Here is a 56,216-nt window from a genome sequence, read left to right as displayed (position 1 = left end):
CGCCGGTGCCGACCGCGCCGATATCATGGCGAAACTCGACGCGCGTGACGAGATCATCCTTGTCGTCACCCGCGAAGAGGCGGTGAAACGCTTCGAACTGCCCGCCGACCGGATCGGCGACATCGTCATGATCTCGGGCGAGAACATGACCATCGGCACCTCGGCCCACCGCCACGACCTCGCCGCGCTGAAGGAGCCCCTGCGTTCCCACGGCGGCTTGACCGAGCAGGAAGTGCCCTTCATCGTCAACCGCAAGGTGGACCTGCCGAACGCGCCGGAACTGAGGAACTTCGACGCCTTCCTCTATGCCTGCACTGCGGCGGCACTTTAAGGCGCGCGGATGGTGGCAGGGTCACAGACGACGGAACATCACCAGAGCGTCGGCATCTTCGCCGACGCTCTGGCGGAATGCGCCCGGCACGCGGCCGACCTCTTCGAACCCATAGCGCTGCCAGAGGGCGACGGCACGTGTGTTGCTGGCCACGACGAAGTTAAAGACCATCGCCTCGAACCCCAGCGCGCGCGCCTTGACAAGCGCATGGTCCAGCATCACCCGCGCCACGCCGCGTCCTTCAGAACCCGGCGCGGTGACAAAACCGCAATTGCAGTAATGCGCCCCGCCCCCCGGCCGGTTGCGCTGAATGTAGAACGTGCCAAGCGGCTGGCCCCCCTCTTCGGCCAGAAAGACATGTCCGCCCATCCAGTAGGCAAGCGCCGCCTCGCGCGGAATGTCCCTGTCGATCGCATAGGTATTGCCCGCCCGGAAGACGGGTTCCAGCATGGCCCAGATCGTGTCGGCATCCCCGCCGCCCGCATCCCGAATGATCATTCCGCACCTCGCCTTGCGCGAGGCATCAAAACCGCCGGTCCGAGAAAAGGAAAGCCCGAATGAACAAGATCAACCAGGACATACGCCACGAAGGCATGCGGATCGGTGGCGAGAAGGTCTTTACCGACAAGGTGATCGAGGTCCGCTATCCCTATACCGATGAGGTCGTGGGGACGGTCCCGGCGGGCACCGCCGAACATGCCCGCAAGGCCTTCGAGATCGCCGCGAATTACCGCTCGAAGCTCACGCGATACGAGCGCAGCCAGATCCTGAAGCGCACCGGCGAGATCATCGGCGAACGCCGGGACTATCTGGCGAAGTGGCTGACACTGGAGCTGGGCATCTGCTACCAGCACGCGGTTTACGAGACGAAGCGCGCGCAGGACGTCTATACCTTCGCTGCCGCCCAGGCGCTGCAGGATGACGGCCAGATCTTTTCCTGCGACCTCACGCATAATGGCAAGGACCGCAAGATCTATACCAAGCGCGAACCGGTCCGCGCGATTTCTGCGATCACGCCCTTCAACCACCCGCTGAACATGGTCAGCCACAAGATCGCACCGTCGATCGCCACCAACAATTGCATGGTCTGCAAGCCAACGGAACTGACGCCGCTGACTGCGATCACGCTCGCCGATATCCTCTATGAGGCCGGGCTGCCGCCCGAGATGTTCCAGATCGTCACCGGCCTGCCGCAGGACATCGGCGACGAGATGATCACCAACCCGAATATCGACATCATCACCTTCACCGGCGGCGTGCCGGTCGGCAAGATGATCGCCGCCAAGGGCGTCTACAAGCGTCAGGCGCTGGAACTGGGTGGGAACGATCCCCTGATCGTCCTCAATGACCTCGACGATGCCGATCTCGACAAGGCCGCGACAATTGCCGTGGCGGGGGCGACCGGCAATTCCGGCCAGCGCTGCACGGCGGTGAAGCGCATCCTCGTGCAGGAAAGTGTCGCCGACCGCTTCGTGCCGCTGGTGCTGGAGAAAGCCAAGAAGATCAAGTTCGGTGATCCGATGGACCCCGCGACCGAACTGGGCTGCGTGATCCATGCGCAGGCGGCGGAGCTTTTCGAAAAGCGCGTCTACATGGCCGCCGATCAGGGGGCGCAGGTGCTTTACGATCCCGGCCGCAAGGGCGCGCTCCTGCCCCCCATCGTCGTCGATCACGTGCCCCATGACAGCGAGCTGGTGATGGAGGAAACCTTCGGTCCCGTCATTCCCATCGTCCGCGTGCCCGACAATGACGCCGACGTCATGCGCATCTCGAACTCGACCGAGTTCGGCCTCTCCTCCGGCGTCTGCACCAACGACTTCCGCCGGATGCAGGCCTATATCGAAGGGCTGAACGTCGGCACGGTGAACATCTGGGAACAACCCGGCTACCGCATCGAAACCTCGCCCTTCGGTGGGATCAAGGATTCCGGGAATGGCGTGAAGGAAGGTGTGACCGAGGCAATGAAGTTCTTCACCAACGTGAAGACTTATTCGCTTCCCTGGCCACGCTGAGCATGCGGTGAGGACGGGAGCCTCCGGCGGGAGTATTTTCGGACAGAAAGTGAGGCGCGCGTGATCACCCATACCGAAGGCGAGTCCAATACATCGGAAGCGCGCCGCAATTGGGCGGCGCGCCATCCCGATGCGGCGACGCGCGATTTGCTGGCGCGGGATGCGGATGCATTCCTGCATCAGTCGCTGTCCTCGCCCTGCGTTTCCACCATCGCCAAGGCGGACGGCATCTGGATCGAGGACACCGCCGGGCGGCGCTACATGGATTTCCATGGCAATTCCGTCCATCACATCGGCTATGGCCATCCGCGCGTCGTGGCCGCGATCAAGGACCAGTTGGATGCGCTGAGTTTCTCGCCCCGCCGCTTCACCAACGAGATTTCGGTAGAACTGGCCGAGACGCTCGGGGCGCTTGCGCCGGGCGATCTGGGCAAGGTCCTCTTCACCACCGGCGGCTCGGACGCGAATGAGGTCGCGCTCCGCATCGCGCGGGCGGCAACCGGGCGGTTCAAGACGGTGAGCTTCTGGGACGCCTTCCACGGCGCGGGTTTCGGCGCCTCGTCGGTCGGCGGCGAGGCAACCTTCCGGTCCCATATCGCCGGGCCGCTGCTGCCGGGTGCTGAACATGTCGCCCCCTTCAACTGCTATCGCTGCGCCTATGGCCATGCGGGGCCCGAGACCTGTGCGCTGGCATGTGCGAAGATGGTGGAGTTCGTGCTGGAACGTGAAGGCGACGTCGCCGCCGTTATTGCCGAGCCGATGCGCGCGGTGCCGGTCGTGCCGCCGCCCGGCTTCTGGAAGGCGGTACGCGCGGCCTGCAACCGCCACGGCGCGCTTCTGATCATGGACGAGATCCCGACCGGCCTTGGCAAGACCGGAAAGATGTTCGCCTTTGAGCATGACGAGGTGGTGCCCGACATCGTGACGCTGGGCAAGGCGCTTGGCGGGGGCATCCTGCCCATCGCGGCGGTGCTGGCGCGGCGCGATCTGGATGTCTGCGGCGATTTCGCCATCGGTCACTACACCCACGAAAAGAACCCGGTGACAGCACGGGCGTCGCTGGAGACCATCGCGGTGATCCGCGACGAGGGGCTGGTGGAGCGGGCGGCGGAGCTTGGCGCCCATGCGCTGGAGCGGCTGCGCGAAACGGTGGGCGACCACAAGATCGTCGGCGATATCCGCGGCCGTGGCCTGATGTTCGGGGTCGAGATCGTCGAGAACCGCGAGACCCGCGCGCCGGGCCAGGCAGCGGCAGAGCGCATCTATTACCGCTGCCTTGAAGCGGGCCTCAGCTTCAAGATCAGCGCCGGATGCGTCCTGACGCTTTCCCCGCCCCTCACGATCGCGAAAGGTGACCTCGACCGGGCGCTTGCCATTGTCGCCGAGGCCATTCGCTCCGAAGCTGGCTGACAAGACCAACCGTGACCCCATTCGGCTCCCCTCCCCCTCGTGGGGAGGGGATGGGGGTGGGGGGCTTTGCCTGCGTCAAGCCGCCAACGTATCCGCCAGTTCGCGCCAGCGGTGGCAGGCCACCTCGTGTCCATCGCCGGGATGCTCCAGCACCGGCTCTTCGACCTTGCAGCGATCCACAACGAAGGGGCAGCGGGTGTGGAACTTGCAGCCCGGCGGCTGGTTGGTGGGCGACGGTATCTCGCCTTCGAGCTTTTGCGCAGATCCCCGGTCATCGGGATCAAGCGAGGGGATCGCCGAGAACAAGGCCTTGGTATAGGGGTGGCGCGGCGCTTTAAAAACCTCGCGCGTCGGTGCGCTTTCCACAAGCCGCCCGAGATACATCACCGCCAGATGATCGCAGGTATGGGCGACAACCGACAGGTCATGGCTGATGAAGAGGAAGGTGATCTTCAGATCGCGCTGCAATTCCTTCAACAGGTTCAGAACATCGGCCTGAATGGAGACGTCCAACGCCGCCACGCTTTCGTCGGCAACCACGAATTTAGGCCCTGAGACGAGCGCCCGCGCAATCGAAATCCGCTGGCGCTGACCGCCCGAGAATGCATGCGGGAAGCGCCGCAGATGTTCGAGGTTCAGCCGGCATTTGGCGGCAATCTCGCGCACCCGCGCATCCGTCTCCTCCCGCGTCTTGGTCAGGCCCATCACCTCCAAGGGTTCGGCGATGATGTCGCGCACGGTCATGCGGGGGGACAGCGCGGCATAGGGGTCCTGAAAGATCAGCTGCGCGCGCTTGCGATAGTCCTTCAGTTCCGGCCCCGCCAATGTCGTCAGGTCATAGTCGACCTCGCCATCGGCATAATGCGCCGTTCCACCGGTGATCGGCACCGCCTTCAGAAGCGCCCGGCCCAGCGTCGTCTTGCCCGAGCCGCTTTCGCCGACGAGGCCGAAGAACGAGCCCTTTTCGATATCGATATCGACATGGTCCACCGCCTTCAGGATCGACTTGCCGAAGAAGCCGGAGCCGATCTTGAAGCCGACCGACAGGTCGCGGGCCTTGATCAGGGTCTCGCTCATGCCGGGACCTCCGTATGCAGATGACAGGCGACCCGGTGCGAGCCATCGACCTGTGTGTCATGGGGCAGTTTCGACTTGCAGACATCGCCGATGATCTTCGGGCAGCGGGTATGGAAAACGCAGCCCGAGGGACGTTCAAGCGGGGACGGAATATCGCCCGCCACAGGTGTCAGCGGCGCGTCGAGATCGTCGAGTTTCGGCAGAGCCGCCAGCAGACCTTGTGTATAGGGATGCTTGGGGTTGCGGATCACCTCGCGTACCGGGCCTTCCTCGACGATCCGGCCGAGATATTTGACCGCCACCTTGTCGGCGGTCTGGGCGATGACGCCAAGGTCATGGGTGATGAAGATGATCCCCATATGGAACTCGGTCACCAGATCCTTCATCAGATCGATGACCTGCGCCTGAATGGTCACGTCGAGCGCGGTCGTCGGCTCATCCGCGATCAGCAGCTTCGGCTTGGTCGAGAGCGCCATCGCGATCATCGCGCGCTGCCGCATGCCGCCCGAAAGCTCGAACGCATATTGATCGAAACGCCGGGCGGGGTCGGAGATGCCGACGCGGTCCAGCATCTCCACCGAAATCGCTTTCGCCTTCGCCTTCGACAGATCGCCATGCAGCTGCAACTGTTCGACCATCTGGTCGCCGATGGTGATGGCAGGGGCGAAGCTCGCCATCGGCTCCTGGAAGATCATCGAGATCGCGCCGCCCCGGACCACCTTCAACTCGCGCGCAGTCTTCAGCGACAGGACATCGACGGGGCCGTTTTCGGTATGCAGCGTGATCTTGCTTTCAGGGCTGTAGACGGCGTTTTTCGCGTTCAGGTGCATCAGCGCCTTGGCCGTCACCGACTTGCCCGATCCGCTTTCACCGACAAGCCCCATGACCTGGCCTTTGTCGATGGTAAAGCTCACATCATCGACCGCCGTTACCAGCCCCTCATCGGTCCGGAACTTCAGCGTCAGGTTCTTTACTTCGATCAGGGCGCTCATTTCTTCGTATCCGAATAGGGGTCAGCCGCGTCGCGCAATCCGTCACCGACAAAGACGAAGGCCAGAACCAGCGCCACGAAGAAGATGACGGGGATGAAGTACCACTGGTAGTTCAGAAGCACGTCCGCCTTTGAGACGTTCTGCATCAGCGCGCCGAGCGAGTTGACGGGGTCCTTCAGCCCGAGGCCGATGAAACTCAGCGCGGTTTCCGAGCGGACCATGTAGGGGAAGGAAATCATCAGATCGACGATGATATAGCTGGTGAACGAAGGCAGCAGGTGGCGGCGGATGATGTGGCCCGCCGAGGCGCCCGATAGTTCCGCCGCCAGCACGTATTCCTGCGTCCGTTCGGTCAGAAGATGCGTCCTGATCCGGCGCGCAAGTGTCGGCCAGCCGATCAGGCCGAGGATGATCGAGATGAAGAAGAACCGCGTCTCGGACGACCAGTGATCGGGCATGAAGGCGGCAAGCGCCATGAACAAGGGGATCGACGGCACCGTCCGGATCGCATCGGTGATCATCTGCAACACGCTGTCAATCCAGCCACCGAAATAGCCGGCCACCCCTCCTATGATCAGCGCCAGCACGAAGGAGATGAAGACGCCAAGCGTGCCGACCGCCAGCGATGTCCAGATTGCGTGGAGCGTTCGCCCGAAGATATCCTTGCCGCTGCCATCGGTGCCAAAGAGGTGGATCTTTCCGCCCTCATCAAGACCAAAAAGGTGCGTATTGGCGGGGATTACCCCCAGAAGCTTGTAATCCCAGCCTTCGGTGAAGAACCGCATGTAAAGCCGGTGCTCACGGTTTTCGGTCACCACCCAGCGGAAGTTGGTCTTGATCGAGCGTTCACGCTCGGTCGCATAGACGAAGGGGCGGAACGAAAAGCCGTTCTCGTCCCAGAATTTCGGCATCTGCGGCGCGCCGTTCTCATAGTTCTCGTCGCGGCCCGCGATGGTCGGGTCATAGGGCGAGAGGAACGGTGCGAAGATGCCCATCATGATCATCAGGACAAGCGCCCAGGCGGCGATCATGGCCGTCCGGTTGCCCTTGAACCGCGCCCAGATCAGCTGCCCCTGCGAGGCGGTGAAATAAGCTTCCTTGGCCTTCTGGTCGACCCCGGCGGTGACTGTCTTGCGCTTAAACAACATGGCCCCCTCCCCTTACGATCCGATGATGCCGCGCCGGACGCGCGGGTCGATGAGGGCCAAGAGAATATCGGTGACGAAGTTCAGGGCCACGATGCTGGCGGTCAGCAGGAAGATGATCGCTCCCGCCAATTGCTGGTCATTCGACCGGGCGAGACTTTCAAAGAGAAGCGCCCCCGCCTCGGTCAGCGTCAGGATCAGCGCGACGATAGGCAATTCGTTGAAGATGCGGTTCAGGTCGAAACCAAGTGAGTTGATCACAGGCCCGAGCGAATGCTTGGCGGGGTACCGCCAGAGCAGTTTCGACCCCGACACACCCCGTGCCGCCGCTGCGGTAACGTAAAGCTTGCCGATCTCATCCAGCATCAGCGCCCGCACCGTCTGCAGGGCAAAGGCGGTGGCCGACCAGCCGAGGATGAAGACGGGCAGCCAGGCGCGGCTGATGAAATCGCCGAACTTGGCCCAGCTCCAGGCCGCGTCGCGGTATTCCTTTGAGAAGAGGCCGGTCAGACTGTCACCGAAGAGGACCGTCGATATCAGCATGATAATGAGCGCCAGAAGGAAGTTCGGCAGCGCCAGGCCGAGATAAGAGACAAAGCGCAACGTGTTGTTGGCAATTGCACTCGTCGAACTTGCGGTCACGATGCCTATGGGCACCGCAATGGCGTAGGACAGGATCAGGGCGGCCATACAGATGCCAAGCGAGATCCAGAACTTGTCCGCCAGAAGCTGATTGATATCGAGCCTCAGAATGCAGCTGTCGCCAAACTCGCCGTGGACGAAAACATTATAGACCCAATTTCCCCACCGGATCGGGAATGGCTTGTCGAGCCCGAGACGTTTCTCCTCCGCCTCGATATCGGCGATGGTGATCTGTGACCCTTGGGTGTTCTTGAAGGCAAGGTAGCGTTCCGCACAGGTGCCGGGCACCAATTCCATCAATGTGAAGACGATGAGCGAGACGGTCAGGAGCGTAACCAGCGCGAGGAAAGCTCGGGTCAGCGCGAATTGGGCGAATTGGGCCATGGGGTGGTCCTGTCAGTCGGGTGCGGGCCGTCGGGACCGGGGCGGTTGCTCCGCCCCGGTCCGCTGTCAGACTGTCGTCACGACATCACTCGTCGAAGTACCACTGGTGACCCCGATAGGGATAAGTCCGGTAGTATTCGTAGGACGCGGTCTTGAACTCCGGGAAGTTCTTCAGCGCGTTGCGGTGATAGATCGGGTCCGGCGTCAGCGCCGTGCCGATGAAGAGCAGGTTGGACACCATCGCCTCCACCATGCGGTTCGCCGTTGCCTTGAACTCATCCGTGCCCGCGGGCGTCGATTGCAGCGTGTTGATATCCGCCATCAACGTCTTGACGTAGTCGGGCGGTTCAACACCGCTCGTGCCATTGCTGTCGACCCATTCAGCCCAGAGCATACCCGTGCGGTGGGCAAAATAGTTCTCAAAGGGCGGCACCCACAGCTCGTTGTTGCCAAGGATGATACCGGTCGGCTGGCCCTTTTCCCACAGGCCCACATCGAGCTGGTTCGAGGACTGCGCCGAGCGATACTCGTCCGGCGTGATTTCCTTGACCGTCGTGTTGATACCGACATTGGCCCAGTGCTGGCCGATCAGTTCGACGACCTGTCCGGCGATGCCCTGGGTCGCGAACTGCAGGTTCAGCACCAACGGCTGACCATTCGGCAGATCGCGGAACCCGTCGCCATCGGCATCGACAACGCCCACCTCATCCAGAAGCGCCTTGGCGCCGTCGGGATCGAACTCGGTCGCGAAGGTCTTCCATTGCTCGTCGATGTAATCCGGCAGCGGCGAGAAACCGGTATACTGCTGGATCACGCCCTCACCGAAATAGGCGGTCTCGTTCAGCTCCTGCCGGTTGATCGCGATCGACATCGCCTTGCGGAAACGGAAATCACCAAAAACCTTACGCTTCTCTTCGTCCGCCGAGGTGACGTTGAACGACACCGCATGCATCGCGATCTTCGGCTTCAGCTGGATCGTATAGCCGCCCTTCTCCTGGTTCTCGAGCAGCAGCGGGGCATCCGCCAGTTGCAGCGACTGGGTCTTGTAGTCAGCCTCGCCGTTCACGAGCTTCAGGAGGCGAACTTCCTGGTCGTTGGCGTAAAGCTCGTCCATCTCGTTGATGTAGGGAAGCTGCTGACCCGTCGTATCGACCATGTGGTAATAGGGGTTGGCTACGAAATGCCGCCCCTCGGTCGTGTCACGGATGACGATGTGGCTTTCGAGCGTCGGCGCTGCATCTGCCGGCAGCCCCGCCAGCTTGTCGGGCGCGTTCAGCATCGGCGTCGGCGTGTCCATCCAGTCCGAATTGCCGTAATAGGCCTTGATGGCGTCATAGCCGTTTTCAAAGCCCATGCTCTGCGCCAGCGCGTCGGCATCCGGGTTGATGTCCGGATGAAACTGGCCAAGGAAATGCTTGGGCTGGAAGCCCTGCGCGTAGTGCGTGGCAAAATGCGCAAGAAGGCCCGGCTTCGGCGCCGGAAGCTTGAAGATCACCGTCGTTTCGTCCGGTGTCTCGACCTCCATCCGCTCGCCCGCGACGGTCACATAGTCCTTGGGCTTTTCATTGATGTTCGGATCGAGCGCGAGATTGTCGTACCAGAACTTCACGTCCGCCGAGGTAAAGGGTTGGCCGTCCGACCATTTGTGGCCCTTGCGCAGCTGGAAGGTCAGCTGCGTATAGTCGTCGTTCCATTCCCACGACTTGGCAACGTTGGGCACGATGGTCTCAAGATCGTCCGAATAGCGCACGAGGTTGACGTGACGAACCGACATGAAGTCAGACGTCCCTGCCTCGGTCGCGTTCGAGAGCGCGTCGAGCGTGCCGCCGTATTTTCCGACCGAGTCATAGGGAACGACGACCAGCGGCTCTGCCGGAAGACGGTCGGCCAGAGCGGGCGCATCGGGGTTGCCGCGGATCTTGCCGTTCAGATCGGCAATGGCCGGGTTCTCCGAGAACTCCATGGTGCAGCCCGCGGCCGCCTGGAATTCCTCCAGATCATATTGCTGGGGAAAGGCACCCGCCGCGATGCCGCCCATATCGGCAACCGTGATGCCAGGGCAATTCGCATAGGCCGCCATGGGCAATGCAAGCAGCGCAACGCTGCCGAATAACAGTCTCTTCATGTTCACTCCCGTTGTTTGGCTTTGTTGGATTCGTTTTTATTATGAAGTAATCCGGCCAACTGCCCGAACGCTATGAATGGTCGGATATCAAGTATAGGTCCAGTACCTCCCTTCAGATATGGCCAGAATCGAACGCGTAGTCCGGGCCATCCGGCCCATGAGCAAACGCGTGATTCTTCCCCTTGGTGCGCCGGTTTCCCGGCGTCGCTGACCCGAGTATGGGCCTGCGACCGAAACCCCGTCAAGCATGCCGAACGCCCGTGTAAATGTTTGTACACCCATGGTCATCGCGGCACCGTCACGGCACCCTCGGCCGTTATCATCGTGCGGGTAAAGCGGCTCGCGGCATGAGTCATCCGGTGATCGGCCATGGCACGGTACATCTCCACCATCCGGCCCTGCGCGTCCGGTTCGCCCGATATATCGCGCATCTCACCATCGCCGCCGTGATCAAAAAGCAGGGGCGGCAGACCTCCATTGAAATGAACCAGCGTATGCCCGCCGCCCCTGAGCACGGCGAGGTTCGTCGTCTCCGGCGTCAGGCCCAGCCGTTGCTGTGCGATGGTCGGGTCGACAGGATCACCGAAATCCAGCTCCGCGAACGTATAGCGCCGCCAGCCGCGGGGTCTTTCCCCGCGCAGGACCGGCATCAGGCTCCGGCCGTTCATTGTCTGCGGCACTTCCAGCCCGAACCGGTCAAGGATCGTCGGCGTGATGTCGATGGATTCCGTCGGCAGGTCATGTGCGGCACCGAACGACCCCGGCAAAGCCGGATCGCGGATGATCAGCGGCACATGATAGGCCGCATCGTGATAGGTCGACTTCGCCCAGATATAACGGTCGCCCAGCATCTCGCCGTGATCAGCGGTCACGATGATCAGGGTCCGGTCATACTGGCCGGTCTCTTTCAAGAAGCCGATCAGGCGTCCGAAATGGTGATCCACCTCGGTCGCAAGCCCCAGGTAGATCGCCCGCAATTGCTGGATGTTCTCATCCGTTGGTTCAAGATCGGCGAACCCCTCCACCATGCCCGAGATCGGGTTCTTTGCATGACACGGGTCGACAAATGGATGGACCGCCTGCTCCTCCGCCATCGTCCCCGTGCGTGCAGGCAAGGGCAGGCTGGCAGGGTCATACATCCGGTTATAGGGTTCCGGTGCGACCAAGGGATTGTGCGGCCGGATATAGGTCACATGCGCGAACCAGCCCTGCGGTCGGGCGCGCAGGGCGCGGATTGTCTCATCGGTCAGGAACGCCGTATCGCTGTCCTCGGCCCTGTAAAGCGCCGGGTCCTCGGGGCGCGGGCCGGTCGGGCGGAAGATCTCGGGATAGGGCGGCACGTCATAGCCCTTTTCCATCAGATACGCCCGCCATGGCAGGCTTTCCTCCAGCCGCATCTCGACGACTTCCTGAAAGCCGGGCAATACCTGCTCATAGCTTTTCAGCACCGGATCACCCGGCGCGTGGACACGCGGATCGGGCGTCGCATCGGTGTAGCCAAAAAGCAGCGGCAGCCAGCCCGCCTTTCGCATCTCCGTCGCAAGGTTCGGCGTATCATGCGGCAGGGGTGTGCCGTTCCGGACCGAGCGGTGATTCATCGCGTATTGCCCGGTCAAAAGCGAGGCGCGCGAAGGGCCACAGGGATTGGCGACCGAGTAATGGCGGTGAAAGGACGCAGCTTCGGCCATCAGCGCGCTCAGATTCGGCAGATCGACATGCTCCGCTAGCGCGCCATGCAGGCAGTCCGCCCTAAGCTGGTCAATCACGACGAAAAGGATGTTGTCCCTTGGCACTGCTCAGCCCCTCCTGTGGGCGTCGTTATCGCCCAGAAGTGCAACAATTTTGATTCGGTGCAATGAAATTTCGTGGATTTTTGTGGATTTATGTGGGCTAAATTCCGTTTAGGGAGGAGCCATGACGCGACCGGACGGTGGAAAGACCAGCCACCGGCAGTTTGAACTGCTGGAAGTCCTGCGCCGTCAGGGCGGGTCGGCGCGCAATGCCGACATCGCGCAAGCCATGGATGTTTCAGAAGAAACGGTACGACGGCTGGTCAAGACACTAGCCGATGATGGCAAAGTCGAACGGCTTCACGGCGGCACTGTCCTGGCCGGTGTGGAGCCCGGCTTTTACCAGCGCATCGCACAGAATCCCGACGGAAAGAAGCGCATCGCCACGACTGTCGCACGCGAGATCACGGACGGCATGTGCATCTTCCTCGATGTCGGCACCACCACGACCTTCGTCGCCGAGGCGCTGCGCGCCCATCACCGGCTTTATGTCGTGACAAACTCCATGCCCGTCGCCCAGACGCTGGCCCATCACAACGATAACCGCGTGGTTCTGACCGGCGGCGATGTCGGCCATGACGAACGCGGCACCTACGGCCCCCTCGCGGAAGAGGTGTTGCGCCGCCACGCCTTCGATGTCGCGATCCTCTCGGCCAACGCGTTGAACGACCGCCACGGCTTTCTCGTCTTCAACCCGGCCGAGGCGGCCATTTCGCGCGTCGCGGTCGAACAGGCCCACCGTCCCATCGTGACGGCGGATCACGAAAAATTCGGCCGCCGGGCGCCGCAGGTCTCCTGCGACCCCGCCGATATCGACCTGCTGGTCACCGACCGCGCCCCACCCGCCCGCCTTGCCGAAGCGCTGAAGGGCTGGGGCGTGTCGGTGCGTATTGCAAAGGAAGTAACGGTGAAATGACTGCGACCATGGCCGATGCCATTCAGATCGCCGAGGCGGCTGGCCGGGTGGCGATGCGCCATTTCCGGGGCGCCCTTGGCGTCGATTTCAAGTCAGACGACAGCCCGGTAACGCAGGCCGACCGCGCGGTGGAAGCCGAAGTGCGCCGCCTGATCGCCGAGCGCTTCCCGGGCCACGGCATCTATGGCGAGGAACAGGGGATCGAACGCGGCGAGGCCGACGACCTCTGGATCGTCGATCCGATCGACGGTACCCGCAGCTTCATGACCGGCCATCCTTTGTTCGGCTTCCTGCTGGCCAAGCAGACGCACGGCACAGCCGACCTCGCCATCGTCTCGGCCCCCGCCATGGGAGAGGTTTACGCCGCCGCAAGGGGGCAAGGCGCGATGCTGAACGGGCAGAAGCTGCGCACCTCCGGCCGCCGGGGGCAGGACAGCGCGGTGCTCTACATCAACGAAGGTGAAAAGATCTGGCGCGCCGCGCCCGGGGTCTTTGCCCGCCTCATGGAATTCGGCCGCACAAGGCGCTTCGCCTATGACTGCTATCCTTACGCGCTCCTCGCCTCGGGCCATGTAGATGCGGTCGTGGATTTCGATCTGCAACCCTATGACTATCACGCCGTGGCGCTTCTGGTGGAGGAAGCGGGTGGGATGATGACGGGCTGGCAAGGTGAAAAGCTCGCCATGCAGACCGGCGTCGCAACCGTGGCCGCCGCAACGGCAGAGCTTCACGCCGAACTTCTGGAGATCACCGCGTCAGGTCTTTGACCAGAGGCTGAGCGTATCCGCCCCGACGCGCTCAACCGAGGTCAACCGAAAGCGTTCAGCCCCGGCCAAAGCCGTCAGTCCCAGGGGCCCAAGCCCCGGCCGCGCATCGGCACCAAGCGCCAAACCGGCGGTGAACAGTGCAATCTCATCAATCAGCCCTGCCGACAGAAGCGACGCCGCCAACTGCCCGCCGCCCTCGCAGAAGACGCGTGTCAGACCGGCCGCTCCCAGCGCCGCCAGCATCGCGGCGGGGTCGAGCCCCCCCGTCCCTTCGGCACAATCAAAGAGCCGCGCCCCGGCAGCCTGCCAGGCGTCCCGCCGCGCCTTCGGCGCGTCTGCTCCATGAACCAGCCAGACCGGCACATCGCGCGCGGTCCGGGCCAGAACGCTGCCCTCCGGCAAGTCGAGGCTGCCCGCGGCAACCACACGGACCGGCTGATGCGCGACGCCCATGTCGCGGACCCTCAGGTCAGGATCATCCGCCCGCGCCGTCCCGCCCCCGACCAGAACCGCGTCATGGGTCGCCCGCATCGCATGAACCCGACGCCGCGCCTCGGGCCCGGTGATCCATTTGCTTTCGCCCGACGCCGTCGCGATCCGGCCATCGAGGCTCATGGCGAGCTTCAGCGTCACCATCGGACGCCCCTGCCCGACCCGCGTCAGGAACCCATGTTGCAATGCGCGGGCCTCATCCGCCATCACCGCGGTCAAAACCACGACTCCGGCATCCCGCAGCATCGCATGACCCTTGCCTGCGACACGGGCGTCAGGGTCCTCCAGCGCCGAGACGACCCGCGCAACACCAGCGTCGATCAACGCATTCGCGCAGGGTGGGGTTTTCCCGTGATGGGCGCAGGGTTCAAGGCTGACATAGGCAGTGGCTCCGCGCGCCGCTGAACCCGCTTGCGCCAAGGCCACCGTTTCGGCATGGGGTCGACCGCCCGGCTGAGTCCAGCCGCGCCCGACGATCCGTCCATCCTTCACGATCACGCAGCCGACAGCCGGATTGGGCCAGACCCGCCCCAGCCCGCGCCGGGCGAGCCCCAGCGCATGGGCCATATGGCGCCGGTCGTCTTCCGGGGTCACTCTTCCGCCGTTGACGGCGGGCGCAGTTCTGAGACGAACTTATCGAAATCGTCCGCCGCCTGGAAGTTCTTGTAAACGCTGGCAAAACGCACATAGGCAACGGTGTCGATCCGCGCCAGCGTTTCCATCACGATCTCTCCGATGGTCTTCGAGGGGATGTCGGTCTCGCCCAGGCTCTCCAGCCGCCGCACGATGCCGGAAATCATCTGGTCGATGCGCTCGGGCTCGATCGGGCGCTTCTGCATGGCGATGCGGATCGAGCGTTCCATCTTGTCACGGTCGAAATCCTCGCGCTTGCCCGAGGACTTGATCACCACGAGATCGCGCAGCTGCACCCGCTCATAGGTGGTGAAGCGCCCGCCGCAGGCCGGGCAGAAGCGCCGCCGCCTGATAGCCACATGATCCTCGGCGGGGCGTGAATCCTTTACCTGCGTATCGACATTACCGCAAAACGGGCAGCGCATTCCCTTCCCCTCGGTCCAAATTCCCGGTTATCCACAGGCACTATAGGCCCGCCTCAAGAGTTTGGGTAGGGGGCAATTGCCACCACCAAATGACGCTACGGAATTGGGGGAAAATGCGCAACAGGTTCCCCTCATTTGCGCGCTCCGGTTGTGAGACAAGGCAGCTGTTCAGCCCGGAGCGCGGGGGCAACGAGACTCCGGCCGAACGACCGCAGCCACGGATCTTCCCGGCAGGCCCCTCCCACCAAAGCGGCCTACCGGATGAGATGTGCCACCACCATGCGGTCATGGGGCGCCCGGCGATGTTCGAACAGGTAGACACCCTGCCAGGTTCCAAGCGCCGGGCGCCCCGCCGTGACCGGGATCGACAGACTGACCGGCAGAAGGGCTGCCTTGATATGGGCGGGCATGTCGTCAGGGCCCTCATAGGTGTGGGTCAGGTAGGCCATCGCCGGATGGTCTGACGGCGGCACCAGCCGGTGAAAGAACTGCGTCAGGTCGGTCCGCACCTCGGGATCGGCGTTTTCCTGAATGGCGAGCGAACACGAGGTGTGGCGGACAAAGAGGGTCAAAAGCGCATCGCCTTCACCCTCGCAGAACGCCCGCACCAGGTCGGTGAATTCGTAAAGCCCCGGCCCACGCGTCGGGATGGTGAAAACCTCCTGCCGGCTCATGTCCGCCCCTTCAGCCGGTGCCAGACCTTGCGCGCCTCCTGATAAAGCACGTTCCTGCGCGGGAAATCAGTCTTGCGGGTCTTGCGATCATGAACCGTGAACTCAACCGTTTCACGCCAGTCCAGGGCAGTGATGAACTCGTATGAGAGGCCCAGTTTCCAGACGAGATAGGGAAAGGAAATCTGGTCCCGCCGGGAAAAGCGCAGGACATGTTCCATCCAGCGGTCCCCGAAGCGGATCAGCGCCGGATCGTTATGACGACGCACCATGAAATGGCCTTCGATCAGGCCGGAATGCGCGGGCATGCCTTCGCTGCGATAGCTCCGTTCCCGCTCCTTCAGGATGCGGTAATCGTCGAGCCCGTTTTCCCAGCAGGTCTTCAATTCGTGATAGACGCAGTCGCGGCGGAAATGCGGGAAGGCGAAAAAACTGGCATCGGACTGGCCCCGGACGGCCGTCAGCACCTCCCTCGGGTCGCGCTTCAGCCGGGACTTGTTGTCGATCCAGATCGACCAGTCGGTATCGGGGAAATAGCGATGCGGCGCCAGTTTCGCCCGGCGCGAGGCACGGGGCGGATCAAGACCGTCAAGCGGATCGAGGATCACCTCCACGCCTGGCAGCACCACATCCCCGCGGTCGGTGAACAGCACCCGGCGGCAGCTATCAAAGCCGCCGAAAACATCGGGGTTCAGGGGGTCGGCAGACCCATAATGGGCGGAATAAAGAACGAGAGACATGGAACCAAAGTCTGAGTTTTGCCGGGCACTATAAGCAGGTCGGGCGCGGATGACAGGGGGAATGCCGGGTCGCTGCCCGATCACGCTCCATCGCCCGCGCGGTGCCGCCCGTCGTCCTGCCCGCGAACGTGATCACCCACCGGGCGAAACCCGTGATAGGCTCACCGGCATTCTGATGCAGAAGGATGAAAGATGACAAGGTTGACCGCCAAGGACTTCGCCCCGGAAATCCTCGAGCTCTACGACTTCTACGCCCACGGGCTGATCACCAAGCGCGAATTCCTCGACCGCGCGGGGAAATACGCCGTCGGTTCGCTGACCGCCGCCGCGATCCTCGGCGCGATGAGCCCGAATTACGCTTTGGCCGAACAGGTCAACTTCAACGATCCCGACATCCGCGCCGATTACGTTACTTACCCCTCGCCCAATGGTCACGGCGAGGTGCGCGGTTATCTCGTCCGCCCCTCGGGCGCAGAAGGCAAGCTGCCCTCGGTCGTGGTGGTGCATGAGAACCGCGGCCTCAACCCCTATATCGAGGATGTCGCCCGCCGCCTCGCCAAGGCGGGTTTCTTGGCGCTCGCCCCCGACGGGCTGACCTCGGTCGGCGGCTATCCCGGCAACGACGAAGAGGGGCGTGAGTTGCAAAAGACAGTCGACGGCACGAAGCTGATGAACGACTTCTTCGCCGCGGTCGAGCATCTCATGGCGCATGAGGGGTCGACCGGCAATGTCGGAATCGTCGGCTTTTGTTACGGCGGCGGAGTCTGCAATGCCGCCGCCGTCGCCTATCCGGAGCTCAAGGCCGCCGTTCCCTACTATGGCCGTCAGGCAGCGGCAGAGGATGCGCCGAAGATCAGGGCCTCGCTCATGCTGCATTATGCCGGTCTTGATGAGCGGATCAACGAAGGCTGGCCCGCCTATGAGGCCGCGCTGAAGGAAGCGGGCACCGACTATCAGGCCTTCATATACGAGGGCGTCAATCACGGCTTCCACAACGACTCCACCCCGCGCTACGACGAGGCGGCGGCAGACCTCGCCTGGGGCCGGACTGTGGAGTTCTTCCGCGAAAAGCTGGCGTAGGCCTCAGCGCCGGTTGCGCCGGATCTCGCAGAGCGACTGGGCGTGACCGGCGGTCAGACCCGCATCGGAATTGAAGACCTTGATCAGCCCCGACGATGTCGCCGCCTGATCCGGCAGGAATGTAAACGTCATCGGTTCACCGGCCCGACGCGGCGGCTCGGACAGGCGGTAGAGCTTCACCGTGGGGTTCAGGCGTAGGCCACGGACGGCATAATCCCCCGCCGCGCACCAGAAATCGGTGACACCGGACTTGCCCCGCCACGGGACGGTGAAACCATGGGCGCCACCCGGCTCCACGATCAGACCGTTCTGGGCGGTGAAGCCGAAGGCAGGCGATGAAAGGGTCAGGGCAACAAGGAAGGGTACGAAACGCATGGCGCGATCTCCGGAATGTGCCCTGTTCAGATAGGGCGTATAAGGTGGTTTCCAAGGCCGGTGATCGGTTATTGGCACTCCGACCAGACCTCCGCGCCCGGGTCCCAGCACTGCCCGGCGGCGGTCTTGGCGTCATAGAGCCCGTCACCATAGGCGAAGTCGACCGAGCCCGGATCGCAACGCAGCGTGGCCAGCACCGCCTCGCCCCGCCGCACCTCAATCCCGCCCGTCACCTCGGGGTCCGTACTCTCCTCGACAGGCCGGTCAATATTGCCGAAGACGGTATAGCTGACATCGCCCGACCGGAAGGTGACGCTTTCCCAGATCGCGCGACCGGTTCCGGGCCAAGGCTGGTACTCGACTTGCGTCATGGGAACGGAAAGCGAAAGCTCTGGTGTCCGGCCCGGCCGACCAAAGGCGTAAGACACGGTTTCGGCATCGTGGCAGACATCGACCGCCTTGGCACCGGAGGAAAATGTGCAGGCAAAGGCTGTCTCGGTCGTGTCGGGGCAAGCGGCGAATGCGGGGCTGGCAAGAGTAGTAAGCAAAAAGAGAAATCGCACCGGCTAAATCCTTCAGGACAGAACAATCGGCCACAGCCTATAGCGTTTCGGGGCGTCTTTGAATCGGAAACCGTTCGGCAGGCATGCCCCTGACATGCGCACTGTATCGGCAATAGGCGTCCGCTGCCGTTCGTGAGAAAGAACTTGCCCTGCAAGCGTTGGCGCGCCTTTCTTGGCCCGTCCCAATGCCGGAGGTTCCGATGCCCTATGCCGCCCTGCTCACCCTTGCCCTCTCCATGGGCGTCCTGCTTGCGGTCTATCTGCCCGTCCTCAGCCAGAGCGGCCGCATCGTCGGCTCACCGATCCTTGCCAATGCGCCGTTCTACTTTTTCGGTCTCGTCACGACCGTGATACTGGCGGTTGGCGCGGGCAACCGGATGGCGGATTTTGCCCGGCTGCGCGAGGTGCCGGGCTGGATGTTCCTGACCGGGGTCGTCAGCGCGCTGATGATCCTCGGCTCCACCTTCCTCATTCCCCGCATCGGACCCGGCCCGTTCTTCGTTCTTCTGGTCGCGGGCCAGATCGTGACCGGGGCGGTCCTCAGCCATATGGGCTGGTTCGGCGCGCCGGTGGATGCGGTTGGGCTGAGGAAAGCCACCGGACTGCTTCTGGTGATCTGCGGCGCGGGCCTCGTCTCGCTGCGTTGACAAGGTCGTCGGGGTAGCAGGCAAAGGTAAATCCGGCGCACGTTCCTGCCATACGTTTTGCCGACGGTTTGCCGACAAGGGTCAGTCCGGTTTTCCCGACCTGCGGGACGACGCCCGATCTGCTATTCTGTTCCCATTGATGAAAGGCATTTTTCAAGGGACCGAGGGGTAACAGGCCGGGGTCCCGAAACACGTCGGCACCCCGGCCGCACACGCCTTTTCACGACCCCGCCAGAAGCCTGAAATGAAGCTGGCACGGCCGCATCAGGCCCCCATGTCTTTCCCATGCGAAGGAGGAAGCCATGCCCCGCAACGCGCCAAAACCGCCCGTCCCGAAGCCCCGTCCCGGCGACCGGAAACCACCGGCGCCGCGCGTGGCCTACCGTTTTACTGACTGGGCCATGATCTGAGACCGAGGGCGATATGCCGCCCCGCAATAATATGAAAATCAATGAGAATTTAATATGGCGGCGGAGAGGTTACTCCGCCGCCAAAACCGGTTTGCCCGACCCTTTCGGAGCATTCTTGACCTCGAATTCCTCGTGGTAGGACCGCTCCACATTGACGTTCCACACGTCGTTCTTTTCACCAAGGATATTGCGCGCGGCATACATGGCCGACAGCATCGAATGATCCTGGTTGTTGTAACGATGCAGCCCGTTGCGGCCCACGGTCTGGAAGTTCTCCAGCCCGAGGATCCACTCTTCCAGAACGTCAAGCGCCTCGCGGTATTCGCCGTCATAGACCGGATAGGCCTTGGGCTGGCGGATGATCGCCGCGTCGATGACGTCGCTGGCCTTGGCGAGGCCGAGTTGTTCGAGCTCTTCGGAGGCGAGCTTGCGCAGTTCGGCATTCGACATCGACCAGAGCCCGTCACCCTGCTGGCAGAAATATTCCATGCCGATAGAAGCGGTGTTCTGGTCTGGCAGCATTTCCTTCGACCATGCGCGGAAGTTCTGGATGCGTCCGACCTTCACCTTCGGCGAGTGGATATAGATCCAGTTGTCGCGGAACGGATCGGCGTGGTCGAGAACCAGCGTCACGATCAGGAAGTCACGGTATTTCAGCCTATTGGCAGCCGCCACCACTTCCGGCGGCGGGGGCGGGTCGAAAGAATGAATCAGATCGCGAAGCGCCATCGAGTTGACGAAATGCTCGCCCTCTACCCGTTCGACCACAGGCTCGCGCCCATCCTCGTGCCAATGCTTCACGTCGATCGAGGTCACCCGGTTGCCGTCACGGTTCACCTTGATCACCTCAGATCGCAGGTGCACCTCGCCGCCATTTTCCTCGACGAGGCTTTGCGTCTTTTCCCACATCATTCCCGGACCGAGACGGGGATACTGGAATTCCTCGATCAGCGACGTCGTGTCATTCGCCCCCGAAATCGCGTTCCAGACCGCCTTGAACAGGGATAGGTTCTTGATCCTCTGCGCCGCCCAATCGGCGCGGATATCCTTTGGATTGATGCCCCAGACCTTCTGCGTGTAGCTGCGGAAGAAGTGCATATAGAGGCGACCGCCAAAGCGGTTGATGACCCATTCCTCGAAGTTCTCTTCCTTGCGGTAGGGGCGGACCTGCCACTTGAAATAGGAAAGCAGGATGCGCATCGACTCGTAAGGGCCGATATTCGTGAGCGCGTTGAAGAGTTTCAGCGGATAATCGAAGAACTTTTCGCGGTAGTAGATTCTGCTTAGGCGCGGCACGGTGATGAAGTCATCCTTCAGCACTTCATGCCACATCTCCTCCACTTCCTTCACCTTGGTGAAGAAACGGTGACCGCCGATATCGAACCGGTAGCCGTTGTTCGACTCCGTGCGCGAGATGCCCCCGACCATGTCAGAAGCTTCGTAGACGAGAGGCTTGTGTCGGCTGCTGCGCTTCTGAAGTTCGTAAGCGGCAGTAAGACCGGCGGGGCCGCCGCCGATGACGACGACCGGGGAACGTTTATCCTGCTGCATAATCTCTACCACCGTTCCCTTAAGTATGCGTCCATCAAATCCACCCACGCAGTCGCCAATATACATCGCGCGCGCCGAGGCTCAAAACGATCCATACCACTTCACCCCTCAACCCAGTCACATCCGGAACCAATCATTCAACTTCTGTGCTTTTCGTTCGCCCGAACGCATGATTGTTGTTCATATGCATATTTCGATACACAATCTTTAGTTGAATTAATTATTCAATAATTCCCGTTAAAAGCGTAATTTCCGAATCGGAAGCACTCATGTCGTCACAATTCCATAACCATGAACCGACAGAAAAACCACAACATCCCAAAAAGTTAACGTTCCCGTCAACTTCAGATCTTAATCAATCTGCCACAATTCTCGGCAAGCGAAAGCGTTGCAAAGACGTTCCTCGTATCGAGGATTAATTGCGCAGACGAGGCCACCAACCCGTAGTCAACATTGCTGTGGTCGGTTGCCACCAGAACCGCGTCATATCCGGCTACGGCGTCGATCGACAATACCACAGACTGACGACCCGCAAGGGACGGATGATCCCGCGTTTGCGGCATGACCGGGAAGTAAGGGTCGTGATAGTCGCAGACCGCCCCCATCTCTTCCAGCTCGGTCAAGATTGCCAGCGCGGGGCTTTCCCGGGTGTCCTCGACATTCTTCTTGTAAGCGATGCCAAGGATCAGAACGCGCGCACCCTTGACGGCGACGCCACCCCGACCGAGTTCAATCGCAACTCGGCCAGCGATAAGAGCGGGGGCTGAATCATTGTTCAGCCGCGCAAGGTCGATGATCGGCATGGCCGAGCCGACATCCTTTGCCCGCCAGGACAGATAGACCGGCGAAACCGGGATGCAGTCGCCACCGATGCCGGGGCCGGGATAGAAGGGCATGTAGCCGAAAGGCTTGGTCGCAGCGGCCTGGACCACCTCCCAGATATCGACGCCCATCGCCTCCATGGCGACCTTCATTTCATTCACCAGCGCGATATTCACGGTGCGGAAGCTGTTTTCAGCCAATTTCACCGCCTCTGCCGTGGCCAGTGAACTGACCGGCACAGTCCGCGTCACGATCTGCGAGTAGAACAGATCGACCAGATCACGCGAGCGCACATCGTCTGCGCCGACGATCTTGGGGATCGTATGGGTGGTGAAACTCGCATTGCCCGGATCCTCGCGTTCGGGCGAGAAGGCGAGGAAGAAATCATCCCCTGCGCGGAGACCTCTTGATTCAAGAATCGGCTTGACCACGGTCGCGGTCGCGCCCGGCCAGACCGTGCTTTCCAGAACGACAAGCTGTCCCGGGCGCAGTTGGGCGGCGACAGTTTCGGTAGCGCGGACCACATAGCTCAGATCCGGTTCGCGCGACGGAGACAGCGGCGTCGGAACGCAGATCAGGATCACGTCGGCATCGGCGAGCTTCGCAGGGTCACCAGTCGCGGTGAAACGGCCCGTCGCTACGGCGTCACGGACGCGGGTTTCAGGGAAGTAGGAGATGACACGCTCACCGGCATTGATCGCCGAAACGCGCGCCTCGTTCAGATCGAGCCCGGTGACGGGAAAGCCGACCTCATTCACTGTCAGTGCAAGCGGCAGACCGACATAACCCAGCCCAACGGTCGCAACCCGAGCCTCGTGACGGCCGATGCGATCCTTGAGGGTGGAATAAAGAGAAAATACGTTGGTCATTAACACCCTGCTTCAACAATCGAACCACGCGCAAAACGCGCGACCCAGCCACACCCCTTAATAAAATGGCACATAGACTATAGGCGCCGCAATCTTGCTGACGCCAGTCAGGAATGTTGTACCCCCATTGCGAACAATCATTGGTCGGGGGGGCGTTTGACCCCGGCAGCGGATATGCCGATGGTCGTCCGCAAAGCTGCATGCTACGCTCCGGGCCGATTAAGGTCGCCGTTATTATGCGAGGGAATATGAAGGTTCTGATTACCGGTGGTGCAGGGTTCATTGGCTCGCATCTGGCGGAACGGCTGGTGGCCGAGGGCCATGGCGTGACGGCTCTCGATGACCTGTCGACCGGCCGCAGGGAGAACCTCGCCGGATTGGCCGGCAGCAACCGGTTTCGTTTCGTCGAGGGCACGATCCTCGATGCGCCGACCGTGCAGGGCCTGGTGGATGAGGCCGATGTCATCTTTCACCTTGCCGCCGCTGTGGGTGTAAAGCTGATCATGGACGAACCCTCACGCTCGATTCTCACCAATGTCGGCGGGACCGAGACGGTGCTGAAGGCCGCGCTGAAGGACAAGAAGCTCACTTTCATCGCCTCCACATCGGAAGTTTATGGGAAGGCGGCGAAATTTCCGTTTTCGGAAGATGACGACCTGACCATCGGCGCAACGAAGAACCTGCGTTGGTCCTATGCTTCGGCCAAGCAACTCGACGAGTTCCTGACCTTGGCCTATGTGCGCGAGGCGGAGCTTCCCGCCATTGTCCTGCGCTTTTTCAACACGACCGGACCGCGTCAGACCGGGCGCTATGGCATGGTGCTGCCAAACTTCGTGCAGTCCGCGTTGGAGGGCCGCCCGCTGATGGTCCATGGCACCGGGCAGCAGTCGCGCTGCTTCGGCCATGTCGCCGATGTGGTCGAGGCGCTGGTGCGGTTGATGGCGACGCCATCGGCGCGCGGCGAGGTCTTCAATGTCGGCAACGATCAGGAGGTCACGATCCGCAGCCTTGCCGAACAGGTGATCGCGGCGACCGGTTCGCGGTCGGAGATTCAGCTTGTGCCATATGAAACGGTCTATCCGGTTGGGTTCGAAGACATGGCCCGCCGACTTCCCGACGTATCGAAGCTGGAACGTGCCATCGGCTTCCGCCCGCGTCGTCCCCTGAGCGAGATCATCGCCGATATCGTGGCAGAGAAACGCGCCGCCAGGGCGGCGTGACGACATGCCCGGAGTGACCTTTCCGGCACTGCAACGCCTGTTTGAGCGCTGCAGAGGCGTATGGTCCGGCGACTGTATCCACTGAACATGGCCGTTATTTCCGATATCGTCATCGGTTCGGGCCCCTCCGGCGTCGCAGCGGCAAAGGCTCTGCTGGCCCGCGGGCGTCCGGTCCTGATGCTCGATGGTGGCAAGGTGTTGGAGCCGGAGGCCGAAGCCCGCCGCATTATCCTCGCCAACGACGAGCCCCTTACCTGGGGGCAGGCCTCGCGCGACGCCTGGATGGAGCCGCAATTTGCCGCCGCGCCGGGACAGGTTCGCCGTTACGGTTCGGATTTCGCGATGGAGGCCGGGACGGACACGTTCGCAAACCTGCCCGGCTGGATGGGCCTGCGCGCGTCCCGCGCGGCCGGCGGTCTGTCGAACCTCTGGGGTTCGGCTGTATTGCCCTATGCGCAGCAAGACATGGCGGGCTGGCCGATCACGGCCGACGACCTCACCCCGCACTACCGTGCGGTGGCGGAGTTCCTGCCGGTCGCGGGTGTGCCGGACGAGTTGGAAGCCCCATTGCCTGCCTTCCCGATGGAGGGACGAACCGGCATCGAACCGTCACCGCAGGCGCGCGAACTGCTTGCCCGATTCGAGGCACGACGCACGGCACTTTCTGCTATGGGCGTCCATGCGGGGCCCGCCCGTCAGGCGGTCAACGCTTCCTGCCGTCAATGCGGGTTGTGCTTGCATGGCTGCCCATTCGGACTCATCTGGTCGGCGCGAGATACTCTGGCCGACCTGCAACGACATCCGGGTTTCTCCTACCGCCCCGGCGCTGTCGTCACGCGGATCGAGGAGGGGCCGGACCGCATAACGCTCCATCTTGGTGATGGCACAACCGTCTCAGGCACACGCGCGTTCCTTGGGGCCGGCGTTCTGGAAACGGCGCGCATCCTCCTGGCCTCGCAGCCAAACCTTGAGGAACTGGTGCTGAAGGACAGCCAGCACGCCTTCCTGCCCATGCTGCACCGCTGGCGGAACCGCGCTCGCCCCGACCGGGGCCGCTTTCACACGCTGCCGCAGGCCTTCGTGGAGATCGACGCGCCCGAAGTGTCGCCCTTCCTGGTCCATTCCCAGCTTTACACCTGGAACGAACATTTCCCCCGCGATCTTGTCGAGAACTATGCAAGAAAACTGCCCGGTTCCGCCCCCGTCTTCATTGCGCTCGCAAGACGGCTGATCGTGGCGCAGGTCTTCCTGCATTCGGACCATTCGCACCGGATATCGCTGAGTCTTGCCAGCGATGGGCGTTTACAGGCAGGGCTGGAGGCAAACCCGGCAATGGAGCGCGTTCTGAAGGCCGCCGCCAGGCATATGGGCCTTGCAATGCGCAAAGCGGGCCTCCTGCCGCTCACCTTCGCCGCCCGTCCCGGCGCGCCGGGATCGAGCTTTCATGTCGGGGCCTCCGTCCCGATGGCCGCAGAACCGAAACCGGGCGAGTCCGATGCACTGGGCCGCCCACTCGGCTGGAACAGGCTGCACCTGATCGACGCGTCCAGCCTGCCCGCGATCCCGGCGACGACGATCACGTTTTCGGTCATGGCCAACGCCCACCGCATCGGCACGCTGGCGCCTTAAACCCCGTTCTCGAACGCACCGGCCTCAAGCGCCTTGGCCAGTTCCGCATCACCCTTGCCCAGTGCTGCACGGGCAAAGGCGTCGCCATAGGCTTCCAGCACCCGATCCTCGCGCCAGACTTCGCCGAACGCCTTGCGCGCGGCCACTGACCGCGCGGCACGGGTTTTCGGGTCCGACTGGATCGCCCGCATGGCATCCACCAACTCGTCTTCGGTCTCAAACAAAGCCCCGGCGCCCGACCGTTCGACGATCTCGGGGAACGGCCCCAGTCTGCGGGCGATCACGGGCGTACCCAGCCGGAAACTCTCGATCAGGATGATCCCGAACGTCTCATAGCAGACCGAGGGCACGATCAGGCCCAGCGCGCCCCGGTAATATGCATTGAGTTCGTCCGGACTCTTGCGGCCGAGGAACTGGATATTCTTGCGGTCGCCCGCGAACCGCTTCAACTCATCCGCATAGTCGCCGTCGCCAAGGATCAGGAGGTCCGCATCAGGATAGCGGTCCATCGCCGGAAAGACATCCTGCAAGCCCTTGATCTTTTCCAGCCGCCCCACGAACAGGAAATAGGGGCGCGGATGGCCGGTATAGGGTTCGGCTAGCTGGGGCAGGTCTGGAAGGAAATAGGGCAGGACTGTCATTTCCTGCCTGAGCCCGAATTCCGCATGTTTGGCCCGGCTGAATTCGCTCTTGGCGATGATCAGGTCCATGTGATCGAGCGCGCGGTCCAGCATGCCGGTATGCCGCCAGAGCTGCGGCGGGCGCTTGAAGCTGATCTGGCATTTCAGGCAATGTTTTTCGTCGCAAAGCTCGCGTCCGTATCGCCAGAGAACATGGCTGGGGCAGACCAACCAATGTTCATGCGCCTCATAGACCTTCAGCCCCTCGCCCATCGGCAACAGGCCCGGCCCGCCGATCAGCGAGGTATTGTTGTGCCAGATGATGTCGGGTTTGCGCTCGGCCAGTATCTCGCGGATGCGCGCGGCGTGGGTCACGGGCCGTCCCAACTGCTGGGTCAGCAGGTTCGACAGCATGCCGTTCTTCGCACGAAGACCAATCCGCCGCACCCCGTCGGGCGGTCCTTCCGCCTGAACCTTGCCACCGAGGATCAGATAGCTGTCCTCGTCATGCACGACCGTGATGTCATGCCCCCGCGCCGCAAGCGCACGCGCCATGCGTTGCACGCCGATCGCGTCGCCGCCAAATGAATAGGGCGGGTAGAAGGTGGTGAACATGACAATGGACAGCGACCTCATGCCGAGACCTCCGGGGTGGGCCGGGCATAGGAGAGGAACAAAAGCAGCCTGTCGCGCATCAGGACAAGAGTCAGCACCGCAAAGACCACTATGCCGGTCAGAATGCTGACCAGTACATCGACAATCAGCGGCGCGCCGGAAAGCGTCCGGTGGGTCAGGATCACCGCAACCGCCATCGCGGCCGTGGAAAGGGCTGGCACGATGTTGCAGGTCACAAGCGGCAGCACCGCCATATCCCCAAGCCGCGCCACCAATCGGTAGCGGAAGACCCAAAGCATATAATGAGCCACGACAAATGCACCCGTGATCGCCACCAGCCCCCAGCGCGACGCAATCAGCATCAGGGCCGCCCCCAAAACCACATTGGCCCAGGTCAGCAGCGTAATCTCGCCCGCCTTGCCGGCGGCGAGACAGAAGCTCTGCTGCACCATTGCGATAGAGAGATAGAGCCCGAGGAAGGCGAGCACCGACAGGACCGGTGCGGCGCCCAGCCATTCCTCGCCGAAGAAGAGCCGCAGGACCGGTTCGGCGAGGACCGCAATGCCAACAAAGAACGGGAAGGCCAGAACGCCCGTCAGCCGCGCGATGTCGAGAAGCAGATCCCCCGCCCGGCCACCTTCGCGCCGTACCGCCGCGAAGGCGGGCTGCGATACCATGCGGAGAGGCGTCGAGATGAGGAACGTGAGCGTCTCCACAAGCCGCCACGAGACAGCGTAGAGCCCCGTCGCAAGCGGCCCTAAAGTCGCACCGATCAGAAGTGTTGGCATCTGAACCACGGCAAGTTCGGCCATGCGCAGGCCCAGCACCTGCGCCCCGAATGCACCGGCCTTACGGACATGCCCTTTCGTCGTCTTCAGCCCCGGCCGCCAGGCAACTGCAGTCCAGGCCATCACGACATTGGTCGAAATCATCGCGATCCACTGGCCGACGAAACTCCAGACACCCCAGCCGCTCAGCGCCATCCCGATCCCCACGGCGCCGCCGACGATGACACCGGCGATGGCGCGCAAGGAGAGGACGCGGAAGTTGAACTCGCGTCGCAGGATCGCCACCGGCACGGCGGTGAAGGCGATCAGCAGGACGGTGACCGACAGCCCGCGGATCAGCCCCGCCACGATCTCATGCCCGTAAAGCGCGGCAATCCCCCCAGCCCCGACCCACAGCACCAGCGCCAGCAGCAGCCCCAGTCCGGCGGTCAGCCAGAAGGTGGCGTTATAGTCCTCATCTTTCGGGTCATGCGCGGCGATCAGGTATTCCGACACGCTTTCACGCACCAGAGCCTCGGCCAGCACGATGAAGACGGCTGCCATGGAGAGAAGCCCGTAAAGCTCGGGCCCAAGGAGTTTTGCCATGGTCACGAAGACGACGAAGTTGATCGCCTGTTCGGTCCAGCCGCCCGCCGCCATCCAGGCGACGCCCTTGATGAACTTGTGCCCGACACTCACCGCCCCGCCCCCGGGGCGATGCCCTGCCAGGGCCGCGCCACCGCCGACTTGATCGCGCGCAGCCCCTTGCGGGCGGCAAGATAGGCCGCACCCCGTCCGGCAAGATGGGCGCGCCAGCGGGCGATATCGGTGAAATAGAACATCTCAAGCCGGGGCAGGTCATGAACGTCGTCGCCCAACCCCGCCTGCCCGAGCCGTGTTCCCACGGATGTCTTGTAGAGTGACGCGATCTCGGTCCGCACCTCTGGCCCCGCGATCCCATAGGGCGGCGCGAAATGGCGGATGGTATGGGACAGCCGCTCCTCGATATGGGCTTTCGACCGCTGCAACTCTGCCCCCCGCGCGTCTTCCGGCAAGGCGTCGAGATCGGGATGGCTGACGGTGTGGCTGCCGAACCCGACACCTTCGGCAAAAAGCGCCCGGATCGTGCCCCAGCCCATCAGCTTACGCGGCGGCTCGGCGATGCCGCGCCAGCCTTCCTGGCGGCCGATATAGGCGGTGGGCAGATAGACAATCGGCCTGAACCCGAGTTTCGACATCTCCGGCCAGGCGGCATCGGCGAAATCCTGAAACCCGTCATCGAAGGTGAGGATTACCGAATGGGGGCCAAGCTGCCCCTGACCGTCCCGCGCCGCAAGATAGTCGTCCAGCGTGATCACCGGTACGCCCGCCTCCGCAATCGCCGCCATCTGCCGGGCAAAGATGGCGGGCGCGATGGAGGTCGCCCCGCCCCGGTCCGAGATCGAGTGATACATCAGGATATCGACCACCGGCCCGCCCATGATCAGTCCTCGACCCGGTGGCTTTCGAATTCGTGGCGGTGTTCGGCCCATTTTACCCGATCGATCCCGCCCTCAGCCGTCAGCACGTCCGAGGCCGCATAGGCCATGGCAAAGGCATGGTGGGTATTGTCATGGGCAAAGAGGCCCTGCCGCCCGAAACTCAGGAACCCGTCGAGCGACGAGAGCCAGTTGTCGACCGTCTCGAAATGCCGCTGATAGTCGAGGTCATAGACCGGATAGGCATGGGCGATGCGCCGCGTCTCAGTCCGGATCACCGGTACGTTGACCGGCAGGCCGAGATTGCCTAGCCACTCGCAATAGTGCTGCCCAAGTTCCACATCCGACATGCCCCACCACTTCTCGCCGGGGTCGCAGGGAAGTTCGGCGCAAAGGATCGTGCGGCCCTGCGGTTCAGTCGCCGAATTGTAGTTCTTCGGCTCTGACATCCGGCTGATCGGAATCGAAAGCTCCGGAAAGTAATGCGCGTCATATTCGGTGAAGCGATCGGTTTCGAGGATGAGATAGACGAGGATCATGCCCCGGAAGCGGATCGCCTCGGCCGCCATGATCACCTCGGGCGGCGGGGGCGGGTCCATCAGCTTGACGACCGTGGTCAGGGGGATCGTGGAATAGACCTGATCGGGCTCGTGCCGGGTCTCGGTATCGCCATCCTTCGTGACGATGCCCGTCACGCGACTGCCCTCGCGTTCGATCTTGGTAATGTTCGTGCCAAAACTGAACGCGGCCCCCTGCCCTTCGGCCGCCGCGACCATGGCATTCGATATCTGCCCGAACCCCTTTCTCGGGTAATAGAACCGCCCCGTCGTCGCGCCCCGAAGGCCCGGGATCATCTTCAGCATCTTGCCGAGAATCTTGCCGATGGAGGAGCCGGAGACCCGCCGTTCGGCGAGTGTCACGGCCAGCTTGTCGGGATCGAGGCCCCAGAGTTTGCGGACATAGGGAAAGTAGAAATTCTCCGATATCGTGGGCCCGAGCCCATCGTAGAGCACCGAGGAAAAGCTGCGCGGGCCGGTGGATTTCTTGCGGAACTTCTTCAACGCCATGTCGCCGATCAGCGAGGCCGCGAAGGCAGGTGGCAACTTCAAGAGCGCGTCCTGCAATTTCAGCGGAAAGTGGATCCAGCGCCCGCCCAGCCGAATCCGGCCATGGCGCGGTTGCAGAAGCAGGTCATCGCCCAGAAGCGCCTTCACATCGGCCAGCACGTTTTCATCCGCAACGGGATGAAACCGGTGCGAGCCATAGTCGCACCAGATGCCGTCGATCTGGAATGAGGTTGAATTGCCCCCGGCAACAGGCGCACGTTCCAGCACCTCCACTTCGGCCTTGCCCTTCGACAAAGCATAGGCGGCAGCGATGCCCGCGGGTCCCGCACCAAGTATGGTGATCCGGGGCTTTCCGCCGGTCGGGGTCGTTCTGTCTGTTGGGACGGTCAAGTGTTTCTCCTGAAGACCCAGAAAAGGGATATGAAATAGCTGCACAGGAACGAGGCCCCGAAGGCCACCGTCAGCGCGATCCAGAACGGCACGGCCGTTGCACGCTCAAACCCGACGAGCACGATCAGCCGCACGATGAGCGACGCCATGACGGCTGCCAGATAGCGCAGAAAACCAAGGGCAGAGGCAGGGGCACCGTCGCCGGTCGAAAAGGTGATGTGGTGATGGCCGAGATAGTTCAGGACCGTGCCGATGAGAAACCCAATCGTCGAGGCGACGACGCCAGAGAGGCCGAGAAAGGAATGCAGGGCAAGGGCGGATAGGTAGTCCGCCACCGTCCCCACGCTCGACACGCCGAAAAAGCGCATGAACCGGCTGTTTCCGATCCGCGCCAGCATCACCGGCCCCCGCGATATTTGGGACAGCCATGGGTCATTCGATATACATCTCATGCCACATGGAGAAGTTCAGCATGCCCCAGAGCGCGCGGCCATGGTCTCGCTTGCTGGTCATATGTTCGTCCACCAATCGCTTGACCGCGTCGGGGCGGAAGATGTCGAGTTTCCGCATCCGTTCCTCGCCAAGATAGTGGTGCACCATGTCCGCCAGATCGGTCTTCAGCCAGCGCGAATAGGGCATTTCCAGCCCGACCTTCTTCTTGTCGAGGATCGATTGCGGCAGATGCCCCTCCATCGCGCGGCGCATCAGATGCTTCTTGCGACCGTTCTTCATCTTCAGGGCGGGCGGCACGCGGCCGAGATAACCGGTCAGTTCCGGATCGGTGAAGGGCACCCGCGCTTCCAGCGAATGGGCCATCGTCATCCGGTCGTTCTTGATCATGAGGTCATCGGGCAGGAAGAGCGTCGAGTCGATATACATCAGCCGCGACAGCACCTCGTCCGCGCCACAGCGGGCGAAGCGTTCGCGGAAATGCCGGACAGTCGGCTGCGCGTCGAGTTCGTTGCGCACCCGGTCGGAATACATCCCGAATTTCTGCGCCTCGGTCAGGACAATACGCCACCACAAATGAGCCTCTTCCGGCGGCAGGTCGAGCCCGCCGAGGAAACGCTTGAGCTTGAATTCGAAACTCAGCTTCTTGTCCGACACGGGCAGAAGCTGCGCCAAGGGCGCAATGATGCCGTTGCGGATGAAGCCCGGCACCCGCCGCGCCATACGGTAGGTCTTGTAGGCGGCATAGGTATCGTATCCGGCAAAGACCTCGTCCCCGCCCTCGCCCGAAAGCACCACCACGACGTCGTCCTTTGCCAACTCGCTGACGCAATAGGTCGGGATCGCGGAGCCGTCGCCATAGGGTTCGTCGATGAAGGCGATGCTTTTCGGCAAAAGCTCCCGCACCATGTCAGCGGTTACGATCACCTCGCGATGTTCGGTCTTGAAATGCTCGGCGACGATCCGGGCATAGGGCAGTTCGTTGAAACTGTCGTCCTCGAACCCGACCGAATAGGTATGCAGCTTCGCATTCGTCTGTTTGCTCATCAACGCGACGAGCGTGCTGGAATCGAGCCCGCCCGACAGGAAGATGCCGACCGGTACGTCCGCGATCAGGTGCCGCGCCAGCGACTCGTCCATCAGGCGAAAGGATTCGGCCACCGCCTCTTCCTCGGTGATGGCATCCGAGGCGGTGAAATCGAGGTCCCAGTAGCGCGTCAGCGCGGTCGTGCCGTCTGGCGAGACCGACAGAACATGGCCCGGCGGCACTTCATGGATGCCCTCGAAGGCGGTCTGCTGGTCGGGCACGTAGTTCAGCGTCAGGAAATCATGAAGCGCCTGAAGCGAGGGGCGGCGCGGGACGCGGGCATCGGCGATGATCGCCTTGATCTCGGACCCGAAGCGGAAATAGGCGCCATCCTGTTGATAGAAAAGCGGTTTGATCCCGAAGCGGTCGCGCATCAGATGCAGCATCCCACTCTTCCGGTCCCAGATCGCCAGCGCGAACATGCCACTCAGTTCCGACGCAATCGCGGGGCCCAACTCCTCGAAGAGGTGGATGATCACCTCGCTGTCGGTCAGCGATTTGAAGGCGTGGCCCTTTTCCTCAAGCCGGTGCTTCGCCTTCAGTTCGCGGAAGTTATAGACCTCGCCATTGTAGGTCATCACTACCGCGCCATCCTCGTTACCCATCGGCTGGTGTCCTGCGGAAGACAGGTCTATGACGGACAGCCGCCGGTGGCCGAAACCGACCGGCCCCTCTACCCAAGTGCCGCGGTCATTCGGGCCGCGATGGGCCATGGTGTCGGTCATGGTTTCGAGCAGGGACTGATCGCCCGGCCCAAGACCCGCCCCGATCGCCATGATTCCGCAAATTCCGCACATCTCTTACTCTTTTACCTCGTTCACCATGCCCGCCCGATCATCTAACCCGCACCTGGCACGCTGACGACAATCTCACCGCCGCCGAGCGTTCCCCAGAAGGTTTCGGCCGTCGTAAAGTCCCGCTCCAGCCGGTCCATAAGATCGGGATGCGCTGTCCGTGCCTGCACCGGCAGGGTGTAGAGCACCCAGACCCGCCCGCCACCGGCCAGAAGCGTGTCCAGATCCGCAACCGTGTCGATCCGCACCCAACCCTTTTGATAGTACTGGTTATAGGGCAGGTCGGATATGCCGATTACGGCAACCGGATCACTCGCGTCGCGATGCGCCTCGACATAGTCGATTGACGCGGTGAAGCTCTGTTTCGGATAATAGGCTCGGGGCAGCGACATCGCCGAGGCCGCAACCAGAACCAATGCCGGGGCAATGGCGATCCAGTCGGCAAGCCGCCCGTCAACCCGCAGCATTCGGGCCGCCAGTGCACCGAAGGCCGTGGCGCCATGGATCACGATGACGATGGCAAACCCCATGGCGAAGAAGAAGAAGCGCGGGAAAAGCGTGTAGCCGATGCTGGTCATCAAAAGCACGGCCAGACCGACCGGGATCACGAAGAAGGCCACCGGCGCGCCATCGCTGCGGGCAAAGCGGGCCATGCCGACCAGCACCACCAGTCCCCCCGCCGCCAGCACGCCCGCGCCGGAAAAGCCGAGCCGGAGCGAGCCGAGAAGTTCGCGCAAAGCCCAGAGCGGGTTTGTCCATTCGCTGTCGCCCTGAAGGCCCGAGCCGAGCAGCGCGCCGCCGAGAATGTCGGGCAGGACGATGGCATGCAGCACTAACGTCAGTAGCGTCAGGATGCCGAAGCCCTGAAAGACGCCGGACCAGAGCGGAAACGTCCCGTCGCCCCTGTGCCTGGCGGCGCGGTAGAGGAAGAAAAGGAAATGGCCGATGAACAGAAAGCCGATGGTCAGATGGGTGAAAGCGCCCAGCGCCCCCGCCACCGCATAGGCGACCCAGCGGGCCGTGCTGCCGGTCCGCATCGCGTCGATCAGGAAGGAACTCGACAGAAGCGAGAAGAAGAGAAGCGCGGTATAGCCGCGCGCATTCTGGCTGAACCACAGATGGTGATAGGACAGCGCCAGCAGGAGCGCGGCGGCCAAAGCCTCGGGCCAGGACATCACGCGGCGGGCAAACCCATAGATCGCGGCGATGCTGGCGATGCCGAAAAGGGCTGCCGGAAGCCGGATTGCCGTGACGGTATCGCCGATGGCGTCGATCGAAAGCCGGGCGAGAAAGGTGTAGAGGATATGGTTATTGGCATCCTTGAAAGTCGTCAGGATCTGCATAGGCGTCAGATGCATATGGCTGACATGCATCAGCATCTCGTCATACCAGATACCGCGTTCCAGCGCGTAAAACCGCAGCCCCGCCGCCACCGCCAGGATCGCGAGAAGCGCGCCCCAGACCCAGACGGGTGCGACATCACGATATTCCGCGCCGTCATCCGGGTTTCCCGCCACCGTGAAGCGCGGCATGGCCAGAAGATAGACTCCGAAGATGCCGAGGACGACCCGGAACACCGTGATCCCGGCCTCCGCCCCGGGCAAAATAGCGCCCAGCACACCACCGGGCACGAGTGCCAGACCGGCACAGAGAATGCCGAACAGGATGAAGAGAGATTTCATAGGCTCCGCACTATCCCTTCGCCCCCGGGTTCCGCGACGGTCTCATGGCCTCAGATGCAGGCGCGAGATCATGTCGGCGATCAGCCCCAACGACCAGATCATGATCGCCGCCAGATAGGCAAAGATCACCGTTTCCGAGAGATCGCCGAAGGTCAGGTCGATGACAAACTTGACGGTGCCAATGACGAGGAACACGAGCCCGAGCGGGATGAACACACGCAAGGGATTGAACAGCGTCGAGATGCGCAGGATCAGGATCAGGAAATTGATGAAATCCATCGGCTTGATCTTCGATTTGCCCACGCGCTTGCCGTATTCGATGGGCGTGTAAATCATCCGTTTACCGTTCGCCGCCATACAAAGCGTGATCGTCGTCGTGAACGAAAACTTCTGCGGCAGAAGCGGGATGAAGGGCACCAGTTCGGATTTGCGGAAGACCCGCAGGCCGGAATTGAGATCATTGAGCCTGCGTTCGGCAAGGAAGGAGGCGAATTTGTTCAGGAACCATTTCGCCGGACGCCGGACCAGCGGCACATTCTTCATCGCAGCGCCCCTGTCCCCCACGACCATGTCCTGATCGCGGCACATGGCCAGCATCTCCGGCAGGTAATGCGGCGGATAGGTGCCGTCGGCGTCAATGATCGCGACGTATTCGTGCTGCGCCCGCCTGACCCCGCGTTTCAGGGATGCGCCGTAGCCGGTATTGACCTGATTGCTGTCGACAACGACACCCGTCTGCCGCGCGATTTCCAGCGTCCTGTCCTCGGACCCGTCATCGACGACGATGATCTCATAGGGAATGCCGAGAGGGTCCATCGCGGCGCGCACCTCCTCGATCGTCGCCTTTACCGCGCCTTCCTCATTGTAGGCCGGTATCACGACGGAGAGCGACATGCCCTCAACTTCACTGACCAGCGTTTTCAGTTCGGCCTGATCGACCTCTCTGTCTTTCATATCCTTCATCCCTTTACCGTCTCCGGTCCGGTTCAATCGTACTGGCCCAGCGCCTTACGGCACGTGCAGGCGGTTCTTCACGCCAAGGACGTGATATTCGAAAAGGCACCAGGCAAAAGCCGCCGCCGAATAGACGTAGTAAACCTGGTGATAAAAAAAGGTCAGAATGGCGAAACCAAGGCCGCCATTTGAAAACATGAAGCGGACGAAGGCCGCGTTGGCGATCAGCGCCAACGCCAAAAGGCTGAACGTCACGGGCCAGAGTCCTGGCATGAAGGGCAGCGCCAGAAGCGACAGGATCAGCATGCCTGCGATCAGCGCCTTGACCTTTTCGCCGTGGCTGGTGTTCAGGTCATTATGTACGCCTTCACGCGAAATCATCAGCCGCGACCAGGGCAGCGCCCGGCGGAAGATATCGGTATGGATGGCGTTCTTCGGGGTCCAGACCTTCAGGTGTTTTCCCAAAAGCGTCGGGTCCACCACGATCCGTCCGCCCGTACGGCGAATGCGGTAGCCAAGCTCGATATCTTCGATGGAGGGCACGCGGTAGGTCTCGATGTCAAAGCCGCCGATCTGGCGGAAGACATCTTTGCGAACCGCACCGCAGCCCGCCCAAAACGTATGGGCGTCGCGTTCAGCCCGCTGATGATAGAAACGGTGCATCAGGTTCTTGTAGCGCGAAAACCAGTGCTGACCATCGGGCGTGGAATCGTATGATCCAAAGACGGCGGCCACTTCCGGATCGGCAAAGGCCGCGCGCACCTTTTCGGCGCCATCTTCCCAAGCGATCACATCGCTGTCGACGAACCACAGGACATCGCCTTTTGCCTCTTCGGCGGCCCTGTTGCGCGCGGCGCCCGGTCCGCCGTTCCTGTCCATCACGATGACCCGCGCCCCCAGATCGCTGGCAATCGTCGCCGTGTCGTCGGGCGAGACATCGTCGACAACGATCACCTCATCCACCTCGCCGCGCCGATGCATCGCCATAAGGGGCGCCAACACGCGCGGCAGAAGATGCGCAGCCCGGAAGGCCGGAACCACGACCGAGATCGACACCGCGCCGGTCATATGCGCCCCTCGCCCGGGGCTTCGAACTGGCGCGTCCGGCGGGCGAAGATCACAAGGATCGTCGCCATGAGCGGCAACAGCCAGATTACGCGGGACCCATAACGCGTCGCCGGCTGCGATATGCCACCGCAGACAAGCGCATTGGCCAGAACGCCCAGAAGGACCATGATCGCCAGCGCTTTTATTTCTCCGGGCACCCGATGGGGGAGCAAAACCAGGGCGACGATCACCAGAAGCGATAGGATGTAGAGCGCATGATGCGCCGTTGTCACCGGCGCCAGCCAGCCGATATCGCGGGTCAGCCGCCCATGGTCGAACACGCCCGACATCAGTCCCGAAACCCCGGTGTGCTGGGCGATGATTGGTTCGTTCTGCAAGGTCATGTCGACCGAAGTCCAGCCCGACTGGATCAGCGTGTTTTTCAGGAATGCCAGCGTCAGCGCAACGGGCTGATCGGCCAGAACCTCGAAGAAGAAGCCGATTTGATCCTCAGCCACAATCCGCTGATCTTCGGGCGTCATCAGCCTGAACGATCCCAGCCGTTCACTTGTCTCGAAGACGATATGGCTTGCGGTGATCCGGAACGGGTCGTCCGACAATTGCAGCGCCGCGTGCAGTTTGCAGGTCGGGATCGTGTCGTCGGGACAATGCGCGTCGAGATAGGACAGGCCCGGCCCGTCCTCGATGATCCGTGCGGTGATGTATGGCTTGATCACCACCTCGGAATTGGCGACCGATTTCGCGGCCGACCGAAGGACGCTCTGCTCGGCAAAGCCGATACCGACCATGATCAGGACCAAGGCAGGCGCCAGCCACCACCTGCGGCGCGACAGGATCAGCGCGACCAGCGCCACCACTGGCACCATCACGGTCGCGATTGCAAGATGCGATAGATGGGCAACGATCGCGAATGCGCCAAGCGCCACGGCAAGCAGCATCTCCCAAACCGTCATCTGTCGGCCAAAGACCGTGATCGTGGCGATCGTCAGGATCAGCACCGGCGCGAACGTATCGGGCATAAGGTAGGTGACGAAGAAGGGCAGAGAACCAAGAGAGGCGACGATGACCGGGACCGACACGGCCTGCGCCACGGACATGTGCAGCCCCCAGCGCCGCGCCGCGATCCGCATGGGCAGCCAGACGGCCAACAACACGGCAATCACATTCATCGCGATCAGGACTTCCAAGGCACCAAGTCGCGCCAATGCACCCGAGACCAGCGCATAAACGGTGGAACGGGACCCATCGACGGTTTGAGCCGCATCAATCTCGCTCGCATCCGGGGTATTGGTCGCGACCGCCTTCACACGGCCCGCCAGTGGAGATTTGCCCGGAATACCAAGTTGCTTGAGCCCTGAATGCCCTTGCGAGATGTAACCGACCGTGTCGAAATAGAACAAAGGCCTGCCATTGATGGCCAATACGCTGAGGCAGGCGATCACCGCCGCCATGATCCAAAGCGCCGAGCCGAGGCCGCTCGAACGTCCGGCGATCTGACCGTTTCCTGTCGCCATCGCCATCAGCCGGTCCCCCCAGTCGCTGCAAGCTCTTTCCGCAATTCGACGAAATAGGCGGCCGTCCGCTCCAATCCGTCACGCAAGCGCACCTTCGGCTCCCATCCCAGAACACTCCGCGCCAGCGTGATGTCCGGGCGACGCTGTACGGGATCGTCATGTGGCAGCGGTTCATAGATCAGTTCGGACGCTGACCCTGTCAGGTCGATCACCGCTTCAGCAAGCTCGCGGATCGACATTTCGACCGGATTGCCGATATTCACCGGCCCCGTCACCTCGTCGCCGGTCTCCATCAGCCGGATCAATCCATCAACCAGATCGTCGACATAGCAGAACGACCGGGTCTGGTTGCCCTCGCCATAGATCGTGATCGGTTTTCCGGCCAACGCCTGCATGATGAAATTCGACACGACCCGCCCGTCATTGGGATGCATGCGCGGTCCGTAGGTATTGAAGATCCGCGCGACCTTGATACGCAGCCGGTGCTGCCGATGATAGTCAAAGAACAGCGTCTCGGCGCAGCGCTTGCCCTCATCGTAGCACGACCGGAAGCCGATCGGGTTCACATTCCCCCAATAGTCCTCGGTCTGCGGATGAACGACAGGATCGCCGTAAACTTCCGAAGTCGACGCCTGCAAAATCTTGGCGCGGAGCCTCTTGGCCAGCCCAAGCATGTTGATCGCACCATGCACGCTCGTCTTGGTGGTCTGAACCGGGTCATGCTGGTAATGCACCGGGCTTGCCGGACAGGCGAGGTTGTAGATCTCGTCCACCTCGACATAGAGCGGGAAGGTCACGTCATGGCGCATGACCTCGAACCGCGAATTCTCTATCAGATGTGCGACATTCGAGCGGCGCCCGGTAAAGTAGTTGTCGACGCAGAGCACATCATGTCCTGCATCCAAAAGCCGCTCGCAGAGATGCGAGCCGAGAAAGCCCGCTCCGCCGGTTACGAGAATGCGCTTCGATATGACGCTCATTGCAAACCGCCGTGCTCTGAATGACAGGCACAATCAACAGAAGAATAATCTCGCGTTGACGTCGTTGGCATGACACTCGTTGAGTTCGCAGGCTGATTGCGCTGCCACCTGGCATCCGAACCGCCGACACAATCGCTCTTGCCCATCATCTCCACGCGCCTGCCCAATCTACACCCGCCCGGAACGACTCAAACATCCGTACCAGACCACATTCCAACCCTTGCCGTTCCTGTTTGACGGGCATGCATTCGCTGACCATGCAGATGCCGTCCGGAAATGCCACCCAGAATTACCCTCTCAAATCCAATGCCGGGCAATCCGCCCAATACGGAAGCCGCTGACACGGCCTCAATTGCCCCGGTCCCGATGCTGCCCGCTTATTCAGTTCTACCAACAACACCATGCAATAGCACGATTTCCTATAGATCGCGAGCGGGGGTTTCCTTACCGTCAACCACAATCAAAGACCGGACGCACAGTGGCTGTGCCGGAAACAATTCCGCTCAGGTACACTGTGAAGTGCCTATGGTCTTTCTCAGCCCCCGTTGCATCGCTATGGTCCGGCCAGATCAATCCGGTTCAAGGTTCTCATGCAGGTAGACAAGACAGATTTGCCCGGCGTTCTCATCCTGACTCCGCGCCGGTTCGGAGATACCCGGGGCTGGTTCTCCGAAGTCTGGAACCGGAAAACGCTGGCCGACGCAGGTATCGAACTGGATTTCGTTCAGGACAACCACTCCTATTCGCGCGATATCGGCACGGTGCGGGGGCTGCATTTTCAGTCGCCACCTCACGCGCAGGCCAAACTTGTGCGCTGCGGTCGCGGACGGGTTTTTGACGTGGCCGTCGATATCCGAAATGGGTCGCCAACCTACGGCCGCTGGACCGGGGTGGAGCTGTCGGCCGAAAACGGTCGTCAACTCTTCATCCCTGAAGGTTTCCTGCACGGATTTGTCACCCGCGAACCGGACAGTGAAGTCTTGTACAAATGCACCGGCTTTTATGCACCCGAATGCGACGGCGCGGTCCGGTTCGATGATCCGGACATCGCCATTGACTGGGGGCTGGGACCGGACCGGGCAGTTCTGTCCGACAAGGACGCCGCCGCCGGGACGTTCGGCGATTTCGAATCGCCCTTTGTCTGGGAGGGCGCGGCATGAAGCTCCTCGTAACCGGCGGCGCGGGGTTCATCGGATCGGCCGTCGTGCGCCATGCGGTGCGGACCGGCCATTCGGTGGTCAATCTCGACAAGTTGACCTATGCCGGGTCGCTGACGAATGTCGCCGAGGTTGCGGACAGCCCGCATTACGCTTTCGAACAGGCCGATATTTGCGACCGGCGGCGGCTCGACAGGATCTTCGCCACGCATCGCCCTGATGCGGTTATGCATCTGGCTGCCGAAAGCCATGTGGATAGGTCCATCGACGGGCCGGCGGCTTTCATCGAAACGAACATCACCGGCACCTATACAATGCTGGAAGCTGCCCGGGCCTACTGGGCGGCTGAGGGCAAGCCGGACAGCTTCCGCTTCCACCATATCTCAACCGATGAGGTCTTCGGCTCGCTCGGCCCCACCGGCAAGTTCACCGAGGATACGCCCTACGATCCCCGCTCGCCCTATTCGGCGTCGAAAGCGTCGTCGGACCACCTCGTCCAGGCATGGCATGAGACTTACGGCCTGCCTGTGGTGCTGACCAATTGCTCGAACAATTACGGGCCCTACCACTTTCCCGAAAAGCTGATCCCGGTAGTCATCCTCAAGGCGCTGGCAGGCGCGCCGATCCCGATCTACGGGAAGGGCGACAATATCCGCGACTGGCTTTATGTCGAGGATCACGCCGAGGCGCTTCTTCTGGTGGTCGAAAAGGGCAAGGTCGGGCGCAGCTACAATATCGGCGGCGAGAACGAGGCGACCAATCTGGAACTGGTGACGAAACTCTGCGCCATCCTCGATGAAAAACGCCCCGGCAACGCGCCCTATGCCCAACAGATCACCTTTGTCGCCGACCGCCCCGGCCACGACCAGCGCTACGCCATCGACCCGTCGCGCATCCGCCACGAACTCGGCTGGCGGCCATCGGTGACGCTCGACGAGGGGCTGGAGAAGACGGTGCAATGGTTCCTCGACCACGAAGACTGGTGGCGCGCGTTGCAGGATCGTGACGGCGTGGGCAAGAGGCTCGGGACAGGATGAAGGCGCTCATATTCGGCACGAGTGGCCAACTGGGTATCGAACTTGCGCGCCGAGCGCCCGAGGGCGTCACCGTCGCGGCGCTCGGGCGCGACCGGGCTGATCTGAGCGACCCCGCTGCCTGCGCTGCGGCCATTGAGGCGGCAGATGCCGATATGATCATCAACGCTGCCGCCTACACGGCCGTCGACCAGGCCGAGAGCGACCGGGACACGGCGTTTCTCGTGAATGCCGAGGCCCCCGGCGCGATGGCCCGCGCCGCCGCAACACGCGGCCTTCCCTTCCTCCATGTCTCGACCGATTACGTTTTCGACGGCAGCGGCACACGGCCTTGGGCAGAGAATGATCCGGTCGCTCCGCTCGGCGTTTACGGCGAGTCCAAGCTGGCCGGAGAGCGTGCAGTGGCCGCGGCCGGGGGTGGCCACGTGATCCTACGCACTGCGTGGGTCTTTTCAGCGCATGGCAAGAACTTCGTGAAAACCATGCTGCGGGTCGGAGCCGGGCGCGATGAGCTGAGTGTGGTCGACGACCAGCGCGGTGGGCCGACGGCGGCATCGGATATCGCTAATGCACTCTGGACCATCACGGCAGCCTTCCAGAACGGCAAAGGGCAGTCCGGCATCTTCCACTTCGCAGGCACGCCAAGTGTCAGTTGGGCCGATTTTGCTGAGGCAGTCTTCGCGCGAGCGTCATTGCCCAACAAACCGCAGATAAAACGAATACCCACATCGGACTACCCGACGCCTGCGAAACGACCGGCGAATTCCACTCTCGACTGCTCGCGCATCCGAGCGGTCTATGGCATAGAACAGCCGGACTGGCGGAAAAGCCTCGCCGACGTGATCGGCGAACTGGAGAGAGCGGGATGAGCGGGACAGGACGCAAGGGCATCATTCTGGCGGGGGGATCGGGCACGCGGCTCTATCCGATCACCCATTCGGTGTCGAAGCAGATGCTGCCGCTCTACGACAAACCTATGATCTATTACCCGCTCTCGGCCCTCATGCTGGCGCATATCCGCGAGGTCTGCATCATCTCGACACCGCGCGACCTTCCGCAGTTCCGCGCACTGCTGGGTGACGGATCGGCATGGGGCATGCGGTTCGACTACATCGAACAGCCCTCGCCCGACGGGTTGGCGCAGGCCTATCTTCTGGCCGAGGATTTTCTTGGCGGCGCGCCCTCGGCAATGGTGCTCGGCGACAACGTCTTTTTCGGCGAGGGCCTGTCGGCCAAGCTCAAGGCCGCCGATGAGCGCAGTACGGGCGGAACGGTCTTCGGCTACCGCGTCTCGGACCCGGAACGCTACGGCGTGGTGGAGTTCGACCGTGAGGGAAAGGTGCTCTCCATCATCGAAAAGCCCGAGAAGCCGAAAAGCCCCTATGCCGTGACCGGCATCTATTTCCTCGACGGCGACGCACCGGCGCGGGCTCGAACCATTCGTCCGTCAGCGCGCGGCGAATTGGAGATCACCGATCTCCTGAACCTCTATCACAGCGCCGGCGCGCTCAATGTCGAGACGCTGGGTCGGGGATTCGCCTGGCTGGATACCGGCACGCATGAAAGCCTGCTTGAAGCCGCGGAGTTCATCCGCACCATCGAAGACCGGCAAAACCTGAAAGTGGGCTGCCCGGAGGAAATCGCCTTCCTAAATGGCTGGATCAATGCCGGGCAACTGAACGAACTCGCACAGCCCTATCTCAAGACGCAATACGGCAGATACCTTGCCCGGGTCGCCGCAGACCCCGACCTTGCCCGCTCGACCTGACGACGAGAAGGCCGTCAGGCCGCACGAGGAGTAGGCTCAGAACCGCGCGACGGCGATCCCCGCAGATTCCAGTGCGGCGCGAACCGCGCGGGCAATATCAACAGCCTCGGGTGTATCGCCATGCAGGCAGATCGTATCGATCCGCGTTGGAATACGCTTGCCGCTTTCGGCAATGATCGCGCCAGCCTGCACCATCTCGACCATCCGCGCCGCCGCCCGCTCGGCGTCATGGATCACCGCGCCCGGTTTTGACCGGTCAACCAGCGTCGCATTGTCCTCATAGGCGCGGTCGGCAAAGATCTCGGCCGCATAGGCGCAGCTGAGTTCGCGCACGGCGTCCTCCTGCGCGGTCGCGGCCAATACCATGATGATCAGGTCGGGATCGACCTCCAGCGCGGCGGAGTAGCAAAGCCGGGCAAGCGCCGCGTCTTCGGACGCCATATTGGCAAGCGCGCCATGCAGCTTGACGTGCCGCACCCGTCCGCCAGCACAGCGGGCCATCGCAAGGGCGGCGCCAATCTGGTAGCGGATCGCGTTTTGCAGAGTTTCACCGGGCAGGTTGATCCGGTAGCGGCCAAAACCGTGCAGATCAGCAAACCCCGGATGAGCGCCAATTCCGACGTCCCCGGCGACCGCCATTCGCATGGTTCGCGCCATCACATCGGGATCGCCCGCGTGAAACCCGCAGGCGATATTGGCTGAACTGACAATCCCGAGCAGAGCGGCATCGTCGCCGAGGCTCCAGCGGCCATAGCTTTCACCCATATCCGCGTTCAGATCGACGCTCTTCGTCATCTCATGCCTCTTTTTTTATCAGGTTTCGTATCTGACCTGATACGTCAAACCCACGGCTTTGTCCCCCTGAACCCACCCCGGCCAGAAAACATGAGAAGCATATTGAACTTTCCCGTTCAGTTGCCAGATAATGTGGGCGACGGATAGCGGCACAAATCACCCCGCCTTCGCCGGGCGGGGTCGTGCCTGCCCATGGATAGGAATTTTCAAACTATGGCTTCGCATTTCAAGGGCCACAAAGTGACGGCCATCCTTGTGTTGGTCGCAGCAACGGCTTGGGTCGCAACCGGCAAGTTCGCCTCGGTCGGCAGCGAGGAAGCGCATGCCGCGCAGCCCGCGCCGGAGGCCACGTCGATCGAACTGGCCCAGGACGACGGTGCAGCGCCGGCATCAGTGCTGCGGACGGTTGCCGCCCTGACACCGGTATTTCAGGATCATGCGCGCGAGATCCGAATCTCCGGCGTGACAGGTGCCGACAAGCGGACGGTGATGGCCGCGCGTTCTGACGGGATCATCGCCGCCCTGCCGATTGCCCAGGGCGATATAGTCACCGACGATCAGGTCGTCATGACGGTCGAAGGCGCCGATGTCGCCGCCGCCGTCATGACCGCAGAAGCCACGCTCGCCCAGCGGACGCAGGAACTTGAAGTCGCCGAAAAGCTTTTCAAAAGCGGCAACACCGCCGAATTGCAGCTGATCAAGGTTCGTGCCGACAAGGCAGCAGCCGAAGCCGCGCTGAGCCAGGCAGAGGCAGCAGCGGACCGCCTGAACCTGCGCGCGCCGTTTACCGGCATCGTCGACAAGGTCGATGTCGAACTGGGCGAATGGGTCCAGACCGGCACGCCGATCGCGACGGTCCTGTCGCTTGACCCGATCGTCGTGCGCGCTGAAGTCAGTGAAGTCGATATCGGCTTCGTCTCCGTCAACGACCGCGCCGGTATCCGGCTCGTGAATGGCCGACAATTGGAAGGCAAGGTGCGCCATGTCGCACGCGAAGCATCACCCCAAACCCGCACCTATCCGGTCGAGGTTGAACTGCCCAATCCCGACGGCGCCGTGCCCGCGGGCATGACGGCCGAGGTTAGCCTCTATACCCGCCCCGAACGCGCCGTCACCGTCCCCCGCTCGGTCATCACGCTTTCGACCGAGGGAGAGCTCGGCCTGCGCATCGTCGGCACCGACAATGTCGCGCATTTCGCATCCGTCGAACTGATCGACGACACGCCCGAGGGCCTCGTCCTGACCGGTGTACCGGAGGATGCGCGCATCATCGTTCTCGGTCAGGACCTTGTCCGCGACGGCGAGACGGTCAGCGTCAAGGACGCTGCCTCCATCGCGCTGGGGGATTGAACCGATGGGTCTCGTCGAAACCGCCATCCGCAATGCGCGGCTGACGATCTCCGTACTTATCTTCCTGATGCTTGCGGGCGCGCAAGCCTATATCACGATCCCGAAAGAGGCCGAGCCGGACATTCAGATTCCGATCCTCTATGTCAGCCTCTCCTATCAGGGCATCTCACCCGAGGACAGCGAGCGGCTGCTGCTCCGGCCGATGGAAACCTCGTTGAAAACCATCTCCGGGATCAAGGAGATGACCGCGACAGCTTATCAGGGCGGCGGCAATGTCCTCTTGGAGTTCCAGGCGGGTGCAAATCTGGAAAAGGCGCTCGACGACGTCCGGTCAAAGGTATCCGAAGCCAAGCGCGACCTGCCCGACGGCGCTGATGAGCCTTCGGTGCATGAGGTTAATATTTCGGAGTTCCCCGTGCTCGTGGTCTCGCTGTCGGGTGACGTACCCGAACGCATCCTCGCCCGTGCCGGACGGGAGTTGCGCGACCGGATTGAAGAGATTCCCGGCGTTCTAGACGCGGCCCTGCAAGGCGTTCGCGAGGACCTTGTCGAGGTCATCATCGACCCGGCGAAACTGTCGTCCTACGGCCTCAACCCCCATACGCTGATGGCCGGGGTCGCGGCCAACAACCAGCTGATTGCCGCCGGGGCACTCGAAGGTGCTGAAGGCCGTTACGCCATTAAGGTCCCATCGCTGATCGAGACCATCGAGGACGTGGCGAACCTGCCCGTCATCACCAACGGCACCGCCACCGTCCGCGCCCGCGATCTGGCCGCGATCCGCGCCACCCACAAAGACCCCGAGACGATCACCCGGCTGGATGGCAAGCCAGCCATCGCCATCGAGGTGTCGAAGCGCGTCGGCTCGAACCTTGTCGAGACGGTGGACGCGGTCAAGAAAGTGACCGAGGAGTTTCAGAAAACCCTGCCCGAAGGTACCGAGATTTCCTTTAGCCAGGACAAGTCCACGACGATCCGTCAGATGCTGACCGATCTTCAGAACTCGGTCCTGACCGCGGTTATCCTCGTCTTCATCGTTATCCTCTACGCGCTTTCCGGCCGCGCCTCGCTGCTGATCGGCCTCGCGATCCCGGCGTCGTTCCTGATCGGCATCCTCGGGCTGCAACTTGCCGGGCTGACGGTGAATATCGTGGTGCTCTTCAGCCTGATCCTTGCCGTCGGCATGCTCGTTGATGACGCGATCATCGTTACCGAATATGCCGAACGGCGAATGGCCGAGGGCATGGACAAACGGCAGGCCTTCGCGCTTGCCTCGCACAAGATGACAGGCCCTGTGATCGCCGCGACCGCAACCCGCGTCGCGGCTTTCTCGCCCCTTCTGTTCTGGCCGGGCGTGGTTGGCGAGTTCATGAAATACATGCCGATCACCCTGATCGCGACGCTCTCAGCCTCTCTGGTCTACGCCCTCTACTTTGCCCCGACCATCGGCGCGATCATCGCCCGCCCGGTCAAGGAAGAGGATCGAAGCCGCGACAGCCTCTACATGCGCTTTGTGGCCCGTGCGATCCGGCATCCCTGGCTCGTAACGATAACGGCGGTGTCAACGCTCATTGCGGTGCCCTTCGCCTATGGCACCTACGGCAAGGGTGTCGAGTTCTTCCCGAATGTCGAACCAGACTACGGTCTTCTTTACGTCCATGCGCGCGGCAATCTTTCCATCGACGAAATGGACGCGCTGACCCGGCAGGCCGAGGAACGTATTCTTGGCTGGCCCGGCATCAAGACGGTTTATACACGCGCGGGCGAGGCCGGCGGGCCGGGCGCCGAGGTTGCCGAGGATGTGGTCGGCGTCATTCAGTATGAATTCATTGACTGGCGCGAACGCAAGAACGCCAATGCGATCCTCGCCGATCTGCGTGAGGCGATGCAGGGCATTCCGGGGGTGGAGATTGAGGTTTCGGTGCCCGATGCCGGGCCGCCCACCGGCAAAGCCATCCAGATCAGGCTGTCGGCAAGCAATCCAGCCGGCCTGAACGATGCCGCCCGGCAGATTGCGGACGAACTGGCCAAGACGCCCGATGTGATCGACATCGACGATGGTCTGCCGCCGCCGGGCATCGACTGGGAAATTCGTGTCGACCGGGCCGCCGCCGCGCGTTACGGCATCTCGCCGGGTGCGGTTGGCGCAGTGGTGCAGCTCGTGACCGACGGGTTGAAGCTGTCGGATTTCCGCCCCGCAGGCACCGATGACGCGGTCGATATCGTCCTGCGCCTGCCGCCCGATCAGCGCACGATCTCATCGCTCGACCAGTTGCGCGTCGAGACCGAGCAGGGCCCCGTCCCCATTGCCAATTTCGTGACCCGCGAACCGGTCTTGACGACCGGTACGCTGACGCGCATCGACAGCCGACGCACGGTTACCGTACAGGCCAATATCCGCGAAGGCGTTCAGGCCGACCCGATCCGTCAGGCCATCACCGAACGTCTGGCGGCATCGGATCTGGAAAAGAACGGCATCCGCTGGCAACTCGCCGGTGAGGATGAGGAACAGGCCGCCGCCAGCGCCTTCCTCGGCAAGGCGTTCCTTGCGGCCCTGGCGCTGATCTTCGTGGTGCTTCTGGCGCAGTTCAACCGCTTCATTTCGGTCTGGCTGATCTTCTCGGCCGTGATCATGTCGACGATCGGCGTCTTCCTGGGCCTGATGATCATGGGCCAGCCCTTCGGCATCGTGATGACCGGGATCGGCATCATCGCGCTGGCAGGTGTCGTCGTGAACAACAACATCGTGCTGATCGACACCTATGACAACCTGCGCCGCGAAGGGATGGAGAAGGTGGAGGCGATCCTGGAGACCTGCCATGAACGCGCCCGGCCCGTCGTCCTGACCGCCGTCACCGCGATCCTGGGCGTGTTGCCCATTGCCTTCGGATTCAACCTCGAACTTCTGAGTCACGAAACCACCTACGGCGCGCCATCCACCCAATGGTGGATATCGCTCTCCTCCGCCATCGTCTTCGGCCTCGCCTTCGCGACGGTCCTGACGCTGGTCGTCACCCCGTCGCTACTGATGCTGACATCGCGTGGCATGGGGCGCCCAAAGGACGCCCCGGCCGAACTGGCGAGCCCCGCCGAGTAGCGCGTGTCAGACGAACAATAACAGGGTCAGCACGATGAGGCCAAAAAGGTCGAGCACCGACACGCTGGTCAGGGCCATTTCGATGAGGGCATAGGCCACGGCAATTGACTTCAGCAACAAACCAGAAAAGCGCAGGAAGAAGCGCCTCCATCGTTCCTGCCGCAAGGCTGCGGCGGACACGACCTCCGCGAATTCCACGGACTCGACAGCCGGAAACACTCGCGTTTCACTCGCGTCACCAATCATACAAAACTCACTCGTACACACACTCGGACTATCCTCCGACGAAACCCGACCTGAACGCAAGCCGGGGCCTCCGATCGCCGTCAATTGGGGCAGGCCGTTCATCAGTATCCTGCAAGGGTGCAGATTTGGCGCCATTCCCCGCACCAATAACGCGCGGATCACGTTGCCGATCTTCACTAGGAAGCTGGTGGAGCAGAGGGGGATCGAACCCCTGACCTCGTCATTGCGAACGACGCGCTCTCCCAACTGAGCTACTGCCCCGCACCGGCTGCTCATGTGGCGCAGCGCTTTCAAATTGTCAAGCGGATGCCCGCCGGGAACGCGCAGAATCTTTCGCTAGAAAGCATCGGGGCAGGTGCACGAACCGCCTCAGGCGAAAGCTGCCTCAAGTGCGATTTCGACCATGTCGCCAAAGCTTTTTTCGCGATCTTCCGCCGGCAGCGCTTCATGGGTGACAAGGTGGTCCGAGATCGTCAGCACCGCCAGCGCCCTTGCACCGTGGCGAGCTGCAACTGTGTAGAGCTCGGCCGCTTCCATCTCCACCGCCATAACGCCGTGTCGGGCCAGCATGTCGGTCAGATCCTGACGTTCGTCATAGAAGATGTCGGATGAATAGATGCCGCCGACATGGATCGGTGTGCCCCTGCCCCGCGCCGCCACGACGGCCTTTTCCAAAAGGCCGAAATCGGCGCAGGGGGCGAACTGCATCTCCTTGAAAAAGCCCCGCGACGGGGTGGAGATCGTCGAGGCGGTCATCGCGACCACCACGTCGCGGATCTTCACATGGTCGAGCATCGCACCCGCCGAGCCGATGCGGATCAGCGTCTTCGCACCATATTCCCGAATGAGTTCAGTGGCATAGATCGACAGTGACGGCATGCCCATGCCCGAACCATGGATCGTCACCCGGTTGCCCTTCCAGGTCCCGGTAAAACCCAGCATGCCGCGCACCTCGTTGACGCAGACGGCATCCTTCAGAAAGGTCTCGGCCGCCCATTTGGCGCGCCGCGGATCGCCGGGCATCAGGACGGTTTCGGCGATGTCGCCGGGCTTGGCGCCGATATGGGGGGTCATTGGGTCCTCGTCTCGCTGGATCGGAGGAGTATAGGCAAGAATTACGGGAAGGTTAAAGGGGGCTGCTGCGCCTGAGGAGATTACCAAACAAAGCATTGTTTTGTATGAATTATCCCTATCGGCAAAACGTCTGCGTTGCGTCGGCAAAACGTATGGCAAACAGTCAATCCCCGGAACGCATCATCTGGCTCGCACCGCGGGCGAGACCACGTCACCGGTCACCGGAAACTTTGAAAGTTTCCGGAGCGATTTCTTTCAAAGAAATCGCGGCATGAAAGACGGTCAGGCATTTGGTTAACGACACATCGCGAGGTGCATCGAACGGCGACACATCACGCCCTGCGGTGGGTGACTTCCTGCTGGAAGAAAGCCGCGAGGGTCTTGTCGCGCTCGGGCCGGAACGGGCCTGCATCCTCCGCCCCGGCGATCCGGTCGATGCGGAACATCCGGAAGTCGTCCCTGAGTTCGCACCAGGCGATCAGGGTCCAGACCTTGCCCCAGAACCAGAGGCCAAGCGGACGCACTGTCCGGAGTGTCGCCGCCCCGTCGGCATCGCGGTAGTCGAGCGCCAGTTTCAGATGGGTCTCGACGGCGCGGTCGAGCCGGTCGACCATGGCCCGGTCGGCATCCGAGAGTGCGCCCGCGTCATGGGCGTGGATCGCCACCCCTGCGGGGCGGTCACGCAGGTCGGGGGGCAGAACGGCTTCGATCTTCGCCAACGCCTCCTCGGCAGCAAGCGCCATCGCAGCGCCGCCGAAGCTGCGCACCATGCGGGCGCCCGCCACAAGGGCGCTGATTTCCTCGCGGGAGAACATCAGGGGCGGCAGGTCATAGCCCGACCGCATCAGGTAACCGATCCCCGCCTCGCCGTCGATCGGCACGCCCGACCCGATCAGATCGGCAATGTCGCGGTAGATCGTGCGCTCGCTGACCTCCAGCCGGTCGGCGAGCATACGCGCGGTCAGAAGCCGACCGCCCCTCAGATATTGGACGATCTGGAAGAGGCGGTCGGCGCGCCGCATCAGGCCGCCTTGGCCGGTTCAAAGAGCCCGATGGAATTGCCGTCGGGGTCCTTGGCATAGACGAAGCGGCCAGGCGGAATCGTGATGATCTCGCCGATCACCTCGCCGCCGGCCTTTCGGCAGCGGATTGCCGCATCCTCCAGCCGGTCGGGCACAGCGATATGCACGGTCGGCCCGTTGCCCGAGGCCGGTTCGCCCGGATAGAGGTGGCCGCCGGTGGTTTCCATATTGCCGCCGAGGATTGCCATCGGATTGGGGCCGCTTTCGTCGATTGTCATCTGCCAGTCGAAGGTCGCGTTATAGAACGCCACCGCCTTCTTCATATCGGAAACGGGAATTTCACTCCAGACGACAACGGGTTGGGTGCTCATGGGGGGAATCCTTTCAAATCGGTTGAGGATGCCCTTGTCGCATAGGGCTCCTGACAGGGTTCTGTCAGGAGGATTTCGAAACGTCTCATCTCAGGCGGGAAACTTCACGCCCTCGATTTTTTGATCAAATCGGCCTGAATCGGATGTTAGGCGGGTTCCACTCCCTCGTTGCTTCGTGCAGAATGGGATAAATCAAAGCCCTCGCCCCGTTTCTTTAACTGTCGGGCCATCGCCCGGGAGGATGTATGAAGATCGCCGCCGCCGCCTATCCGCTCAATTGGTTCGACACATGGGCTGAGTACGAGAAAAAACTCTCCACCTGGGTTGCCGAAGCCGCCGGACAGGGGGCAAAGCTGCTGGTCTTTCCGGAATACGGCGCGATGGAGCTTGCCTCGCTTGGCGGCGCAGCTGTTGCGGGCGATATTCAGGACGCCCTGCACGAGGTCAGCCGCCACAAGCCCGCGTCCGAGGCGCTGCATGTCCGGCTTGCCGCAGAGCACGGCGTGCATATCCTGTCGGCTTCCGGCCCGGTTTTCGGCCTGCCCCATGCAGGCGGTCGGCCGGTGAACCGGGCAAGCCTGTTCGGCCCTGGCGGGCTGATCGGACATCAGGACAAGGCGATGATGACCCGCTGGGAACGCGACGGCTGGCATATCGTGCCGGGCGACGGATTGCAGGTATATGACACTCCGCTTGGCCGGATCGGCATCCTGATCTGTTATGACAGCGAGTTTCCGCTTCTGGGCCGGGCTCTGGCCGAGGCGGGCGTGGAGATCCTTCTGGTCCCATCTGCAACCGAGGCGCTTGCGGGGTTCAGTCGCGTCCGCGTGGGTGCGATGGCGCGGGCGCTGGAAAATCAGATGGTGGCGGTTCACGCGCCCGTCGTCGGTGAGGCGGCATGGTGCTACGGGATGGAGGAGAACACCGGCTCGGCTTCGGTCTATGGCCCGCCTGACAGGGGGTTCCCGTCGACCGGAATCATCGCCGAGGGCCCGCTTGGCAAGCCCGGCTGGGTCTATGCCGAGATCAGCCGCGACGCCATTGCCGAGGTTCGGGCTGACGGTCATGTCCTGAACATGCAGCACTGGCCCGAACAGGATGTGCAGCTTTCCCGGGTCACAGTTCACGGGCGTAGCCGAGAAATCGCTTGAAATCCCGGCCCATCGGGCGCATTTAACGCGCGCCCGGGCAGGTGGCCCCGGGATGGACAACAATGGAGTGACCATGGCCAAGGAAGAAGGACTCGAATTTCCGGGCGTCGTAAAGGAACTCCTGCCAAATGCGACATTCCGGGTCGAGCTCGAAAACGGCCATGAGATCATCGCGACGATGGCAGGAAAGATGCGAAAGAACCGCATCCGCGTTCTGGCGGGCGACAAGGTTCAGGTGACGATGACGCCCTATGACCTGACCAAGGGGCGGATCAATTACCGCTTCAAGTAAGGTGCGCCCGCGCCTTGTTCTGGGATCGGGCAGCCCGCGCCGCAAGGAATTGCTGGCGCAGCTGGGGCTGAGCCCGGACGACATACGCGCTCCGGATATCGACGAAACACCCCTGAAGGGCGAATTGCCGCGCCTCTATTGCGAACGCATGGCGCGGGAGAAGGCCGCGGCGGTGACGGCGGCAGCGGATGAGGTCGTGCTTTGCGCCGACACCACCGTGGCGCTGGGCCGCCGCATCCTCGGCAAGCCCGAAAGCGCGGGCGAGGCGGCAGAGTTTCTTCTGAAGCTATCGGGACGCCGCCACCGGGTCATTACCGCCGTTGCGGTGAAACGGGGCGACAGGCTCTGGCAGCGCAGCGTCGAGACGGTGGTGAAGGTCAAGGCGCTCTCGGACATGGAAATCAACGCCTATCTCGCCTCCGGTGAGTGGCAGGGAAAGGCCGGGGCCTACGGCATTCAGGGCCGCTTCGGCGCCTTCATTCCCTGGCTTCAGGGCTCCTTCACCGGCGTCGTCGGCCTGCCGGTCGCCGAGACGGCGCATCTGCTGGAAGCCGCGGGTATCGACATTCACGGAGTTGAGGCATGAAGGGCCGGGTGGTCGTTCTTGGAACCTATCGCGGGCGCGAGGCCGCGGCCCTTGTGGTCGATGGCCAGTTGCAGGACCTGCTGATCGAGGCGGGCGAGGCTGCGGGTTTTGCCCCCGGCGCAATCTTGCGCGGGGTTTTGGATCGGCAGATGAAGGGGCAGGGCGGCGCTTTCGTGAAACTGCCGGACGGGCAGAAGGGTTTCCTGCGCGAGACGAAGGGGCTCGCCCCCGGCCAGCCGGTCATCGTCCAGGTCTCGGGCTTTGCCGAGCCGGGCAAGGCGCTGCCGGTCACGGCACGGCTGCTTTTCAAGGGACGTCTGGCCATCGTCACGCCCTCTGCCCCCGGCCTCAACATTTCGCGCCGGATCAGGGAGGCCGAAGACCGCGCACGGCTGGAGGCGCTGGCCGCCTCCGGCATGGACGGATCGGAATTCGGGCTGATCCTGCGGTCCGCCGCCGCCTTGGCCGATGACGATGAGATCGCCGTTGAGATCGCGCGGATGCGCGATCTGGCCGAAGCCGTAAGTGCCGATCTGAACGGCGGGCCGGAACTGCTCGTCGATGCCGCGAGCCCGCATGAGGAAGCCGCCCGCGACTGGGGCGACCCCGCGCCCGACGAGGTCGCTGAAAGCGAAGACGCCTTCGCCCGCCACGGGGTGGAGGAGATGATCGACTCGGTTCTGTCGCCGGTCGTGAAACTGCCCGGCGGCGCAAATATGGCCATTGAACCCACCCGCGCGCTCATCGCCATCGACGTCAATACCGGCCCCGACACCTCGCCTGCCGCCAGCCTCAAGGCCAATATCGCCGCCGCCCGCGACCTGCCGCGACAGCTGCGCCTGCGCGGGCTCGGCGGTCAGATCACGGTCGATTTCGCGCCGATGCCGAAGCGCGACCGCGCCACGCTCGACCAGCAGTTGCGCGTGGCCTTCAAAGGCGAGGCCGCCGAGACGAGTCTTGCCGGCTGGACTCCCTTGGGCAATTTCGAACTGCAACGCAAACGCGACCGCTTGCCTCTGGCCGCGATTCTGGGACAGGGTGAGGTATGACCTGCCCGATCTGCCAGAAAGAAACCGATGCGAATTATCGGCCCTTCTGCTCAAAACGCTGTGCTGATGTCGATCTCGGCCGCTGGCTGAACGGTTCCTACGCTATCCCGGCTGCGGAAGAGGATCTGCCCGAAGAGGCCGATATCGGGTACCCGCCACAGCGCCCGAATTAGCCGCGCCTTCGCGCAAGATAATCGCGAAAATCCTCTGGACAGCCCCCTGCGTCTCGCCTAAACACGCCGGGCCGGGCGCAAGCGCCCCCGGTGCCCAGATAGCTCAGTTGGTAGAGCAGCGGATTGAAAATCCGCGTGTCGCTGGTTCGATTCCGGCTCTGGGCACCACTTATCCCCTGAAGGAACGCGACGAACCGGGAGCATGGCTACGGTGCGCAATATTTGCGACGGGTGCCTATTTCGATCCATTAATTATCGGCTCTGCGAACGAAATCCGCGACAGTAACCCCGTCGATCAAAACGGCTCGTGAGGCTGAGGGGTCAGTGCAGACAACCGGTGCAATCCGGTATCAGAGCGGCCTGATCCAGAACTGCATCGGCTTCACGCTCTCTTCCGCCTCGCCGATATCCTTCCAGGCATATTCCGCCACCGCGCCTTCAAGCGGGGCGTAGCCGCGTTTGCGCCAGAAGGTGTCGAGCGGGTGGTAGGTTGCGGGGTGAAGCGGGTGATCCTCAGGCCTGACGACCCGGCAGAAGGCCGAATGGGTCCGGCCAAGATTGCGGGCATGCGCCTCGCGCGTGTCGAAAAAGGCGTGGCCGATGCCCCTGCCCCGGTAGTCGGGCAGCAGAACCGATTCCGCGCAATAGAAGATGTCGGTCAGGGGAATGCCGGTCGCGGCGAACGCCACGCCGAACTCGTCGCCGTGTTCTTCCATCGGCGTCCCGGTCGAGGCGCCAATAAGGCGGCCATTGTCGAAGGCGCCAACGAGGATCGCGTTCTCGCTCTTGCGGTAGGTCTTGAGGTAACGCCGCTCATAGTCGAGATGCCCGTCGTAAAGGTACGGCCAGTCGCGGAAAACGGCGATCCTGAGCCGCGCGACATCGTCCAGCGCGGCCTCCAGCGCCTCACCGGTCAGGGCGAGGACTTCTACGCTCATGCAGACACCTGCCGGATCCAGTCCTGAAGATTGTAATAGGTCGTCACCCGCGTGATTTTGCCGTCCTTCAGGTCAAAGAACCCGCCCGCAGGCAGAACATATTTCTGCCCCCGCGCTTCCGGAAGGCCGGGATCGGTCTTGAGGTAGGTGCCGTTCACGACGAATTCCGCCGCACCCCGCGTGCCTTCGTCATTGGAAAAGACCACCATGTCCGTCAGCTCTTCGCGGTAGGTCTCGTTCATGTGGCGGCAGAACTCGGCGAAGGCCGCCTTGCCCAGCCGCGTCGCCCCCTCGTTCACATGATGGGCGAACTCGTCATGCAGGGTGTCCAGCATGGCGTCGAGGTCACCGTTGTTGAAGGCGGCATAGTAGGCTTCGATCGTGGCGCGGGTCATCAATGTCTCTCCAAACTCTTGCGGCGGACATTAGATGGAGGGAATGGTCGCGCCCAGTCTCAATGCGTCAGTTTTTTGCGCACAAACGCCGCCGGGGCTATTCCACCGTCGGCGGCCCGAACCTTTCGATCATCCGCTTGCGGATCTGATCGCGCGCCTGGCGGTAGGCGTTCAGCTTCGTCTCGCGATTCTCGCCGATCCCGGTCGGGTCCATCACCGGCCAGTATTCGACATCGAGGTGGAAAAAGCGGGTGAATTCCAGCGCCTGCCGCTGGCTGGCGGGCGACAGGGCCACGACCAGATCGAAGCCCGACAGGTCGTCACCCCATTGCTGCATCTCCTCGAACGACCGCGACCGGTGGCGCGACAGTTCGACCCCGATCTCCTGACAGACGGCGATGGAGAAGCCGTCGATTTCCAGATCATTATGGACACCTGCCGACTGCACATAGCAGGCATGGCCGTAGAACTTCTTCATCATGCCTTCCGCCATCGGCGAGCGGACAGCGTTGTGATCGCAGCAAAAGAGTACCG

Annotated in this window: 54 protein-coding genes and 2 tRNA genes (1 of these 56 cut by a window edge); 21 read left to right on the top strand and 35 right to left on the bottom strand. The window is 62.4% G+C overall.

From position 1 onward, the window contains the following. Positions 1-331, top strand: partial view of a phosphonoacetate hydrolase gene (phnA, locus tag QKW60_RS11865; RefSeq protein ID WP_282368959.1) — the final stretch only. 920 nt of this gene lie to the left of the window's left edge; the window shows 331 of its 1,251 coding nt (coding positions 921-1,251); the start codon falls outside the window, past its left edge; its stop codon occupies positions 329-331. A 21-nt stretch (positions 332-352) separates the two neighbouring features. Here phnA and QKW60_RS11860 read toward each other — a convergent pair whose 3' ends face one another. Further along, positions 353-829 carry a GNAT family N-acetyltransferase gene (locus QKW60_RS11860; RefSeq protein ID WP_282368958.1) on the bottom strand — a complete coding sequence of 159 codons (477 nt, stop codon included), beginning with the start codon at positions 827-829 and terminating at the stop codon, positions 353-355. Positions 830-888: 59 nt separating this feature from the next. Between QKW60_RS11860 and phnY the strand changes: the two genes are divergently transcribed. Together phnY and pbfA are read left to right on the top strand one after the other, a co-directional pair. Continuing rightward, positions 889-2,343 carry a phosphonoacetaldehyde dehydrogenase gene (gene phnY, locus QKW60_RS11855; protein WP_282368956.1) on the top strand — a complete coding sequence of 485 codons (1,455 nt, stop codon included), beginning with the start codon at positions 889-891 and terminating at the stop codon, positions 2,341-2,343. 60 nt (positions 2,344-2,403) lie between these two features. Continuing rightward, positions 2,404-3,753, top strand: coding sequence for a (R)-1-hydroxy-2-aminoethylphosphonate ammonia-lyase (gene pbfA / locus QKW60_RS11850; RefSeq protein ID WP_282368955.1), 1,350 nt, complete (start codon positions 2,404-2,406; stop codon positions 3,751-3,753). A gap of 75 nt (positions 3,754-3,828) precedes the next feature. Here the strand turns inward: pbfA and QKW60_RS11845 are convergent, their stop codons facing one another. From QKW60_RS11845 to QKW60_RS11820, 6 genes are all read right to left on the bottom strand, one after another. After that, on the bottom strand, positions 3,829-4,830 hold the full coding sequence (locus QKW60_RS11845) for an ABC transporter ATP-binding protein (RefSeq protein ID WP_282368953.1): 1,002 nt from the start codon (positions 4,828-4,830) through the stop codon (positions 3,829-3,831). Next, the gene (locus tag QKW60_RS11840; RefSeq protein ID WP_282368951.1) at positions 4,827-5,822 is read right to left on the bottom strand and encodes an ABC transporter ATP-binding protein; all 996 of its coding nucleotides are present in this window, start codon (positions 5,820-5,822) and stop codon (positions 4,827-4,829) included. Before QKW60_RS11840 ends, QKW60_RS11845 begins: the two co-directional genes overlap by 4 nt. After that, positions 5,819-6,970, bottom strand: a complete 1,152-nt coding sequence (locus tag QKW60_RS11835) for an ABC transporter permease (RefSeq protein WP_282368949.1) — start codon at positions 6,968-6,970, stop codon at positions 5,819-5,821. Before QKW60_RS11835 ends, QKW60_RS11840 begins: the two co-directional genes overlap by 4 nt. A gap of 12 nt (positions 6,971-6,982) precedes the next feature. Further along, positions 6,983-7,993 carry an ABC transporter permease gene (locus QKW60_RS11830; RefSeq protein WP_282368948.1) on the bottom strand — a complete coding sequence of 337 codons (1,011 nt, stop codon included), beginning with the start codon at positions 7,991-7,993 and terminating at the stop codon, positions 6,983-6,985. A gap of 85 nt (positions 7,994-8,078) precedes the next feature. After that, positions 8,079-10,118 (bottom strand): ABC transporter substrate-binding protein, encoded by a 2,040-nt coding sequence (locus tag QKW60_RS11825; protein ID WP_282368947.1) that lies wholly within the window; start codon positions 10,116-10,118, stop codon positions 8,079-8,081. A 284-nt stretch (positions 10,119-10,402) separates the two neighbouring features. After that, positions 10,403-11,911, bottom strand: a complete 1,509-nt coding sequence (locus QKW60_RS11820) for a sulfatase-like hydrolase/transferase (protein WP_282368946.1) — start codon at positions 11,909-11,911, stop codon at positions 10,403-10,405. A gap of 121 nt (positions 11,912-12,032) precedes the next feature. Between QKW60_RS11820 and QKW60_RS11815 the strand changes: the two genes are divergently transcribed. Both QKW60_RS11815 and QKW60_RS11810 read left to right on the top strand, forming a co-directional pair. Continuing rightward, positions 12,033-12,824, top strand: a complete 792-nt coding sequence (locus QKW60_RS11815; protein ID WP_282368945.1) for a DeoR/GlpR family DNA-binding transcription regulator — start codon at positions 12,033-12,035, stop codon at positions 12,822-12,824. Beyond that, a complete protein-coding gene (locus tag QKW60_RS11810) occupies positions 12,821-13,591 on the top strand; it encodes an inositol monophosphatase family protein (RefSeq protein WP_282368943.1) in 771 nt (256 codons plus the stop codon). Before QKW60_RS11815 ends, QKW60_RS11810 begins: the two co-directional genes overlap by 4 nt. On the opposite strand, the gene ribD is transcribed toward QKW60_RS11810, so the two are convergent. The 4 genes from ribD to QKW60_RS11790 form a co-directional block, all read right to left on the bottom strand. Further along, positions 13,580-14,677, bottom strand: coding sequence for a bifunctional diaminohydroxyphosphoribosylaminopyrimidine deaminase/5-amino-6-(5-phosphoribosylamino)uracil reductase RibD (ribD, locus tag QKW60_RS11805; RefSeq protein WP_282368941.1), 1,098 nt, complete (start codon positions 14,675-14,677; stop codon positions 13,580-13,582). The two genes, QKW60_RS11810 and ribD, sit on opposite strands and share 12 nt — an antisense overlap. Next, positions 14,674-15,141 carry a transcriptional regulator NrdR gene (nrdR, locus tag QKW60_RS11800; protein ID WP_263738634.1) on the bottom strand — a complete coding sequence of 156 codons (468 nt, stop codon included), beginning with the start codon at positions 15,139-15,141 and terminating at the stop codon, positions 14,674-14,676. The genes ribD and nrdR overlap by 4 nt, the downstream gene beginning before the upstream one ends. Positions 15,142-15,395: 254 nt before the next feature. Then, a complete protein-coding gene (locus QKW60_RS11795; RefSeq protein WP_282368938.1) occupies positions 15,396-15,815 on the bottom strand; it encodes a secondary thiamine-phosphate synthase enzyme YjbQ in 420 nt (139 codons plus the stop codon). Beyond that, positions 15,812-16,552, bottom strand: a complete 741-nt coding sequence (locus QKW60_RS11790) for a glycosyltransferase domain-containing protein (RefSeq protein WP_282368936.1) — start codon at positions 16,550-16,552, stop codon at positions 15,812-15,814. The genes QKW60_RS11795 and QKW60_RS11790 overlap by 4 nt, the downstream gene beginning before the upstream one ends. Before the next feature lie 192 nt (positions 16,553-16,744). Here QKW60_RS11790 and yghX point away from each other — a divergent pair, with 192 nt between their 5' ends. Beyond that, entirely contained in the window at positions 16,745-17,632 is an 888-nt protein-coding gene (gene yghX / locus QKW60_RS11785) for a YghX family hydrolase (protein ID WP_282368934.1), read from the top strand. 3 nt (positions 17,633-17,635) lie between these two features. Here the strand turns inward: yghX and QKW60_RS11780 are convergent, their stop codons facing one another. Both QKW60_RS11780 and QKW60_RS11775 read right to left on the bottom strand, forming a co-directional pair. Next, a complete protein-coding gene (locus QKW60_RS11780; protein ID WP_282368933.1) occupies positions 17,636-18,007 on the bottom strand; it encodes a hypothetical protein in 372 nt (123 codons plus the stop codon). A 68-nt stretch (positions 18,008-18,075) separates the two neighbouring features. Then, a complete protein-coding gene (locus QKW60_RS11775; RefSeq protein WP_282368932.1) occupies positions 18,076-18,570 on the bottom strand; it encodes a hypothetical protein in 495 nt (164 codons plus the stop codon). 200 nt (positions 18,571-18,770) lie between these two features. Between QKW60_RS11775 and QKW60_RS11770 the strand changes: the two genes are divergently transcribed. Next, on the top strand, positions 18,771-19,217 hold the full coding sequence (locus QKW60_RS11770) for a DMT family transporter (protein ID WP_282368931.1): 447 nt from the start codon (positions 18,771-18,773) through the stop codon (positions 19,215-19,217). A 479-nt stretch (positions 19,218-19,696) separates the two neighbouring features. On the opposite strand, the gene QKW60_RS11765 is transcribed toward QKW60_RS11770, so the two are convergent. Further along, positions 19,697-21,178, bottom strand: a complete 1,482-nt coding sequence (locus tag QKW60_RS11765; protein ID WP_282368930.1) for an NAD(P)/FAD-dependent oxidoreductase — start codon at positions 21,176-21,178, stop codon at positions 19,697-19,699. 344 nt (positions 21,179-21,522) lie between these two features. Next, complete coding sequence (locus QKW60_RS11760; protein ID WP_282368929.1) at positions 21,523-22,869, bottom strand: nucleotide sugar dehydrogenase; 1,347 nt, start codon at positions 22,867-22,869, stop codon at positions 21,523-21,525. Positions 22,870-23,117: 248 nt separating this feature from the next. Between QKW60_RS11760 and QKW60_RS11755 the strand changes: the two genes are divergently transcribed. Then, positions 23,118-24,089 carry an NAD-dependent epimerase/dehydratase family protein gene (locus QKW60_RS11755; protein WP_282368928.1) on the top strand — a complete coding sequence of 324 codons (972 nt, stop codon included), beginning with the start codon at positions 23,118-23,120 and terminating at the stop codon, positions 24,087-24,089. A 60-nt stretch (positions 24,090-24,149) separates the two neighbouring features. Further along, entirely contained in the window at positions 24,150-25,718 is a 1,569-nt protein-coding gene (locus QKW60_RS11750) for a GMC family oxidoreductase (protein WP_282368927.1), read from the top strand. Here QKW60_RS11750 and QKW60_RS11745 read toward each other — a convergent pair. Genes QKW60_RS11745 through QKW60_RS11695 form a run of 11 tightly spaced genes read right to left on the bottom strand, consistent with a single transcriptional unit; the run spans position 25,715 to position 39,184 of the window. Then, entirely contained in the window at positions 25,715-26,974 is a 1,260-nt protein-coding gene (locus QKW60_RS11745; protein ID WP_282368925.1) for a glycosyltransferase family 4 protein, read from the bottom strand. The genes QKW60_RS11750 and QKW60_RS11745 overlap by 4 nt on opposite strands. Further along, entirely contained in the window at positions 26,971-28,419 is a 1,449-nt protein-coding gene (locus QKW60_RS11740) for a lipopolysaccharide biosynthesis protein (RefSeq protein ID WP_282368923.1), read from the bottom strand. Before QKW60_RS11740 ends, QKW60_RS11745 begins: the two co-directional genes overlap by 4 nt. Next, on the bottom strand, positions 28,416-29,201 hold the full coding sequence (locus QKW60_RS11735; RefSeq protein WP_282368921.1) for a polysaccharide deacetylase family protein: 786 nt from the start codon (positions 29,199-29,201) through the stop codon (positions 28,416-28,418). The genes QKW60_RS11740 and QKW60_RS11735 overlap by 4 nt, the downstream gene beginning before the upstream one ends. 2 nt (positions 29,202-29,203) lie before the next feature. Further along, positions 29,204-30,655, bottom strand: coding sequence for a protoporphyrinogen/coproporphyrinogen oxidase (locus QKW60_RS11730; RefSeq protein WP_282368919.1), 1,452 nt, complete (start codon positions 30,653-30,655; stop codon positions 29,204-29,206). After that, positions 30,652-31,053, bottom strand: a complete 402-nt coding sequence (locus QKW60_RS11725) for a GtrA family protein (RefSeq protein WP_282368917.1) — start codon at positions 31,051-31,053, stop codon at positions 30,652-30,654. Before QKW60_RS11725 ends, QKW60_RS11730 begins: the two co-directional genes overlap by 4 nt. Positions 31,054-31,087: 34 nt before the next feature. After that, positions 31,088-32,989 (bottom strand): asparagine synthase (glutamine-hydrolyzing), encoded by a 1,902-nt coding sequence (asnB, locus tag QKW60_RS11720; RefSeq protein ID WP_282368916.1) that lies wholly within the window; start codon positions 32,987-32,989, stop codon positions 31,088-31,090. Positions 32,990-33,030: 41 nt separating this feature from the next. After that, positions 33,031-34,668, bottom strand: a complete 1,638-nt coding sequence (locus QKW60_RS11715; protein ID WP_282368915.1) for a glycosyltransferase family 39 protein — start codon at positions 34,666-34,668, stop codon at positions 33,031-33,033. Positions 34,669-34,710: 42 nt separating this feature from the next. Next, on the bottom strand, positions 34,711-35,622 hold the full coding sequence (locus QKW60_RS11710; protein WP_282368913.1) for a glycosyltransferase family 2 protein: 912 nt from the start codon (positions 35,620-35,622) through the stop codon (positions 34,711-34,713). Positions 35,623-35,676: 54 nt separating this feature from the next. Continuing rightward, on the bottom strand, positions 35,677-36,690 hold the full coding sequence (locus tag QKW60_RS11705; protein WP_282368911.1) for a glycosyltransferase family 2 protein: 1,014 nt from the start codon (positions 36,688-36,690) through the stop codon (positions 35,677-35,679). Beyond that, complete coding sequence (locus QKW60_RS11700; RefSeq protein WP_282368910.1) at positions 36,687-38,210, bottom strand: hypothetical protein; 1,524 nt, start codon at positions 38,208-38,210, stop codon at positions 36,687-36,689. Before QKW60_RS11700 ends, QKW60_RS11705 begins: the two co-directional genes overlap by 4 nt. Continuing rightward, positions 38,210-39,184, bottom strand: coding sequence for a UDP-glucuronic acid decarboxylase family protein (locus QKW60_RS11695; protein ID WP_282368909.1), 975 nt, complete (start codon positions 39,182-39,184; stop codon positions 38,210-38,212). The genes QKW60_RS11700 and QKW60_RS11695 overlap by 1 nt, the downstream gene beginning before the upstream one ends. 590 nt (positions 39,185-39,774) lie before the next feature. Here QKW60_RS11695 and rfbC point away from each other — a divergent pair. From rfbC to rfbA, 4 genes are read left to right on the top strand one after another with little or no spacing between them, the layout of a single operon-like run. Continuing rightward, on the top strand, positions 39,775-40,344 hold the full coding sequence (gene rfbC, locus QKW60_RS11690; RefSeq protein WP_282368907.1) for a dTDP-4-dehydrorhamnose 3,5-epimerase: 570 nt from the start codon (positions 39,775-39,777) through the stop codon (positions 40,342-40,344). Then, positions 40,341-41,378 (top strand): dTDP-glucose 4,6-dehydratase, encoded by a 1,038-nt coding sequence (gene rfbB / locus QKW60_RS11685; protein ID WP_282368906.1) that lies wholly within the window; start codon positions 40,341-40,343, stop codon positions 41,376-41,378. The genes rfbC and rfbB overlap by 4 nt, the downstream gene beginning before the upstream one ends. After that, the gene (gene rfbD / locus QKW60_RS11680) at positions 41,375-42,244 is read left to right on the top strand and encodes a dTDP-4-dehydrorhamnose reductase (RefSeq protein ID WP_282368904.1); all 870 of its coding nucleotides are present in this window, start codon (positions 41,375-41,377) and stop codon (positions 42,242-42,244) included. Before rfbB ends, rfbD begins: the two co-directional genes overlap by 4 nt. After that, complete coding sequence (rfbA, locus tag QKW60_RS11675; protein ID WP_282368903.1) at positions 42,241-43,143, top strand: glucose-1-phosphate thymidylyltransferase RfbA; 903 nt, start codon at positions 42,241-42,243, stop codon at positions 43,141-43,143. The genes rfbD and rfbA overlap by 4 nt, the downstream gene beginning before the upstream one ends. 36 nt (positions 43,144-43,179) lie before the next feature. Here rfbA and QKW60_RS11670 read toward each other — a convergent pair whose 3' ends face one another. Next, the gene (locus QKW60_RS11670; protein ID WP_282368902.1) at positions 43,180-43,938 is read right to left on the bottom strand and encodes a LamB/YcsF family protein; all 759 of its coding nucleotides are present in this window, start codon (positions 43,936-43,938) and stop codon (positions 43,180-43,182) included. Positions 43,939-44,151: 213 nt separating this feature from the next. On the opposite strand from QKW60_RS11670, the gene QKW60_RS11665 reads away from it, so the two are divergent. Together QKW60_RS11665 and QKW60_RS11660 are read left to right on the top strand one after the other, a co-directional pair. Next, positions 44,152-45,288 (top strand): efflux RND transporter periplasmic adaptor subunit, encoded by a 1,137-nt coding sequence (locus tag QKW60_RS11665; protein ID WP_282368900.1) that lies wholly within the window; start codon positions 44,152-44,154, stop codon positions 45,286-45,288. Positions 45,289-45,292: 4 nt separating this feature from the next. Further along, positions 45,293-48,385, top strand: coding sequence for an efflux RND transporter permease subunit (locus tag QKW60_RS11660; RefSeq protein ID WP_282368899.1), 3,093 nt, complete (start codon positions 45,293-45,295; stop codon positions 48,383-48,385). Between the two features lie 6 nt (positions 48,386-48,391). Here QKW60_RS11660 and QKW60_RS11655 read toward each other — a convergent pair whose 3' ends face one another. The 5 genes from QKW60_RS11655 to QKW60_RS11635 form a co-directional block, all read right to left on the bottom strand. Continuing rightward, entirely contained in the window at positions 48,392-48,631 is a 240-nt protein-coding gene (locus QKW60_RS11655; protein ID WP_282368898.1) for a hypothetical protein, read from the bottom strand. Positions 48,632-48,816: 185 nt separating this feature from the next. Beyond that, positions 48,817-48,892, bottom strand: a tRNA-Ala gene (locus QKW60_RS11650). A 108-nt stretch (positions 48,893-49,000) separates the two neighbouring features. Continuing rightward, positions 49,001-49,705 carry a purine-nucleoside phosphorylase gene (gene deoD, locus QKW60_RS11645; RefSeq protein ID WP_282368897.1) on the bottom strand — a complete coding sequence of 235 codons (705 nt, stop codon included), beginning with the start codon at positions 49,703-49,705 and terminating at the stop codon, positions 49,001-49,003. A 332-nt stretch (positions 49,706-50,037) separates the two neighbouring features. Further along, entirely contained in the window at positions 50,038-50,727 is a 690-nt protein-coding gene (locus QKW60_RS11640) for a helix-turn-helix transcriptional regulator (RefSeq protein WP_282368896.1), read from the bottom strand. Next, positions 50,727-51,098: a VOC family protein gene (locus tag QKW60_RS11635; protein ID WP_282368895.1), complete on the bottom strand. Its 372-nt coding sequence runs from the start codon at positions 51,096-51,098 to the stop codon at positions 50,727-50,729. Before QKW60_RS11635 ends, QKW60_RS11640 begins: the two co-directional genes overlap by 1 nt. 245 nt (positions 51,099-51,343) lie before the next feature. On the opposite strand from QKW60_RS11635, the gene QKW60_RS11630 reads away from it, so the two are divergent. The 6 genes from QKW60_RS11630 to QKW60_RS11605 all read left to right on the top strand — a co-directional run bounded on the left by QKW60_RS11630 (position 51,344) and on the right by QKW60_RS11605 (position 54,517). Next, positions 51,344-52,249, top strand: coding sequence for a carbon-nitrogen hydrolase family protein (locus QKW60_RS11630; RefSeq protein ID WP_282368894.1), 906 nt, complete (start codon positions 51,344-51,346; stop codon positions 52,247-52,249). A 73-nt stretch (positions 52,250-52,322) separates the two neighbouring features. Then, positions 52,323-52,541 (top strand): translation initiation factor IF-1, encoded by a 219-nt coding sequence (infA, locus tag QKW60_RS11625; protein WP_105513450.1) that lies wholly within the window; start codon positions 52,323-52,325, stop codon positions 52,539-52,541. 1 nt (position 52,542) lies between these two features. Continuing rightward, positions 52,543-53,127: a Maf family protein gene (locus tag QKW60_RS11620; protein ID WP_282368893.1), complete on the top strand. Its 585-nt coding sequence runs from the start codon at positions 52,543-52,545 to the stop codon at positions 53,125-53,127. Beyond that, positions 53,124-54,176: a ribonuclease E/G gene (locus QKW60_RS11615; RefSeq protein WP_282368892.1), complete on the top strand. Its 1,053-nt coding sequence runs from the start codon at positions 53,124-53,126 to the stop codon at positions 54,174-54,176. Before QKW60_RS11620 ends, QKW60_RS11615 begins: the two co-directional genes overlap by 4 nt. Then, positions 54,173-54,349, top strand: a complete 177-nt coding sequence (locus tag QKW60_RS11610; protein ID WP_282368891.1) for a DNA gyrase inhibitor YacG — start codon at positions 54,173-54,175, stop codon at positions 54,347-54,349. The genes QKW60_RS11615 and QKW60_RS11610 overlap by 4 nt, the downstream gene beginning before the upstream one ends. A 92-nt stretch (positions 54,350-54,441) precedes the next feature. Beyond that, positions 54,442-54,517, top strand: a tRNA-Phe gene (locus QKW60_RS11605). A gap of 182 nt (positions 54,518-54,699) precedes the next feature. On the opposite strand, the gene QKW60_RS11600 is transcribed toward QKW60_RS11605, so the two are convergent. The 3 genes from QKW60_RS11600 to QKW60_RS11590 form a co-directional block, all read right to left on the bottom strand. Continuing rightward, entirely contained in the window at positions 54,700-55,287 is a 588-nt protein-coding gene (locus tag QKW60_RS11600; protein ID WP_282368890.1) for a GNAT family N-acetyltransferase, read from the bottom strand. Next, entirely contained in the window at positions 55,284-55,682 is a 399-nt protein-coding gene (locus QKW60_RS11595) for a ketosteroid isomerase-related protein (protein ID WP_282368889.1), read from the bottom strand. The genes QKW60_RS11600 and QKW60_RS11595 overlap by 4 nt, the downstream gene beginning before the upstream one ends. A gap of 97 nt (positions 55,683-55,779) precedes the next feature. Beyond that, entirely contained in the window at positions 55,780-56,175 is a 396-nt protein-coding gene (locus tag QKW60_RS11590) for an arsenate-mycothiol transferase ArsC (RefSeq protein WP_419762677.1), read from the bottom strand. Positions 56,176-56,216 lie beyond the last annotated feature (41 nt).

The organism is Albidovulum aestuarii, assembly GCF_029961185.1.
Lineage (GTDB): Bacteria > Pseudomonadota > Alphaproteobacteria > Rhodobacterales > Rhodobacteraceae > Albidovulum > Albidovulum aestuarii.
Note: the sequence above shows the minus strand (reverse complement) of the source record. Positions and strands in the feature narration are given on the sequence as shown.

Bases quoted from the DNA above. Each gene is read 5' to 3' on its own strand.
- nrdR (WP_263738634.1), bottom strand. From the start codon at position 15,141: ATGCGCTGCCCGTTTTGCGGTAATGTCGATACGCAGGTAAAGGATTCA.
- rfbB (WP_282368906.1), top strand. From the start codon at position 40,341: ATGAAGCTCCTCGTAACCGGCGGCGCGGGGTTCATCGGATCGGCCGTC.
- QKW60_RS11590 (WP_419762677.1), bottom strand. From the start codon at position 56,175: ATGGCGGAAGGCATGATGAAGAAGTTCTACGGCCATGCCTGCTATGTG.
- QKW60_RS11770 (WP_282368931.1), top strand. From the start codon at position 18,771: ATGCCCTATGCCGCCCTGCTCACCCTTGCCCTCTCCATGGGCGTCCTG.
- QKW60_RS11830 (WP_282368948.1), bottom strand. From the start codon at position 7,993: ATGGCCCAATTCGCCCAATTCGCGCTGACCCGAGCTTTCCTCGCGCTG.
- QKW60_RS11780 (WP_282368933.1), bottom strand. From the start codon at position 18,007: ATGCGTTTCGTACCCTTCCTTGTTGCCCTGACCCTTTCATCGCCTGCC.
- QKW60_RS11630 (WP_282368894.1), top strand. From the start codon at position 51,344: ATGAAGATCGCCGCCGCCGCCTATCCGCTCAATTGGTTCGACACATGG.
- QKW60_RS11705 (WP_282368911.1), bottom strand. From the start codon at position 36,690: ATGACCGGCGCGGTGTCGATCTCGGTCGTGGTTCCGGCCTTCCGGGCT.
- QKW60_RS11710 (WP_282368913.1), bottom strand. From the start codon at position 35,622: ATGAAAGACAGAGAGGTCGATCAGGCCGAACTGAAAACGCTGGTCAGT.
- QKW60_RS11715 (WP_282368915.1), bottom strand. From the start codon at position 34,668: ATGAAATCTCTCTTCATCCTGTTCGGCATTCTCTGTGCCGGTCTGGCA.
- QKW60_RS11635 (WP_282368895.1), bottom strand. From the start codon at position 51,098: ATGAGCACCCAACCCGTTGTCGTCTGGAGTGAAATTCCCGTTTCCGAT.
- QKW60_RS11840 (WP_282368951.1), bottom strand. From the start codon at position 5,822: ATGAGCGCCCTGATCGAAGTAAAGAACCTGACGCTGAAGTTCCGGACC.
- QKW60_RS11755 (WP_282368928.1), top strand. From the start codon at position 23,118: ATGAAGGTTCTGATTACCGGTGGTGCAGGGTTCATTGGCTCGCATCTG.
- rfbD (WP_282368904.1), top strand. From the start codon at position 41,375: ATGAAGGCGCTCATATTCGGCACGAGTGGCCAACTGGGTATCGAACTT.
- phnY (WP_282368956.1), top strand. From the start codon at position 889: ATGAACAAGATCAACCAGGACATACGCCACGAAGGCATGCGGATCGGT.
- QKW60_RS11745 (WP_282368925.1), bottom strand. From the start codon at position 26,974: ATGAGGTCGCTGTCCATTGTCATGTTCACCACCTTCTACCCGCCCTAT.
- QKW60_RS11735 (WP_282368921.1), bottom strand. From the start codon at position 29,201: ATGGGCGGGCCGGTGGTCGATATCCTGATGTATCACTCGATCTCGGAC.
- rfbA (WP_282368903.1), top strand. From the start codon at position 42,241: ATGAGCGGGACAGGACGCAAGGGCATCATTCTGGCGGGGGGATCGGGC.
- QKW60_RS11640 (WP_282368896.1), bottom strand. From the start codon at position 50,727: ATGCGGCGCGCCGACCGCCTCTTCCAGATCGTCCAATATCTGAGGGGC.
- QKW60_RS11610 (WP_282368891.1), top strand. From the start codon at position 54,173: ATGACCTGCCCGATCTGCCAGAAAGAAACCGATGCGAATTATCGGCCC.
- QKW60_RS11760 (WP_282368929.1), bottom strand. From the start codon at position 22,869: ATGACCAACGTATTTTCTCTTTATTCCACCCTCAAGGATCGCATCGGC.
- rfbC (WP_282368907.1), top strand. From the start codon at position 39,775: ATGCAGGTAGACAAGACAGATTTGCCCGGCGTTCTCATCCTGACTCCG.
- QKW60_RS11795 (WP_282368938.1), bottom strand. From the start codon at position 15,815: ATGAGCCGGCAGGAGGTTTTCACCATCCCGACGCGTGGGCCGGGGCTT.
- asnB (WP_282368916.1), bottom strand. From the start codon at position 32,989: ATGTGCGGAATTTGCGGAATCATGGCGATCGGGGCGGGTCTTGGGCCG.
- yghX (WP_282368934.1), top strand. From the start codon at position 16,745: ATGACAAGGTTGACCGCCAAGGACTTCGCCCCGGAAATCCTCGAGCTC.
- QKW60_RS11845 (WP_282368953.1), bottom strand. From the start codon at position 4,830: ATGAGCGAGACCCTGATCAAGGCCCGCGACCTGTCGGTCGGCTTCAAG.
- QKW60_RS11670 (WP_282368902.1), bottom strand. From the start codon at position 43,938: ATGACGAAGAGCGTCGATCTGAACGCGGATATGGGTGAAAGCTATGGC.
- QKW60_RS11700 (WP_282368910.1), bottom strand. From the start codon at position 38,210: ATGGCGATGGCGACAGGAAACGGTCAGATCGCCGGACGTTCGAGCGGC.
- QKW60_RS11655 (WP_282368898.1), bottom strand. From the start codon at position 48,631: ATGATTGGTGACGCGAGTGAAACGCGAGTGTTTCCGGCTGTCGAGTCC.
- QKW60_RS11750 (WP_282368927.1), top strand. From the start codon at position 24,150: ATGGTCCGGCGACTGTATCCACTGAACATGGCCGTTATTTCCGATATC.
- QKW60_RS11825 (WP_282368947.1), bottom strand. From the start codon at position 10,118: ATGAAGAGACTGTTATTCGGCAGCGTTGCGCTGCTTGCATTGCCCATG.
- QKW60_RS11725 (WP_282368917.1), bottom strand. From the start codon at position 31,053: ATGCTGGCGCGGATCGGAAACAGCCGGTTCATGCGCTTTTTCGGCGTG.
- QKW60_RS11600 (WP_282368890.1), bottom strand. From the start codon at position 55,287: ATGAGCGTAGAAGTCCTCGCCCTGACCGGTGAGGCGCTGGAGGCCGCG.
- QKW60_RS11660 (WP_282368899.1), top strand. From the start codon at position 45,293: ATGGGTCTCGTCGAAACCGCCATCCGCAATGCGCGGCTGACGATCTCC.
- infA (WP_105513450.1), top strand. From the start codon at position 52,323: ATGGCCAAGGAAGAAGGACTCGAATTTCCGGGCGTCGTAAAGGAACTC.
- deoD (WP_282368897.1), bottom strand. From the start codon at position 49,705: ATGACCCCCCATATCGGCGCCAAGCCCGGCGACATCGCCGAAACCGTC.
- QKW60_RS11860 (WP_282368958.1), bottom strand. From the start codon at position 829: ATGATCATTCGGGATGCGGGCGGCGGGGATGCCGACACGATCTGGGCC.
- QKW60_RS11835 (WP_282368949.1), bottom strand. From the start codon at position 6,970: ATGTTGTTTAAGCGCAAGACAGTCACCGCCGGGGTCGACCAGAAGGCC.
- QKW60_RS11595 (WP_282368889.1), bottom strand. From the start codon at position 55,682: ATGACCCGCGCCACGATCGAAGCCTACTATGCCGCCTTCAACAACGGT.
- QKW60_RS11810 (WP_282368943.1), top strand. From the start codon at position 12,821: ATGACTGCGACCATGGCCGATGCCATTCAGATCGCCGAGGCGGCTGGC.
- QKW60_RS11815 (WP_282368945.1), top strand. From the start codon at position 12,033: ATGACGCGACCGGACGGTGGAAAGACCAGCCACCGGCAGTTTGAACTG.
- QKW60_RS11695 (WP_282368909.1), bottom strand. From the start codon at position 39,184: ATGAGCGTCATATCGAAGCGCATTCTCGTAACCGGCGGAGCGGGCTTT.
- QKW60_RS11615 (WP_282368892.1), top strand. From the start codon at position 53,124: ATGAAGGGCCGGGTGGTCGTTCTTGGAACCTATCGCGGGCGCGAGGCC.
- QKW60_RS11765 (WP_282368930.1), bottom strand. From the start codon at position 21,178: ATGCAGCAGGATAAACGTTCCCCGGTCGTCGTCATCGGCGGCGGCCCC.
- QKW60_RS11790 (WP_282368936.1), bottom strand. From the start codon at position 16,552: ATGTCTCTCGTTCTTTATTCCGCCCATTATGGGTCTGCCGACCCCCTG.
- QKW60_RS11665 (WP_282368900.1), top strand. From the start codon at position 44,152: ATGGCTTCGCATTTCAAGGGCCACAAAGTGACGGCCATCCTTGTGTTG.